The organism is Novosphingobium soli (genome assembly GCF_042432915.1).
GTDB lineage: Bacteria > Pseudomonadota > Alphaproteobacteria > Sphingomonadales > Sphingomonadaceae > Novosphingobium > Novosphingobium soli.
In genome coordinates this window covers 1-56417 of record NZ_JBHLWK010000002.1, presented here as the reverse complement: position 1 = coordinate 56417, position 56417 = coordinate 1, and the positions used below count along the sequence as shown (strand labels likewise).

General features: G+C 68.3%; 49 protein-coding genes and 1 pseudogene (1 of these 50 running past the window's edge). 21 read left to right on the top strand and 29 right to left on the bottom strand.

All coding sequences use genetic code 11. From position 1 onward, the window contains the following. The 3 genes from ACFFJC_RS01235 to ACFFJC_RS01225 form a co-directional block, all read left to right on the top strand. A protein-coding gene (locus tag ACFFJC_RS01235; protein WP_379485760.1) for a TonB-dependent siderophore receptor crosses the window boundary here: on the top strand, positions 1-609 show its final stretch. 1527 nt of this gene lie to the left of the window's left edge; 609 of the gene's 2136 nt are visible here — the last part of the coding sequence; its start codon lies beyond the left edge, outside the window; the stop codon is at positions 607-609. A 98-nt stretch (positions 610-707) separates the two neighbouring features. Then, a complete protein-coding gene (locus ACFFJC_RS01230) occupies positions 708-2756 on the top strand; it encodes a carbon starvation CstA family protein (RefSeq protein WP_379485759.1) in 2049 nt (682 codons plus the stop codon). Further along, the gene (locus ACFFJC_RS01225) at positions 2753-2938 is read left to right on the top strand and encodes a YbdD/YjiX family protein (RefSeq protein ID WP_379485758.1); all 186 of its coding nucleotides are present in this window, start codon (positions 2753-2755) and stop codon (positions 2936-2938) included. Before ACFFJC_RS01230 ends, ACFFJC_RS01225 begins: the two co-directional genes overlap by 4 nt. 82 nt (positions 2939-3020) lie before the next feature. Here ACFFJC_RS01225 and ACFFJC_RS01220 read toward each other — a convergent pair whose 3' ends face one another. The 3 genes from ACFFJC_RS01220 to ACFFJC_RS01210 are packed head-to-tail and all read right to left on the bottom strand — an operon-like array spanning position 3021 to position 8912. After that, positions 3021-4514: an efflux transporter outer membrane subunit gene (locus ACFFJC_RS01220; protein WP_379485757.1), complete on the bottom strand. Its 1494-nt coding sequence runs from the start codon at positions 4512-4514 to the stop codon at positions 3021-3023. 5 nt (positions 4515-4519) lie between these two features. Further along, positions 4520-7717: an efflux RND transporter permease subunit gene (locus ACFFJC_RS01215; RefSeq protein ID WP_379485756.1), complete on the bottom strand. Its 3198-nt coding sequence runs from the start codon at positions 7715-7717 to the stop codon at positions 4520-4522. A gap of 7 nt (positions 7718-7724) precedes the next feature. After that, entirely contained in the window at positions 7725-8912 is a 1188-nt protein-coding gene (locus ACFFJC_RS01210; RefSeq protein WP_379485755.1) for an efflux RND transporter periplasmic adaptor subunit, read from the bottom strand. A 99-nt stretch (positions 8913-9011) separates the two neighbouring features. Between ACFFJC_RS01210 and ACFFJC_RS01205 the strand changes: the two genes are divergently transcribed. Continuing rightward, positions 9012-9626, top strand: a complete 615-nt coding sequence (locus ACFFJC_RS01205) for a TetR/AcrR family transcriptional regulator (protein ID WP_379485754.1) — start codon at positions 9012-9014, stop codon at positions 9624-9626. A 165-nt stretch (positions 9627-9791) separates the two neighbouring features. Then, positions 9792-10055 carry a hypothetical protein gene (locus ACFFJC_RS01200; protein WP_379485753.1) on the top strand — a complete coding sequence of 88 codons (264 nt, stop codon included), beginning with the start codon at positions 9792-9794 and terminating at the stop codon, positions 10053-10055. Positions 10056-10298: 243 nt separating this feature from the next. Here ACFFJC_RS01200 and alaS read toward each other — a convergent pair whose 3' ends face one another. Continuing rightward, positions 10299-12947: an alanine--tRNA ligase gene (gene alaS, locus ACFFJC_RS01195; protein ID WP_379485752.1), complete on the bottom strand. Its 2649-nt coding sequence runs from the start codon at positions 12945-12947 to the stop codon at positions 10299-10301. A 349-nt stretch (positions 12948-13296) separates the two neighbouring features. On the opposite strand from alaS, the gene ACFFJC_RS01190 reads away from it, so the two are divergent. Continuing rightward, positions 13297-13428, top strand: a complete 132-nt coding sequence (locus ACFFJC_RS01190; RefSeq protein ID WP_379485751.1) for a hypothetical protein — start codon at positions 13297-13299, stop codon at positions 13426-13428. Between the two features lie 368 nt (positions 13429-13796). Here the strand turns inward: ACFFJC_RS01190 and recA are convergent, their stop codons facing one another. The 5 genes from recA to ACFFJC_RS01165 form a co-directional block, all read right to left on the bottom strand. Beyond that, complete coding sequence (gene recA / locus ACFFJC_RS01185; protein WP_379485750.1) at positions 13797-14870, bottom strand: recombinase RecA; 1074 nt, start codon at positions 14868-14870, stop codon at positions 13797-13799. A 110-nt stretch (positions 14871-14980) separates the two neighbouring features. Further along, the gene (locus ACFFJC_RS01180) at positions 14981-17395 is read right to left on the bottom strand and encodes a hybrid sensor histidine kinase/response regulator (RefSeq protein WP_379485749.1); all 2415 of its coding nucleotides are present in this window, start codon (positions 17393-17395) and stop codon (positions 14981-14983) included. Continuing rightward, entirely contained in the window at positions 17392-17982 is a 591-nt protein-coding gene (locus ACFFJC_RS01175; protein WP_379485748.1) for a DUF2062 domain-containing protein, read from the bottom strand. The genes ACFFJC_RS01180 and ACFFJC_RS01175 overlap by 4 nt, the downstream gene beginning before the upstream one ends. Further along, the gene (smpB, locus tag ACFFJC_RS01170; protein WP_379485747.1) at positions 17979-18461 is read right to left on the bottom strand and encodes an SsrA-binding protein SmpB; all 483 of its coding nucleotides are present in this window, start codon (positions 18459-18461) and stop codon (positions 17979-17981) included. Before smpB ends, ACFFJC_RS01175 begins: the two co-directional genes overlap by 4 nt. Positions 18462-18551: 90 nt before the next feature. After that, the gene (locus ACFFJC_RS01165; protein ID WP_379485746.1) at positions 18552-19001 is read right to left on the bottom strand and encodes a hypothetical protein; all 450 of its coding nucleotides are present in this window, start codon (positions 18999-19001) and stop codon (positions 18552-18554) included. Positions 19002-19206: 205 nt separating this feature from the next. Here ACFFJC_RS01165 and ACFFJC_RS01160 point away from each other — a divergent pair, with 205 nt between their 5' ends. Next, positions 19207-21144 (top strand): alpha/beta hydrolase family protein, encoded by a 1938-nt coding sequence (locus tag ACFFJC_RS01160; RefSeq protein WP_379485745.1) that lies wholly within the window; start codon positions 19207-19209, stop codon positions 21142-21144. A 69-nt stretch (positions 21145-21213) separates the two neighbouring features. Here the strand turns inward: ACFFJC_RS01160 and dapA are convergent, their stop codons facing one another. Further along, positions 21214-22095, bottom strand: a complete 882-nt coding sequence (dapA, locus tag ACFFJC_RS01155; protein ID WP_379485744.1) for a 4-hydroxy-tetrahydrodipicolinate synthase — start codon at positions 22093-22095, stop codon at positions 21214-21216. A 101-nt stretch (positions 22096-22196) separates the two neighbouring features. Here dapA and ACFFJC_RS01150 point away from each other — a divergent pair, with 101 nt between their 5' ends. Continuing rightward, positions 22197-24188, top strand: a complete 1992-nt coding sequence (locus ACFFJC_RS01150) for a lytic transglycosylase domain-containing protein (protein ID WP_379485743.1) — start codon at positions 22197-22199, stop codon at positions 24186-24188. A gap of 17 nt (positions 24189-24205) precedes the next feature. Here ACFFJC_RS01150 and ACFFJC_RS01145 read toward each other — a convergent pair whose 3' ends face one another. Further along, complete coding sequence (locus tag ACFFJC_RS01145) at positions 24206-25570, bottom strand: glycoside hydrolase family 27 protein (protein WP_379485742.1); 1365 nt, start codon at positions 25568-25570, stop codon at positions 24206-24208. A 118-nt stretch (positions 25571-25688) separates the two neighbouring features. Here ACFFJC_RS01145 and greB point away from each other — a divergent pair, with 118 nt between their 5' ends. The 5 genes from greB (at position 25689) to ACFFJC_RS01120 (ending at position 29530) form a co-directional block, all read left to right on the top strand. Then, on the top strand, positions 25689-26168 hold the full coding sequence (gene greB, locus ACFFJC_RS01140; RefSeq protein ID WP_379485741.1) for a transcription elongation factor GreB: 480 nt from the start codon (positions 25689-25691) through the stop codon (positions 26166-26168). After that, a complete protein-coding gene (locus ACFFJC_RS01135) occupies positions 26165-26944 on the top strand; it encodes a TSUP family transporter (protein WP_379485740.1) in 780 nt (259 codons plus the stop codon). Before greB ends, ACFFJC_RS01135 begins: the two co-directional genes overlap by 4 nt. Before the next feature lie 278 nt (positions 26945-27222). After that, positions 27223-28035, top strand: a complete 813-nt coding sequence (locus ACFFJC_RS01130) for a TauD/TfdA dioxygenase family protein (protein ID WP_379485739.1) — start codon at positions 27223-27225, stop codon at positions 28033-28035. A gap of 40 nt (positions 28036-28075) precedes the next feature. Then, positions 28076-28600 carry a TPM domain-containing protein gene (locus ACFFJC_RS01125; RefSeq protein WP_379485738.1) on the top strand — a complete coding sequence of 175 codons (525 nt, stop codon included), beginning with the start codon at positions 28076-28078 and terminating at the stop codon, positions 28598-28600. Positions 28601-29029: 429 nt separating this feature from the next. Continuing rightward, positions 29030-29530: a hypothetical protein gene (locus ACFFJC_RS01120; protein ID WP_379485737.1), complete on the top strand. Its 501-nt coding sequence runs from the start codon at positions 29030-29032 to the stop codon at positions 29528-29530. A gap of 61 nt (positions 29531-29591) precedes the next feature. On the opposite strand, the gene ACFFJC_RS01115 is transcribed toward ACFFJC_RS01120, so the two are convergent. After that, the gene (locus tag ACFFJC_RS01115) at positions 29592-30260 is read right to left on the bottom strand and encodes an outer membrane protein (RefSeq protein ID WP_379485736.1); all 669 of its coding nucleotides are present in this window, start codon (positions 30258-30260) and stop codon (positions 29592-29594) included. A 360-nt stretch (positions 30261-30620) separates the two neighbouring features. Here ACFFJC_RS01115 and rlmN point away from each other — a divergent pair, with 360 nt between their 5' ends. Then, positions 30621-31871 carry a dual-specificity RNA methyltransferase RlmN gene (gene rlmN, locus ACFFJC_RS01110; protein WP_379485787.1) on the top strand — a complete coding sequence of 417 codons (1251 nt, stop codon included), beginning with the start codon at positions 30621-30623 and terminating at the stop codon, positions 31869-31871. Positions 31872-31889: 18 nt separating this feature from the next. On the opposite strand, the gene ACFFJC_RS01105 is transcribed toward rlmN, so the two are convergent. The 3 genes from ACFFJC_RS01105 to ACFFJC_RS01095 all read right to left on the bottom strand — a co-directional run bounded on the left by ACFFJC_RS01105 (position 31890) and on the right by ACFFJC_RS01095 (position 34431). Further along, on the bottom strand, positions 31890-32693 hold the full coding sequence (locus ACFFJC_RS01105; RefSeq protein WP_379485735.1) for a LysR family transcriptional regulator: 804 nt from the start codon (positions 32691-32693) through the stop codon (positions 31890-31892). 52 nt (positions 32694-32745) lie between these two features. Then, positions 32746-33144 (bottom strand): Co2+/Mg2+ efflux facilitator ApaG/CorD, encoded by a 399-nt coding sequence (gene apaG / locus ACFFJC_RS01100; RefSeq protein ID WP_379485734.1) that lies wholly within the window; start codon positions 33142-33144, stop codon positions 32746-32748. A 78-nt stretch (positions 33145-33222) separates the two neighbouring features. Then, complete coding sequence (locus ACFFJC_RS01095) at positions 33223-34431, bottom strand: trans-sulfuration enzyme family protein (protein WP_379485733.1); 1209 nt, start codon at positions 34429-34431, stop codon at positions 33223-33225. Positions 34432-34548: 117 nt separating this feature from the next. Between ACFFJC_RS01095 and ACFFJC_RS01090 the strand changes: the two genes are divergently transcribed. After that, complete coding sequence (locus tag ACFFJC_RS01090) at positions 34549-35832, top strand: phospholipid carrier-dependent glycosyltransferase (RefSeq protein WP_379485732.1); 1284 nt, start codon at positions 34549-34551, stop codon at positions 35830-35832. A 67-nt stretch (positions 35833-35899) separates the two neighbouring features. Here ACFFJC_RS01090 and ACFFJC_RS01085 read toward each other — a convergent pair whose 3' ends face one another. Both ACFFJC_RS01085 and ACFFJC_RS01080 read right to left on the bottom strand, forming a co-directional pair. Next, entirely contained in the window at positions 35900-36385 is a 486-nt protein-coding gene (locus ACFFJC_RS01085; protein ID WP_379485731.1) for a hypothetical protein, read from the bottom strand. A gap of 852 nt (positions 36386-37237) precedes the next feature. Continuing rightward, positions 37238-38044 (bottom strand): SDR family NAD(P)-dependent oxidoreductase, encoded by an 807-nt coding sequence (locus ACFFJC_RS01080; RefSeq protein WP_379485730.1) that lies wholly within the window; start codon positions 38042-38044, stop codon positions 37238-37240. A gap of 147 nt (positions 38045-38191) precedes the next feature. Between ACFFJC_RS01080 and ACFFJC_RS01075 the strand changes: the two genes are divergently transcribed. From ACFFJC_RS01075 to ACFFJC_RS01065, 3 genes are all read left to right on the top strand, one after another. Continuing rightward, positions 38192-38950: an SDR family NAD(P)-dependent oxidoreductase gene (locus tag ACFFJC_RS01075; RefSeq protein ID WP_379485729.1), complete on the top strand. Its 759-nt coding sequence runs from the start codon at positions 38192-38194 to the stop codon at positions 38948-38950. 203 nt (positions 38951-39153) lie between these two features. Beyond that, a complete protein-coding gene (locus tag ACFFJC_RS01070) occupies positions 39154-41430 on the top strand; it encodes a TonB-dependent receptor (RefSeq protein WP_379485728.1) in 2277 nt (758 codons plus the stop codon). A gap of 89 nt (positions 41431-41519) precedes the next feature. Next, positions 41520-42287 carry an SDR family NAD(P)-dependent oxidoreductase gene (locus tag ACFFJC_RS01065; RefSeq protein ID WP_379485727.1) on the top strand — a complete coding sequence of 256 codons (768 nt, stop codon included), beginning with the start codon at positions 41520-41522 and terminating at the stop codon, positions 42285-42287. A 115-nt stretch (positions 42288-42402) separates the two neighbouring features. On the opposite strand, the gene ACFFJC_RS01060 is transcribed toward ACFFJC_RS01065, so the two are convergent. Together ACFFJC_RS01060 and ACFFJC_RS01055 are read right to left on the bottom strand one after the other, a co-directional pair. Continuing rightward, positions 42403-42996 (bottom strand): hypothetical protein, encoded by a 594-nt coding sequence (locus ACFFJC_RS01060; RefSeq protein WP_379485726.1) that lies wholly within the window; start codon positions 42994-42996, stop codon positions 42403-42405. Positions 42997-43091: 95 nt separating this feature from the next. Further along, positions 43092-44099 (bottom strand): NADP-dependent oxidoreductase, encoded by a 1008-nt coding sequence (locus tag ACFFJC_RS01055; RefSeq protein ID WP_379485725.1) that lies wholly within the window; start codon positions 44097-44099, stop codon positions 43092-43094. 147 nt (positions 44100-44246) lie between these two features. Between ACFFJC_RS01055 and ACFFJC_RS01050 the strand changes: the two genes are divergently transcribed. Further along, positions 44247-46709, top strand: coding sequence for a TonB-dependent receptor (locus tag ACFFJC_RS01050; RefSeq protein ID WP_379485724.1), 2463 nt, complete (start codon positions 44247-44249; stop codon positions 46707-46709). Between the two features lie 59 nt (positions 46710-46768). On the opposite strand, the gene ACFFJC_RS01045 is transcribed toward ACFFJC_RS01050, so the two are convergent. The 3 genes from ACFFJC_RS01045 to ACFFJC_RS01035 form a co-directional block, all read right to left on the bottom strand. After that, positions 46769-47197 (bottom strand): nuclear transport factor 2 family protein, encoded by a 429-nt coding sequence (locus tag ACFFJC_RS01045; RefSeq protein ID WP_379485723.1) that lies wholly within the window; start codon positions 47195-47197, stop codon positions 46769-46771. 251 nt (positions 47198-47448) lie between these two features. After that, the gene (locus ACFFJC_RS01040) at positions 47449-47799 is read right to left on the bottom strand and encodes a Rieske (2Fe-2S) protein (RefSeq protein WP_379485722.1); all 351 of its coding nucleotides are present in this window, start codon (positions 47797-47799) and stop codon (positions 47449-47451) included. A 28-nt stretch (positions 47800-47827) separates the two neighbouring features. Further along, on the bottom strand, positions 47828-48835 hold the full coding sequence (locus ACFFJC_RS01035; RefSeq protein ID WP_379485721.1) for an NADP-dependent oxidoreductase: 1008 nt from the start codon (positions 48833-48835) through the stop codon (positions 47828-47830). 118 nt (positions 48836-48953) lie between these two features. Between ACFFJC_RS01035 and ACFFJC_RS01030 the strand changes: the two genes are divergently transcribed. Beyond that, on the top strand, positions 48954-49367 hold the full coding sequence (locus ACFFJC_RS01030; RefSeq protein ID WP_379485786.1) for a nuclear transport factor 2 family protein: 414 nt from the start codon (positions 48954-48956) through the stop codon (positions 49365-49367). Positions 49368-49425: 58 nt separating this feature from the next. Here the strand turns inward: ACFFJC_RS01030 and ACFFJC_RS01025 are convergent, their stop codons facing one another. The 5 genes from ACFFJC_RS01025 to ACFFJC_RS01005 all read right to left on the bottom strand — a co-directional run bounded on the left by ACFFJC_RS01025 (position 49426) and on the right by ACFFJC_RS01005 (position 54413). Beyond that, positions 49426-49836, bottom strand: coding sequence for a hypothetical protein (locus ACFFJC_RS01025; protein ID WP_379485720.1), 411 nt, complete (start codon positions 49834-49836; stop codon positions 49426-49428). A 507-nt stretch (positions 49837-50343) separates the two neighbouring features. After that, a complete protein-coding gene (locus ACFFJC_RS01020) occupies positions 50344-51849 on the bottom strand; it encodes an arylsulfatase (protein WP_379485719.1) in 1506 nt (501 codons plus the stop codon). Positions 51850-52012: 163 nt separating this feature from the next. Next, a complete protein-coding gene (locus ACFFJC_RS01015; RefSeq protein WP_379485718.1) occupies positions 52013-52747 on the bottom strand; it encodes a transporter in 735 nt (244 codons plus the stop codon). 79 nt (positions 52748-52826) lie between these two features. After that, entirely contained in the window at positions 52827-53282 is a 456-nt protein-coding gene (locus ACFFJC_RS01010; RefSeq protein ID WP_379485717.1) for an META domain-containing protein, read from the bottom strand. 291 nt (positions 53283-53573) lie between these two features. Continuing rightward, positions 53574-54413: a bestrophin-like domain gene (locus tag ACFFJC_RS01005; protein WP_379485716.1), complete on the bottom strand. Its 840-nt coding sequence runs from the start codon at positions 54411-54413 to the stop codon at positions 53574-53576. 251 nt (positions 54414-54664) lie between these two features. On the opposite strand from ACFFJC_RS01005, the gene ACFFJC_RS01000 reads away from it, so the two are divergent. Further along, on the top strand, positions 54665-55315 hold the full coding sequence (locus tag ACFFJC_RS01000; protein WP_379485715.1) for a response regulator: 651 nt from the start codon (positions 54665-54667) through the stop codon (positions 55313-55315). On the opposite strand, the gene ACFFJC_RS00995 is transcribed toward ACFFJC_RS01000, so the two are convergent. Together ACFFJC_RS00995 and ACFFJC_RS00990 are read right to left on the bottom strand one after the other, a co-directional pair. Next, positions 55302-55976, bottom strand: a complete 675-nt coding sequence (locus ACFFJC_RS00995; protein ID WP_379485714.1) for a sensor histidine kinase — start codon at positions 55974-55976, stop codon at positions 55302-55304. The genes ACFFJC_RS01000 and ACFFJC_RS00995 overlap by 14 nt on opposite strands. 263 nt (positions 55977-56239) lie before the next feature. Next, positions 56240-56417, bottom strand: a pseudogene (locus ACFFJC_RS00990) (SUMF1/EgtB/PvdO family nonheme iron enzyme); the annotation flags it as partial.

Below are 56417 nucleotides of genomic sequence, written 5' to 3'. Positions count from 1 at the left end.
CAGCTCGACCCCCTGGACGGCAAGGCCTACGAGATCGGCCTGAAGAGCTCGTTCTTCGATGACGCACTGCAGACGTCGCTCTCGCTGTTCCGCATCGAGCAGGACAACCTGGCTGTGCTGGATGGTGCGCCGATCCCGAACCCCAACGATCCCACTGCCCCGCCGTTCCAGCCTTACGTCGCCGCAGACGGCGTCGTCAGCAAGGGCTTCGAGGTCGAGGTCACCGGCCAGCCGCTAGAAGGCTGGAACGTGAACCTGGGGTACAGCCAGTTCAAGATGGATGCCAACTTCGACCAGCCGCGGCGCCTGCTCAAGCTGTTCACCACCTACACCTGGCAGGACCTGACCTTCGGCGGCGGCGTGAACTACCGCAGCAAGGCCTACACGGACGGCCTCAATCCGGTGACCGGCGCCCCGTTCCGCTTCCAGCAGGACGGCTATGCCCTGGTCAGCCTGATGGCGCGCTACAACGTGTCCGATGCCCTGCAGATCCAGGGCAACCTGGAGAACCTCTTCGACAAGAAGTACTTCAGCCAGATCGGGTTCTTCAGCCAGTATCGCTACGGCGCCCCGCGCAACTTCACGGTGAGCGCCAACTACCGGTTCTGATCCTCCGGAGCGGGGCCGACCCGCGCCGAAGCTGCCCAAAGCCTCGCCATCCCGATGGAAATCCTTCAAGTAAGGGCAAATTCCATAGGAGATTGAGAGTGACTCGGCATCTTCCCTGGCTTCTGGTGGCGATCCTCGGCGCGGTGGCGCTGGGGGTCGTCGCCGTCTCTCGCGGAGAAGCCGTCAACGCGCTCTGGATCGTGGTCGCGGCGGTCTGCACATTCCTCGTCGCGTACCGCTACTACGCGCTCTACATCGCGCGCCACGTGATGCGGCTCGATCCCAGCCGGCCCACGCCGGCGACACGGCGCGCCGACGGGCTGGACTACGTCGCGACCGAACGCACCGTCCTGTTCGGCCACCACTTCGCCGCGATCGCCGGGGCCGGTCCGCTGGTCGGACCGGTGCTGGCCGCGCAGATGGGCTACCTGCCGGGCACCTTGTGGATCATCGCCGGCGTCGTGCTGGCAGGCGCGGTGCAGGACTTCATGGTCCTGTTCATCTCCATGCGCCGCGACGGCCGCTCGCTGGGCGAGCTCATCCGGATGGAGATGGGCCAGGTCGCCGGTACGATCGCGCTGTTCGGCGCCTTTATGATCATGGTCATCATCCTCGCGGTGCTGGCGCTGATCGTGGTCAAGGCGCTCGCCGAAAGCCCCTGGGGCATGTTCACCGTCGCCGCCACGGTGCCGCTGGCGATCCTGATGGGCATCTACACCCGCTGGATCCGCCCGGGCCGCATCGGTGAGGTGTCGATCCTCGGCCTCGTCGGCCTGCTCGCCGCGATCGTCTATGGGCAGGCCGTGGCGCAATCGCCGTTCTGGGGGCCGCTGTTCACCTTCACGCCGGTGCAGCTGTGCTGGATCCTGATCGGCTACGGCGCCGTCGCCTCGGTGCTGCCGGTGTGGCTGCTGCTCGCGCCGCGTGACTACCTCTCCACCTTCCTCAAGATCGGCGCGATCGCCGCACTCGCGATCGGCATCGTTATCATGGCACCGCCGCTGCGCATGCCGGCGACGACGGTGTTCACCGCCGGAGGCGGGCCGGTGTGGTCGGGCGGGCTGTTCCCGTTCCTGTTCATCACCATCGCCTGCGGAGCGGTGTCCGGCTTCCACGCCCTTATCGCCAGCGGCACCACGCCCAAGCTGATCGCCAGCGAGGCGGACGCTCCCTTGATCGGCTACGGCGCCATGCTGACCGAGGCCTTCGTCGCCATCATGGCGCTGGTGGGGGCCTCCATCCTCGATCCCGGCATCTACTTCACCATGAACAGCCCGGCCGCGCTGCTGGGCACCGACCCGGTGAGCGCGGCGAGCGCGGTCACCGCCATGGGCTTCCCGATCTCCGCCGACACCATCGCGCAGACCGCCCGCGACGTCGGCGAGCACACCATCATCTCGCGCGCGGGCGGCGCGCCGACGCTGGCGGTGGCGATGGCGGAGATCTTCTCCCACGTGGTCGGCGGCCCGGCCATGAAGGCCTTCTGGTACCACTTCGCCATCCTGTTCGAAGCGCTCTTCATCCTCACCGCCGTGGACGCCGGGACCCGCGCCGGCAGGTTCATGCTCCAGGACCTGATCGGGCTGGCGGTCCCGTCGTTCAAGGAGACCAGTGGCCCCGCTCCCGCAATCGTGGCGACGGGGCTCTGCGTGGCGGCCTGGGGCTTCTTCCTCCACCAGGGCGTCACCGATCCCCTCGGCGGCGTGAACACCCTGTGGCCCGTGTTCGGCATCTCCAACCAGATGCTCGCCGCCATCGCGCTGATGCTGGCGACCGTGGTGCTGTTCCGCCTGAAGCGCGAGCGCCTGGCATGGGTGACGGTGGTGCCGACGGCCTGGCTGCTGGTCTGCACCCTCTCGGCCGGCTGGCTCAAGCTGTTCTCGGCCGATCCGGCGATCGGCTTCCTCGCTCACGCCGGCACGTTCGCGGCGGCGGCGGAGAGCGGCGAGGTTCTCGCCCCGGCGAAGACCATGGCGCAGATGGAGCGCGTGATCTTCAACGATCGCGTGGACGCCGCGCTGGTCGCGCTGTTCCTGGCCGTGGTCGTGGCGCTGTTGGTCTTCGCCATCAGGACCTGCATTGCCGCCCGGCGCTCCGCCGCGCCGACTGCGCACGAGATCCCATCCGCCGCGGAGCTCGCTGCGTGAGCGGGGCGCTCGGCAAGCTGCGACGGATGGCGCACCTGATGGTGGGCCTGCCGGACTACGACGCCTACCTGCGGCACATGCGCCTCCACCATCCCGAGCAGGCGGCGATGACCCGTACCGAATTTTTCCGTGATCGCCAGGCCGCCCGCTATGGCGGCAGGAACGGCGGGAGGTGCTGCTAAGGCGGGGTTAGCGGCACCTTAGCGCAGCGATAGCGAGCAAGCGCGAGCGCTGGCGGTCCCCCTCGCGGCGACCGCCAGCTCCTTACTGCACCGGAGCGGCCGGCGCTGTGCCCGTTGCTGGGGCCGTTGCTGGCGCCGTTGTCTCCTCCAGCCCGCCGCCCAGCGTGCGGTAGAGCTCGACCAGGTTGCTGGCCTGCGTCAGGCGCGTGGTCACCAGCTGCTGTTCCGCGGCATAGGCGGTGCGCTGGGCATCGAGCGTCGTCAGGAACGAGTCGACGCCGGCGCGGAACCGGGCCTCCGACAGCCGCGAGGCGACCTGTGCGGCCTGCGCTCGGCTCGTCTGCGCCGCCACCTGCTCGCCGATCCGGCCGCGCTGCGCCAGGGCGTCGGCGACCTCGCGGAAGGCCGTCTGGATCGCCCTCTCGTAGGTCGCGACGGCGACCTGCTGCGAGGCGCGGGCATATTCCAGATTGCCCGTGCGGCGTCCGAAGTCGAACAGCGGCAGCCCGATCGCGGGAGTGGCCGTGTACGTGAGGGTCCCGTCCTTGAAGAGGCCTGACAGCGCCGTGCTGATGGTCCCGATCGTGCCGGTGAGCGAGATCGTGGGGAAGAAGGCTGCGCGCGCCGCGCCGATGTTGGCGCTTTCCGCAATCAGCTGGTGCTCGGCCTGGAGCACGTCGGGGCGGCGCAGCAGCACGTCGGACGATACGTCCGACGGCAGCGCGTCGCGGGTGGCCGGCTCCGCGCCGAGCCCGGTCGGCAACAGATCGGCCGCGACGGTCGTGCCCACCAGCAGGTTGAGCGCGTTCTGGTCGCGGGCGACACTCGTCTCGAGCGCGGCGATGTCGTTCACCGCCCCCTGGTAGCTCGTCTCCGCCTGCCGCACTTCCAGCTCCGAGCCGATGCCGACCCTGAACTGCTCGCGGGTGAGCCGCAGCGTTTCCTCGAAGGTCCGCAGCGTCTGGCGCGAGAGGCGAAGCTGCTCCGCGTCCGAGGCCATCGTCAGCCAGGCGTTCGCGATCTCGGCGATCAGGCTGATGCGGGTCGAGCGCTGCGCTTCCTCGCTCGCGAAGACCTGCTCCTGCGCGGCCCGCGTCAGATTGCGGATGCGCCCGAAGAGGTCGAGCTCGAAGGACGAGATCCCCGCACTGACGGAGTAGATCTCCAGGTCCTGCGCGATGTTCACCCCGGCGCCGCTGCCGCCGCCGCCACCGCTGACCGCGCCCGAGACGTTGTTGGTGTAGGTCCCCGATCCGTTGGCGTTCACGGTGGGCAGCAGGTCGGCGCGCTGGACCCGCAGTTGTGCGCGGGCCTGGAGGACGTTTCCGGCGGCGATCCGCAGGTCGCGGTTGTTGGCAAGGCCGGTCTCGATCACCTGGCGCAGGCGTGGGTCGAGGAAGAAGTCCCGCCACCCGACGCGAGTCACGTCGGGGGCGTCGCTGGCGGCGGCGGGATAGACCCCGCCCTGTGGCAGCGTCGGCGGCACGGCACCGGCCGGCCTCTCGTATTTAGGAGCCAGGTTGCAGCCGGTTAGCAGCGTGGTAGCGGCCAGCAGGACGATGAGCGGCTTGGTCATGGTAGTCAGTGTCCCTGCGGCGCGATGCCGCCGTCGGAAGAGCGGTTCCCACCGTCGGGTTCGACGTCGGAGTTGGCCGAGGGCCGGTCATGCTGGCCGTGCTTGAACAGGCGGCTGACCACGACGAAGAACATGGGAACGAGGAAGATCGCGAAGATCGTGGCGGACAGCATGCCGCCCACGACGGCGCGGCCGATCGCGTTCTGGCCACCGGCACCGGCACCGCTGGAAACGGCGAGCGGCAGCACGCCGAACACGAAGGCGAGCGAGGTCATGAGGATCGGGCGCAAGCGCAGCTTGGCCGCCTCCATGGCCGCATCGAAGGCATTCATGCCCGCCTGCACGCGCTCTTCCGCGAACTCGACGATGAGGATGGCGTTCTTGGCGGAGACGCCGATGGTGGTGATGAGGCCGACCTGGAGGTAGATGTCGGCGTTGAGCCCGGTCAGCCAGGCGGCGAACACCGCACCGACCACGCCCAGCGGCACCACCAGCAGCACCGCGATCGGCACCGACCAGCTTTCGTACAGCGCGGCAAGGCACAGGAACACCACGGCGAGCGAGAGCGCGTAGAGCGCAGGCGCCTGGCCGCCGGAGAGCCGCTCTTCATAGGACAGGCCGGTCCATTCGAGCCCGGTGCCCGGCGGCAGCTTGCCCTGTATCTCCTCGATCGCCTGCATCGCGCCGCCGGTGCTCAGCCCCTGGCCGGGCGCGCCCTGCAGCTGCATCGCGGGCTGCCCGTTGTAGCGGGTGAGGATCACCGGCGCCGTCTTCCAGGACACCGTGGAGAAGGCTCCGAACGGCGCCATCTCGCCGCTGGTCCCGCGGACGTAGAAGTCCTCGATCGCCTCCGGAGAGGAGCGGTAGGCCTGGTCCGCCTGGATATAGACGCGCTTGGTGCGTCCGCGGTCCAGGAAGTCGTTGACGTAGGCGCCGCCCCAGGCGGTCGAGATCTCCGAGTTGATCGCGCTGAGATCGAGCCCCAGCGCTCCGGCCTTGTCCTGGTCGATGTTGACGTCGAGCTGCGGCGCGTCGTCGAGGCTGACGGGCCTGACCTGCGCCAGGCGCTTGTCACCCGCCGCCATGCCGAGGAGCTGGTTGCGCGCGGCCATCAGCTTCTCGTGGCCCATGTTGGTCTCGTCCACCAGCCACAGGTCGAAGCCGGTGGCGTTGCCGAGTTCCTGCACCGCGGGCGGCACGAGGGCGAAGATCGAGGCGTCGCGGTACTTCGCGAAGGCGCCCATGGCCCTCTGAACGATGGCGGGGGCGCGGTTGTCGGCGCCGCTTCGGTCCTCCCAGTCGCGCAGGCGCACGAACGCGATGCCCGCGTTCTGCCCCTGCCCCGCGAACGAGAAGCCGCTGATCGTGAAGACCGATTCCACGTTAGCCTTCTCGTCGTTGAGGAAGTGGTCGCGCACCACGTTCAGGGCGCGCTGCGTGCGCGGCAGCGTGGCGCCCGAGGGCCCCTGCACCAGCGCGAACATCGTGCCCTGGTCCTCTTCCGGAAGGAAGCCGCTCGGCAGGCGCGTGAACAGCAGCACCATGGCCCCCACGATCAGCAGGTAGACCAGGCCCGACCGCTTCCACCCGGTGGCGGTGCGCCGCACGCCGTGCTCGTACTTCTCCGTGCCGCGGTCGAACTTGTCGTTGAACCAGCGGAAGAAGCGGGCCAGCAGGCCCTTGCCCTCGTGTTTGGTGGGATCGTGGGGCTTGAGGATCGTCGCGCAGAGCGCCGGGGTGAGGATCAGCGCCACCATCACCGAGAGCGCCATGGACGAGACGATAGTGATCGAGAACTGGCGATAGATCACGCCGGTGGAACCGCCGAAGAACGCCATCGGCAGGAACACCGCCGAGAGCACCATGCCGATGCCGATCAGCGCGCCGCTGATCTCGTCCATCGACTTGCGCGCGGCTTCCTTGGGAGAGAGGTGCTCGGTCTGGATCAGGCGCTCGACGTTCTCCACCACGACGATGGCGTCGTCGACGAGCAGGCCGATGGCCAGGACCATGCCGAACAGGGTCAAGGTGTTGATCGAGTAGCCGAGCACCGACATCACGCCGAAGGTGCCCAGCAGCACCACCGGCACGGCGATGGTCGGGATGATCGTGGCGCGCCAGTTCTGCAGGAACAGGAACATCACCAGGAACACCAGCACGACCGCCTCGACGAGCGTGTGCACGACCTGCTCCACCGAGAGGCGGACGAAGGGCGTAGAGTCGTAGGGGAAGGCGACCTTGACGTCCGAGGGGAAGTTCTTGGCGATCTGCTGCACCTCGGCCTTCACCTGGTCGACGGTGTCCAGCGCGTTGGCGCCGGACGCCAGGCGGACGCCGAAGCCGGATGCGGGCTTGCCGTTGAACTCGGTCTCGAAGCCGTAGATCTCGGCGCCCAGTTCCACCCGCGCCACGTCGCGCAGGCGGACGATGGCACCGCCCTGCGCCGTGCGCAGGCGGATGTTGCCGAACTCCTCGGGTGTCTGCAGGCGGGACTGGACCGAAACCGTCGCGTTGAGCTGCTGCTCCTTGGAAGCGGGCAACTGGCCGAGCTGGCCCGCCGCGACCTGGGCGTTCTGCGCCTGGACCGCGGCGGTCACGTCGGCGATCGTCAGGTTGTAGCTGCGCAGCTTGAGCGGATCGACCCAGATGCGCATCGCGTACTGGGTACCGAAGATCTGCAGCTCGCCCACGCCGTTGATGCGGCTAACCGGGTCCTGCAGCTGGCTGACGATGTAGTCGGACAGGTCGGTGGCGCTGTGGCTGCCGTCCTCGGAATAGATCGCGGTGACGAGCAGGAAGCTCGCGGCAGACTTCGCCACGGTCACGCCCTGGCGCTGCACTTCCTGCGGCAGCAGCGAGGTCGCCGCCTGCAGCTTGTTCTGCACCTGGACCTGCGCGATGTCGGGGTCGGTGCCCTGCTCGAAGGTCAGGGTGATGGTGACGCGTCCGGCCGACGAGGACGAGGACGAGAAGTAGCGCAGGTTGTCGATGCCGCGGAGCTGCTGCTCGATGATCTGCGTCGTGGTGCGCTCCAGCGTCTCCGCGTCGGCACCCGGATAGGTGGCGTTGATCGTCACCGTGGGCGGCGCGATCTCGGGGAACTGCGAGACGGGAAGGCTGCGGATGGCGAGGATGCCCGCCATCATCAGGACAATGGCGATGACCCATGCGAAGATGGGCCGGTCGATGAAGTAACGCGACATCTGCGGATTACCGTCCCTGGCCCTGCTGCGGCGCAGCGGGCGCAGCGCCGGCGCGTCCCGCCTGGCCCTGCTGCTTGCTGGGCTGGCCCGGCTTGACCGGAACCGGCTTCACCGCTGCGCCCGGGCGCAGCATCTGGGCGCCTTCCATGACCACCTTGTCGCCAGGCTTCAGCCCGCCGGTGACCAGCCAGCTGGTGCCCACCGTGCGCGGCGCCGTGATCTTGCGGAGCTCCAGCTTGTTCTGGGCGCCGACGACCAGCACGGTCGGATTGCCCTTCTCGTCGCGCGAGACGGCCACCTGCGGCACCAGCAGGCCGTTGGACTTGGTGCCTTCGACGAACTCCGCGCGCACGTACATGCCGGGCAGCAGGAGCCCGCGGCTGTTGCCGAACTGGGCACGGATGATCTGGCTGCCGGTGGTCGGATCGACGGTCACGTCGGTGAACTTGAGCACGCCCTCCTCGGGATAGACGCTGCCGTCCTCCAGCTTCAGCCGGACCCGCGCCGCGCCGCCGCTGGAGAGCTCGCCCGCGAGAAGCTGCTGGCGCAGCCGCAGCACGTCGGCGCTCGACTGCTGGATGTCAACGAAGATCGGATCGAGCCGCTGGATGGTGGTGAGCGGATCGGTCTGCGCGGCGGAGACGAGCGCACCCGTGGTGTAGGCGGAGCGGCCGATCCGGCCCGAGATGGGGGCGCGGATGGTGGTGCGCGCCAGATCGATCTGGGCGTTGCGCAGCGCCGCCTGCTGCGCGGCGACGTCCGCCTGCGCCTGCTGGGCGCCGGTGACCGCGTTCTCGGCCTCCTGGCGGGAGATCGCGTTGATCTTGACCAGTTCGTTGTAGCGGCGCGCCAGCGCGGCGGTGGAGGCGATCGCGGCGCGCGCGCGGCCCAGCGCCGCGCGGGCGCTGGCGACCTGCGCCTCGTAAGGGGCGGAATCGATCTGGTACAGTGGCTGCCCGGCGCGCACCTGGTCGCCCTCGGTGAACAGGCGCTTCACGATCAGGCCGTTGACCTGGGGGCGCACGTCCGAGCTCTCATAGGCGCTGGTGCGCCCGGGCAGTTCGGTGGTGAGCATCACCGGCTCCTCGCGCACGGTGACGATTCCGACCTCCGGCGGCCCCGCAGGCGCCTGCTGCTGCCCGCCTCCTCCGCATGCGGAGAGAAGCAGCACGATGGCCGGAGTGATCTTTTTCATGGAACGCGTCCGTTCTAGGAGTTATGCGAGTGAACGTTCACTCATGGATTTGCGCGCCTCTATTGCGTTGCAACATGAAATGCAAGGCGGAAGGCGCACGTGGCAAGCGACGGAACAACAGAGCGGACCCGGACGGCGCGGTCCCTTGCACGCCGCCAGCATCTACTGGACACGGCGCGTAACCTTTTTGTCGAGCGTGGGTTCCATCAGACCGGAATGGCGCAGATCGCCAGCGCCTCGGGAATCGCGGTGGGGCAGATCTACCGGGACTTCGCGAACAAGGAGGCGATCGTCGCCGCCATCTGCGAGGCCGACCTCGTCGGATGGCTGGAGGAGGCGCGGCTCCAGGCGGCGGTGGAGGCCGGGAACACGCAGGCGATCCTCGAATGGGTCGAGCGGATCGGCACGGACGAGCCCTCGCCCGAGGACCGCCGGCTGATGTGCGAGCTGCTGGCCGAAGTCGGCCGCAATCCCATCATCGAGCAGGTCAACGGGAAGGTCGAAGCGCGGGTGCGCGCCAGCCTGGAAGCGGCCCTGAAGTCGATCGCGCCCGCGGCCTCCGAACGGCGGCGGTCCACCATGATGGACTTCATCATGACGCTGGCCTGGGGCATCATGGCGAGGATCGAGCTGGCGCCCGGCCGCGACCACGCCGACTTGCGCGGATACGCCGCGGCCCTCCTGCGCAGGGAACTCGCCGCCCTCGACGCATGATCACGCCCCCCGGCGCAACCGACCCGAAGAACCGCAGGCGCCTCGCCGCTCCCGCCGGCGATTTCCGGCGCGAATCCTTGCGTGGCAACACTGGACAACGTTTCCGCGTTGTATCATCCTCCAACAATGCCGGCCGAAAATACGGTCGCACGAGAGGACCTTGGGATGATCGAGAACAACGAAGTCGATTCGGGCGAGAAGGCCATCATTCTTCTGCAGAGCCTGATCTGCTACTTGCGTGAAAAGAACGTGCTGTCCCGCGCCGACCTCGAAGAGCTGCGCGACCGCGTGGAAGCGCGCATGGCAGCGAACGAGACCAGCCTGCCCTGCGGCGCCGCTATTGCCGCGGCCGCGGCCTCGGAAATGCGCGAACTCGACGACTACTGCGGCCGGCGCTACGGCGGCAAGCACCGCCGCCGCGTGAACTGACGCAGCCCCCCGGGCCGGCGAATCGCGGGCTCGCAGACGGCCGCGCCTTCGGGTCGGCCTCGGGCTACCGTGCCAGCTGTTTCCGATGCGAGCCGATCCTCGGATCAGCGACTCGCGACCATCATGATCGCGCCGAACGCGGGGCACGCGCACCGATCCGCCTGGACGCCGACGATCGAGGCCTCGAAGTCCAGGATTGGGCGGGCCGAGAACCGCAGCCTGCGAACCCTTTCGGTATCCCGACTACCCGGCGAGCGCGGCCTTGACGGCGGCGATCGCCTCGGCGGCCTTGGCTCCCTCGGGACCGCCGCCCTGTGCCATGTCGGCACGGCCGCCGCCGCCCTTTCCGCCCAGCGCCTCGACACCCTTGCGGACGAGATCGACGGCGCTGATCGTGCCGGTGAGGTCCTCCGTCACCGCGGCGGCGATGCTGGCCTTGCCCTCGTTCACCGCGACGATCGCCGCGACGCCCGAGCCCAGGCGCTGCTTGGCCTGATCGAGCAGGCCGCGCAGTTCCTTGGGATCGAGCCCTTCGAGCACCTGGCCCGAGAACTTGACGCCGCCGACATCCTCGTCCGCCGCCTCGGCCTTCGCCGAACCGCCGCCGAGCGCCAGCGCCTTCTTCGCCTCGGCGAGTTCGCGCTCCAGCTTGCGGCGTTCGTCCAGCAGCGCCGCAACGCGGGCCTCCACCTCCTCCGGCGTCGTGCGCAGGAGGCTGGCGGCGTTCTTGAGCGCATCCTCGCGGCCGACCAGCCACTGGCGCGCGCCCTCCCCGGTCATCGCCTCGATGCGGCGCACGCCTGAGGAGACGGCGCTTTCCGAGACGATGCGGAACACGCCGATGTCGCCGGTGGCGCGCACGTGGGTGCCGCCGCACAGTTCGACCGAATAGGTCCGCTCACCCGAGCTGCGGCCCATCGAGAGCACGCGCACCTCGTCGCCGTACTTCTCCCCGAACAGGGCCATGGCGCCCGCGCCGATCGCATCGTCCGGGGTCATCAGGCGCGTGAGCACCTGCTCGTTGGCGCGAATCTCGGCATTCACCTCGGCCTCGATCGCCGCGGTGTCCTCCTCGCTCAGCGCCTTGGGATGCGAGAAGTCGAAGCGCAGGCGATCGGCCGCGACCAGCGAGCCCTTCTGGGTGACGTGGTCCCCCAGGCGGTTGCGCAGCGCCGCATGCAGCAGGTGGGTGGCCGAGTGGTTGGCGCGCACCGCGTCGCGGCGCTCGGCATCGACGGTCAGCTGGACGGCATCGCCCACCTTGATCGTGCCGGCTTCGACGGTGCCGCTCATGGCGTGGAGGCGACCCAGCGGCTTCGCCGTGTCGGTGACTTCGATGCGCAGGCCGTTGGGACCCGCGATGATGCCGCGGTCGCCCTCCTGCCCGCCCGATTCGCCGTAGAACGGGGTCTGGTTGGTGAGCACCACGACCTGCTCGCCGGCGCTCGCGCTCGGGACTTCCCGGCCGTCCTTCACCAAGGCGACGACCTGGCCTTCGCCGGTGGTGGAGGTGTAGCCGGTGAACTCGCTGGCGCCCTCGCGCTCGGCGATGTCGAACCAGACCTCGCTGTCGGCCGCCTGGCCGGATCCCTTCCAGGCCGCGCGGGCCGCCGCCTTCTGCTGCGCCATGGCGGCGTCGAAGCCGGCGCGGTCCACGGTGACCCCGCGCGATCGCAGCGCGTCCTCGGTCAGGTCATAGGGGAAGCCGTAGGTGTCGTAGAGCTTGAACGCGGTCTCGCCCGGCAGTTCCCCGCCCTCGCCCATTTCGGCGGTGGCTTCGTCCAGCAGGCGCAGGCCGTTGGAGAGGGTGCGGCGGAACTGGATCTCCTCGCGCTCCAGCGTCTCCTCGATCAGCGGCTGCGCGCGGCCCAGCTCGGGATAGGCCTGTCCCATCTCGGCGACCAGCGCGGGCACCAGCCGGTGCATCAGCGGATCGCGCGCGCCGAGCAGGTGCGCATGGCGCATGGCGCGGCGCATGATGCGGCGCAGGACGTAGCCGCGGCCTTCGTTCGAGGGCAGCACGCCGTCGGCGAGAAGGAAGCTGGTCGAGCGCAGGTGATCGGCGATCACGCGGTGGCTGGCGCGACTGTCGCCCTCGGCGGGAACCCCGGTCAGGCTCTCCGACGCCGCGATCAGCGCCTTGAAGGTGTCGATGTCGTAGTTGTCGTGGACGCCCTGCATGACGGCCGAAATGCGCTCGAGCCCCATGCCGGTGTCGATCGAGGGCTTGGGCAGGTTGCCGACGATCTCGCCCGCGGCCTGCTCGAACTGCATGAACACGAGGTTCCAGATCTCGATGAAGCGGTCGCCGTCCTCTTCCGGCGAGCCCGGAGGGCCGCCCCAGATGTGCTCGCCATGGTCGAAGAAGATCTCCGAGCACGGACCGCAGGGCCCCTCGTCCCCCATCGCCCAGAAGTTGTCCTTGGTGGCGATGCGGATGATCTTCTGCTCGGGCAGACCGGCGATCTTCTTCCACAGGTCGAAGGCTTCGTCGTCGGTGTGGTAGACGGTGACGAGCAGCTTCTCTGCCGGCAGGCCCCACTCCTGGGTCAGGAGCGTCCAGGCGTGGGTGATCGCCTGCTCCTTGAAGTAGTCGCCGAAGGAGAAGTTGCCCAGCATCTCGAAGAACGTGTGATGGCGCGCGGTATAGCCGACGTTGTCGAGGTCGTTGTGCTTGCCGCCGGCGCGAACGCATTTCTGCGACGAGGTGGCACGCGGGGTCGAGCGGGTCTCGAGGCCCGTGAAGACGTTCTTGAACGGCACCATGCCGGCGTTGACGAACATCAGCGTCGGGTCGTTGTAGGGCACCAGCGGCGCCGACTGCACGGCCTCGTGCCCGTTGCGCGCGAAGTAGTCGAGGAAGGACCTGCGGATTTCGTTCGTCGTCTGCATGATCCGCGCCGATAAGCCACGCGCGCGAGGTCGGCAAGCGGTTGTGAGCGGTCAGACTGTTCGGGAATTGCGATGACATGCCGCAAGGCGGTGGGTGGTGGCCGGCGGGCAAGGCTTGCGAGGATCGGTGCCGGGCCATTGCGGCCCGCCTCGATGGGCCGACGTCTGCGTAGACAACGACGTCCTCACCAATCCCGCGACGCACCCTGCGGGCATCGGGATCTGCGGGGATGGGGTCGCGAGCCCTGCACCTCGCCGGAGCACGACCGCCCGGCGCCATCGGCGCGGCCAATCACTCTGAGAAGAACTGCCATCGGGTGCCGGACGGTTCGCTCCCCATATGGGCGGCATGTTCAAACTCGAACAATCGCTTGCGCTGCCCCTGCGGCATCTCGTCAACCCCGTCCGCCTCGGCGTCGGTGCCGGCGTCGCGGTGGCCGGCATCGCCCTTACCGTGGCGCAGCTCATGGCCGGTGCCTGACACGTGCGTTGCCGGGGTGGCCGATGAGAGGCCGGCGTGGTGAAGTTCCGGGGCGCAACCAGACGCTGCTGCCGCTGCTGCGCACGTCGAAGCATGCGAGCCTCGCGCCACGCCGCGGGGCCTTCGACAAGCTCAGGCTGAGCGGGGGTGGTGAAGATGCGCAGCTTGAGGAGGGCCGGGCTGAACGGCGAACTACCCTCGGGCACATCACGCCGCTCATGCTGAGCTTGTCGAAGCATGCGAGCCGCGCGCCCGTCCCGCCGCCTTCGACGAGCTCTGGCCGAGCAGCTTGGGTCGTGCCGCCTCTCTGGCGAACTCCCCCGCCCACGGCGAAACGCCCCGGCTTGGGTGCCGGGGCGCGGAGTGTTTCAGGTGTCGTCGTCTTCCGAGGGGCCGACCATCATCTCCTCGGCCAGCCCGTCGGTCTTGGCGCGGATCGCCTTTTCCAGGCGGTCGCAGACGTCCGGGTTGGTCTTCAGGTAGGTCTTGGCGTTCTCACGCCCCTGGCCGATGCGGATCGAATCGTAGCTGAACCAGGCGCCCGACTTCTCGACCAGGCCCGCCTTGACGCCGAGGTCGAGGATCTCGCCGATCTTGGACACGCCTTCGCCGTACATGATGTCGAACTCGACCTGCTTGAACGGGGGCGCGACCTTGTTCTTGACGATCTTGACGCGCGTGGCGTTGCCGACCACCTCGTCCCGGTCCTTGATGGCGCCGGTGCGGCGGATGTCGAGGCGAACCGAAGCGTAGAACTTGAGCGCGTTGCCGCCCGTGGTGGTCTCCGGGTTGCCGTACATGACGCCGATCTTCATGCGCAGCTGGTTGATGAAGATCACCATGCAGCGCGAACGGCTGATCGAGCCGGTGAGCTTGCGCAGCGACTGGCTCATCAGGCGGGCCTGCAGGCCGACGTGGCTGTCGCCCATCTCACCCTCGATCTCGGCACGGGGGACGAGCGCGGCGACCGAGTCGACCACCAGCACATCGATCGCGTTCGAGCGCACCAGCGTGTCGGTGATCTCCAGCGCCTGTTCGCCGGTGTCGGGCTGCGAGACGATCAGCTCGTCGATGTTGACGCCCAGCTTCTTGGCATAGACCGGGTCGAGCGCATGTTCGGCGTCGATGAAGGCCGCAGTGCCGCCCATCTTCTGCGCTTCGGCGATGCAGTGCAGCGCCAGCGTGGTCTTGCCCGAGCTTTCCGGGCCGTAGATCTCGATCACGCGGCCGCGCGGCAGGCCGCCGACGCCGAGCGCGATGTCGAGCCCCAGCGAGCCGGTGGAGATCGCTTCGACCTGCATGGTCTCCTTGGAGCCCAGCTTCATCGCGCTGCCCTTGCCGAACGCACGGTCGATCTGCGCGAGCGCGGCTTCGAGCGCCTTCTGACGGTCCATCGATTCCTTTTCCTTGCCTTCCTGGATCAGCTTGAGCTGAGCAGCCATGTCACTTCCCTCCTGCTACCTGCCTGACCGGAAAGGTCAACGTCACGGGAGGATATGTATCCTCTTTGTTCTCCTGGAACAAGAGGTGAACTTTGGGTCTTTTCCGTTTTTTAACCGCCCGCGGTGCGAGCCAGAACATCCCCGACTTTTTCGGAAAGCTGCTGCACCGAGAACGGCTTGGGCATGAACCACGCATTGGTGATGCCGATCTGCTTGCGCAGCTGCTCCTCGGCATAGCCGGACATGAACAGCACCGGCAGGTCCGGTGCGAACCGCCGGATCTCGCGGGCCATCGCCGGACCGTCGAGCGTGGGCATGACGACGTCGGAGACGACGAGGTCGAACCGGCCGCCCTCCTGCACCAGCTCCAGCCCCTCCTCGCCGTCGCGCGCGCAGGTGACCTTGTAGCCCTGGCGCGTGAGGGCGCGCTCGGCGACGACGCGCACCGGGTCCTCGTCCTCGACCAGCAGGATCGAGCCGCCGCCCGCCCACTGCGTCGGCGGCGGCTCGGGCGCGACGGCCTTCTCGGGCACGCTGCCCGGCGCGGCGTGGTGGACCGGCAGGTAGACGGTGAAGCGGGTGCCCCGGCCCACCTCGCTCTCGGCAAAGATGAAGCCGCCGGACTGCTTGACGATGCCGTAGACGGTCGAAAGGCCAAGCCCGGTGCCCTTGCCCTGCTCCTTGGTGGTGAAGAACGGCTCGAAGATCTTGCCGAGGTTCTCGGGCGGGATGCCGCCGCCGCTGTCCTCGACGATGAGCGCGGTGTACTCGCCCGCCGGGATGATCTCGCTGCGCATGGCGCGCACGTCGGTGGTGGTGATCTTGCGGGTGGCGAGGACCAGCCGGCCCGAACCGTCGCCCCGGCTCTGCATGGCATCGCGGGCATTGACGGCGAGGTTGACGATCACCTGTTCCAGCTGGGTCGGATCGGCGCGCACCGGACCGAGGTCGCGATCGTGGGTGACGGCGAGCTGGATCTTCTCGCCGATGAGCCGCCGCAGCATCTGCGACACGTCCGCCACCACGTCGGGCAGCTGGATCACCTCGGGCCGCAGCGTCTGCTGGCGCGAGAAAGCGAGGAGCTGCCGCGTCAACGAGGCGGCGCGGTTGGAGTTGGCCCGGATCTGCTGGATGTCGTCGTAGTCCGAATCGCCCGGCGTGTGGCGCATCAGCATGAGGTCGCAGGTGCCCAGGATGGCGGTGAGCACGTTGTTGAAGTCGTGCGCCACGCCGCCCGCGAGCTGGCCGACCGCCTGCATCTTGGTGGCCTGCGCGACCTGCCGCTTGAGCCTGATCTCCTCCGACGAATCGGTCAGCCCGAGGAGGACGGCGGCGTCGCCCAGGCCGCGCACGCCGGCGAGGCTGAGCGAGACCGGATCCTCGGGCTGGCTGGCAAGCCGCACGGCGAGGTCGCCCGCGGCCGCCGGCCCCTGCGCGAAGCGGCGGATCGCCTCGGACAGCGCGCGCTTGTCCTCGCGCACGACGAGGTCGGTGGGATACGTCGGCGAGGGCTGCCCCTCCTGCCCCGCGGCCCGCATGAAGGCCGGATTGGCGAACAGCAGCCGCCCGTCGCGATCCACCATCGCGAGCCCGAGCGGCAGCTGGCTCAGCAGCGCCTCGAGGTGCGGCGCCGAACCGGCTCCGCCGCCGCTCGAACCGATGCCCTGCGCCGCCTCGACGACCAGCATCAGCGAGGGGGTGACGGCCGGGTCGGGCTCGTCCGGGCGGTCGGGGTCGGCGACCGGGACGTGGTAGAGCACCAGCGCGCCGCCGCGCCCGCCCTCGCGCGCCCAGCCGATGCGCTCGCCCTCGTCCTGGCTCAGCAGGCCCACGAAGTCGGCGCCGGTCATGTCCGCCTGGGCATCGCCGGCGGCGCGCAGGGCGAAGCCGGCGCTGGCGGCGCGGATCACGCCATCGGGATCGACCAGCGCGGCCGCGATACCGGCCCTGGCGAGGCCGCGGCCCAGCTTGCCGTCGAGCGCGGCGACGAGATCGCCCACCGGGTCGGCCGCATCCGTGGCGGTGATGCGCCAGACGAGGAAGTCGTCGCCCCGGCCGACCCGGCGGGCATCGGCGCGCCAGTGCGTGCCCTCCTCGTTCGCCACGTCGGCGGTGCCGTGCCCGTCGCGCCAGGCCCGGCGGGTGGCGTCTGCCAGGCGCTCGGCCGAGGCGAGCGTCACCGGCAGGCGCGGCGGGGCCCCGGCGCCGAACCAAGCCTCGAAGCAGGCGTTGGCGCAGGTGAGGCGGCCCGCCCGGTCGGTGATGGCGATCGCCGTGTCGGTGCGCTCGATCGCGGCGATCGTGACCGACCAGTCGGGCTGCGCGAACTCGACCTCCGCGGCCGGCGCGCTGCGGCGCGACAGGAACCAGGCCAGCGCGCCGAACACCAGGATCGCCGCCAGGAACACGCCCGTCAGCACCCCGTCCGCCGAGACCAGCCAGACCAGCGCGACACTCAGCAGCAGGGCGAGGGCGACAAGGAGCAGGTCGGACGAACGCCCCGCCCTCTCCGCTCCGGCCATCATGCGGCGGGCTCCGACCCCGCTTCCGGCGCGGGCAGCGTCCTGCTGGGACGCAGGCGGCGGGCCTGGTGCTTGCGGCCGATCCACCAGCGCCAGAACCAAACCGAGACGAAGTAGCCGATCGCCGCGCAGAGCACCGAGATCACGAACAGCCCGACGACCAGCGCCGGCGCCGCGTCGGACAGCAGCCAGCCGGCCCATTCGCCGGCGCCCGCACCGCTCTGGTAGAGCGCGTAGAAGGTGGAGAGGTCCGCGTGGTATCCCAGGAGGTTGCCGACCCAGATCGACGCGGCGAGGATCAGCGGCGTCGTCGCCGGGTTGGACAGGAAGGTCATGGCCGCGGCGATCGGGATGTTGCCGCGACAGGGCACGCAGAGCAGCGCGGCGCCGACGATCTGGATCCCGGGGATCAGCGCGAAGATGCCCACCAGCAGGCCGACCGCGACGCCGCGCGGGACCGAGCGGCGGGTGAAGCGGAACAGTTCCTGCCGCCGCGCGAAGGGAGCCGTCAGCCGGTTGGCCGCGAGCTGCTGGTGCGTGGGCATCTGGCGGTGCAGCCAGGCCGAGAGGCGGGCGAGCAGCGCGCTCATCCGTGGTCGCGCATGATGCGGGCCTGGTCGCGCTTCCACTCGCGGTCCTTGATCGTGTTGCGCTTGTCCGCCGCGTTCTTGCCCTTGGCGAGCGCGAGCTCGACCTTCGCCCGGCCGCGGCTGTTGAAGTAGATCGACAGCGGCACCAGCGTCATGCCCTTGCGCTCCACCGCGCCCTGCAGGCGCGAAATCTCCCGCTCGTGCAGCAGCAGCTTGCGCGGGCGCTTGGGCTCGTGGTTGTAGCGGTTGCCATGGCTGAACTCGGGAACGTTGGCGTTCACCAGCCAGCACTCGCCGCCGCGGATCTCGGCGAAGGATTCGACGATCGAGCCCTCCCCGAAGCGCAGCGACTTCACTTCGGTGCCGGTGAGCGCGATGCCCGCCTCGAACTTGTCCTCGATGAAGTAGTCGAAGCGGGCCTTGCGGTTCTCCGCAACTGTCTTGGCCTTGTCGAAAACGGAGTTCTGGGGGCGTGCCATGGTCAGCCGCATGTAGGGATGTGCGCGGCAAAAGGAAACGCCCCATTGATCCGCTTCCGGGCGGGCGATGCGGGAAGCGGGACGACCGGCTCAGTCGTGTTGCAGGTAGATGTCCAAGTGGACGAGCCTGCCCGCGGCACCGAACTGGTAGACGGTGCAGGAATTGACCACCGTCTCGGCATGCCCGCGCGGCTGGTTGTGCTCCGTCAACTCGAGGAACACGCGGTCCCCGACCTCGCTGATGCGGTGGAACTCGGCCCAGAAGTCGGTCGTGGTCGCCCACTGCATCAGGAGCCCGCGATAGACCTCCCAGCCCATCGCCACCTTGTCGTTGCCGACCCGCTCGAACGCCTCCGTGTCGAGCATGGCGGCCAGCTCGTCCCAGCCGCTCTCGTCGAAGCCGGGGTCCTTGGCGCGCTCCACGGTGCGCTTGATGCAGTCGGTATAGGCCAGGACCCTGCGCGCATGGTCTCCGGTGACGGAGTCGCGATCGGTCCAGGTCGTCGCCGATGTCGGCGCACGCGATGCAGTGGTGGCCATCTTGCACTCTCCCGCTCTTGTCGTTTGTGCCGGAGTGTTCTCCCTCCGCGGCGGCTTGGCAAGCGGGCGCGAGATCGCGATGGCGTCGTTTGGCGCCGATGACGAGGAGTTAACGCCCGATCCGCCCGAAAACCGGTGCGAGGCGACTTGCCAAGTACGCCTCGCACGGGAAAGTAGCCGAGCGAATTCGGGGGAATGACACAGGATGCGATCGAACTACCGTGCCGGGCCGGCAGGCCTGCTGCTGCTGCTGCTTACGACGACCGCGGCGCACGCGGCTCCGCCTCCGCTCGATGCATACGGTGATCTCCCAAGCGTCGAGGACGTCGCCATCTCACCCGACGGGACGTCCACCGCCAACGTCCTGCAGGTAGGGGGCCAGCGCCGGGTGGTCGTGATCCGTGACGACAAGGTCGTGTTCAACGTGCCCGCCGGCTCCATCAAGGTCCGCGGGATCGAGTGGGCCGACGACGAGACGGTGCTGCTCACCAACAGCGCGACGGTGGCGATGTACGGCTTCACCGCCAGCAAGTACGAACTTTCCGGCACGGTCATCCTGCCGACGAAATCCAGCGGTCAAGCCAGCCTCGTGTTCGGCAAGTCGCGCGAGATCGCCGACACCACGCGCGGCCGCTACGGCATCCGCACCATCGACGGGCAGACCGTCGGGTACTTCGGCGGCATTGCGCTGGACACCAGCGGCATGACCCCGCGCTTTCAGCATGGGCGTTCCACGCTCTACGCCGTGGATCTCAAGACCAACCGGGCCCGCGCGGTCGCCTCCCCCGCGGGCGAGGACCACTTTCGCGACTGGCTGGTGGACGGCAAGGGGAACGTGGCGGTCACGCTGGACATCTCGGAGACGAGCGGCACCTGGAAGATCACCCTGGCCAAGGGCGCCGAACTGGCGCGCGGCGTCGATCCGGCCGGCCATGTCGGGCTGATCGCCTTCAGCCGGGATGGCACGGGCGTCATCTACGAGGTCGAGGACGACGAGGGCGACAAGCGCTGGTTCAAGGTCCCGCTGGCAGGCGGCCCCTCCGAGGAAATCCTGAGCGACATCGGCATCGAGCGCATCTTCGTCGATCGCGGCACCGGCAACATGATCGGCTATCGCACCTCGGGCGAACATCGCGCGACGGTGATGAGCGACCCGGTCCACCAGAGCGCCCTCGACCGGATATTCAAGGCCTTCTCCGGCCGCGAGGTCAACCTCGTGGACTGGACGCCGGACTTTTCCAAGGTGATCCTGCGCACATCCGGCAACAAGGACAGCGGCACCTGGTACCTGGTCGATGTCGCGCGGCGGCGTGCCGATCCCATCGCCGACGAGCGGGCGGACATCGCGCCCGCCCACGTCGGACCGATCTCCCAGGTCGAGTACGCTGCGGCCGACGGGCTGGCGATGAGCGGCGTGCTCACCCTGCCGCCCGACCGCGAGGCGAAGAACCTGCCGGTGATCCTGCTGCCGCACGGCGGTCCCGCCTACCACGACACGACGAGCTTCGACTGGTGGGCGCAGGCCTTCGCCTCGCGCGGGTACGCGGTGTTCCAGCCCAACTTCCGCGGCTCGACCGGCGGTTCCGACGCCTTTCGCCATGCCGGGGATGGGGAATGGGGCCGCAAGATGCAGACCGACATCTCCGACGGGCTCGCCGCGCTGGCGAAGCGCGGCGTCGTCGACCCCAAGCGGGCGTGCATCGTCGGCGCCAGCTATGGCGGCTATGCCGCGCTCGCCGGGGTGACGCTGCAGCAGGGCCTGTATCGCTGCGCCGTTGCGGTGGCCGGTGTCGCCGATCTCAAGCTGATGTACGCCACCGACGTGCGCGAGAGCGGCGATTCGCAGATGCTGAGCAAGGTGCTGCGCGAGCAACTGGGCGACCCGAAGGGCTACTCCGAGGTCTCCCCCCGCCGCTTCGCCGCGCGCGCCGACGCACCGGTCCTGCTGATCCACGGCAAGGACGACACCGTCGTGCCGTACAAGCAGAGCCAGGTCATGGCAGACGCGCTGAAGGACGCCGGCAAGCCTTACGAGCTGGTGACGCTGGCGGGCGAGGACCACTGGCTCTCGCAGGCGGAGACGCGCAAGAAGATGCTGTCCGAGACGATGCGCTTCGTCGAGAAGAACAACCCCGCCTATTGAGCGGAGGGCGGCCGTCCCGGTCTCTCCGGGACGGCCCCTCAGACCGGGCCAGCTTTAGACCCGCCAGCCTCAGACGAGCCCGGCGTGGACCAGCGCTTCGTCGACGGCGGTGCGGGCCTTCTCGCCGCAGGGGACCAGGGGAAGGCGCAGTTCGTTCTCGATCCAGTCGTGGACTTGCGCCAGTGCGTACTTGCACGGGCCCGGCGAGCTGTCCTCGAACATGGCGTAGTGGAGCGGGTAGAGACGATCGTTGAGCTCGCGCGCCTTCTCCAGGTCGTTGGCCGCGCAGGCCGCCTGGAACTGGGCGCAGAGCGCGGGCGCGACGTTGGCGGTGACCGAGATGCAGCCGACCCCGCCCGCGGCGTTGAAGGGCAGCGCCAGCTCGTCGTCGCCGCAGAGCTGCACGAAGCCCTTGCCGATGCCCATGCGGTGGTCGGTGACGCGGCTGAGGTCGCCGCTGGCGTCCTTGATGCCGATGAAGCGCCCGGGGTAGCGGCGCGCCAGCTCGCAGACCGTCTCGGGCAGCAGGTCGGTCACGGTGCGGCCCGGCACGTTGTAGAGCACGATCGGCAGGTCGTTGTTCTCGGCCAGGTAGCCGAAGTGCGCCAGCAGGCCGTCCTGGCTCGGGCGGTTGTAGTAGGGCGCGACGAGCAGCGCGGCGGCAGCGCCGCACTTCTTGGAGAAGTTCATGTGCAGCAGCGCGTTCATCGTGTCGTTGCTGCCGCAGCCGGCGATCACCGGCACCCGCCCCGCCGCCTGCTCGATGCAGACTTCGATCACGCGGTGGTGCTCGGCGTTGGACAGCGTCGAGTTCTCGCCGGTCGTGCCGCAGGGCACCAGCGCGGAGGACCCCGATTCGATCTGCCAGTCGACCAGGCGCCGGAAAGCCTGCTCATCGAACGCTCCGTCGCGAAACGGTGTGACAAGCGCGGGAATCGAGCCGGAGAACATGGACTTTACCTCGTATCGTGGCCAGTGATCGCCCAGGGCCGGGGAACAATCCCACCCTCCGGACGTCACGTTCAGCGCCTGATAAGGAGCCTCCCTCGAAAATGTCCAGCATGTTGCGCGCCCCCCACCTGCTGCTGAGCATTTCCCTCGCCGTTTTCGCCACCCCCGCCCTCGCCCAGACCGGACTTTCGGCGGGCGGCCAGGATGGTCGGGAGTGGGATGCGGCACGCGCCCGGGCCATGCAGTCGCACGACATGGCGGTCCACCAGTCGGTCGAGCGCTGGAAGCTGCTGTCGAGCAACGACCGCATGGGCTTCGCCGCCTATTCGGGCTTCCTGCTCAGCTACCCCGGCTACCCCCAGCAGGATAAGATCCGGGGTTACGCCGAGAAGGCGCTGCTGACGGAGATGCCGTCACCCACCGCCGTGGTCGCCTTCTTCGACCGCTATGCCCCGATCACCAGCGAGGCGGCCGGTCGCTACGCCGTGGCGCTGTCCACCATGCGGCGGGCCGAGGCCGGGACCGCCGCCGTCGCCGCCTGGCGCATGGGCGGGCTCACCCCTTCGGACGAGACGGCGCTGCGCAGCCTGTACGGCAATCGGCTCACCAGCGCCGACCACGACGCGCGCATGGACGCGCTGCTCTGGCAGGGGGAACGGGCGCAGGCGGAGCGGCAGGTCTCCTTCGTCTCGGCCGGCCGGCGCAGCGAGTTCATGGAGCGCCTGACGCTGCTGCAGGGCTCCGCGCCGGGAACGATGGGGCTGTCGCTGCCTTCGCAGGTCGCATCCGATCCCGGCTACGTCTACAATCGCGCGGTGCAGGCGCGGCGTTCGGGCAACCTGCCGGGCGCCGTCTCGCTGCTGGCCAACCGGCCGCCGCTTTCCCGCCCCGCCGCCGAGCCGGAGCTGTGGGTGCGCGAGCTGCTGACGGTGGCGCGCGGCGCCGACGCCGCCAGCGCGGTGCGGATCGCCAGCGGCATCGACGAGGCCTTCCCGGCCGGCACCGACATCAGCCGCCAGTCCTACCGGCTGCGTGACGACTATACCTCGCTCGTCTGGCTGGGCGGCACCAAGGCGCTGTGGTCGCTGGGCGACGCCCGGCGCGCGGCGCCGCTGTTCTACCGCTACGGCGCCGCCGCGCAGACGCCCGGCACCCGCTCCAAGGGCTTCTACTGGGCCGGCCGCGCGCTGGCCATGGCGGGGGACACGGCCGGGGCGAACCGCTACTTCGAGATGGCCGCGCAGTACCCCCACTACTTCTATGGCCAGCTCTCGCTGGAGCGGCTGGGGCGCCCGATCCCGAACCTCGACACGCGGCCCGCGGTCGTGCCGAGCCCCGCCCAGCGCGCCTCCTTCGCCGGCCTGCCGATCACCTACGCCGTGCGCGACGTCGCCCGCGATGCCGACTGGCGCACCGGCGTGCAGTTCTTCCGCGAGATCTCCGACCAGGCGCGCACGGTCGAGGACCACGTCCTCGTCGCCGAGCTGGCGCAGCAGATCGGGCGGCGCGACCTCGCCGTGATCCTGGGCCAGAGCGCCCACGCCGACGGCCATGGCGAGTTCGGCAGGATCGCCTTCCCGCTGATCCCGACCCCGGCGGGCACCGACTGGACCATGGTCCACGCCCTGGCCCGGCAGGAGAGCCAGTTCGCGCAGAACGCGCTCAGCCACGCCGGGGCCCGCGGGCTCATGCAGCTGATGCCGGGCACCGCGCGCGAACAGGCGGGCAAGATGGGGCTGGCCTACAGCGAGTCCGCGCTGGTCTCCGACGCCAGTTACAACATCCTGCTGGGCGACGGCTATTTCCGCCGGGTCAAGGACTACTTCGGCGGCGCGGTGCCGCTGGCGGTCGCCGCCTACAACGCGGGCCCGGGCAACGTGAACAAGTGGCTGCGCGCCAACGGCGACCCCCGCACCGGTGCGATCGACTGGATCGACTGGATGGAGCAGATCCCGATCTACGAGACCAAGAACTACGTCCAGCGCGTGCTGGAGAACGCCGTCGTCTACGAGACCATGTACCCGGAGAAGTCGGACTACAACGGCGCCAACAAGCTTTCGCGGCTGATGCCCGGCAAGCGCAAGCCGGGCTGAAGCGGGAGGCCGGCCGCCTAGGCCAGGCTGTAGAGCGCGCTCGCATGGGGCGCGAGGCTGGCGACCAGCGTGCCCTGCACCCGGCCGAGGTCGCGTCGCTGCCACAGGTCGCGCACCACCGCCTTCGACCCCGCGCCGACGAGATCGAGCGGTACCCGGATGTCGCGCGCGTCCTTGCCGGTGTTGAACACCGCGAGATAGCGCGCCGTCCCGTCCTCGCGCGTCGCCGACCACACCCTGACGCCGTCCTCCACGAAGTGCGGGCGGTTGTCGCGGCTGGCCTGGTTGACCGCCAGGACCTCGGGGTTGGTGAGCAGGGCCAGCGTCGCCGCGTCGAGGTGGCGCAGGTCCCCGCCCATGATGAGCGGCGAGCGGGCGATCGACCAGAGCGTCATCAGCGTGCGCTGCTCGTCCGGGGTGAAGCGGGTGTCGCGATCGCCGAGCGCCAGGCGCCCGAGCGGCAGCATGTCGGCATCGGGCCAGGCGCCGGGGCCGCGGAACGGCGTCCAGTTCTCCAGCCGCGTGAACTGGGCCTCCAGCTGCGGCCACTCGTCCCAGAAGTCGTCGGAGATCCGCCACATCTGCGCATGGCGGCGGACGTGGTCCCCGCGCAGGACCGGGGTCTCGCCGGGCGAGAGGCTCAGCACCATCGGCCGTCCGCAGCGGGCGATGGCCCGCGCCGCCGCCTCGATCTCGGGCGCATGGGCATCGTAGGGGCGGCTCATATCGTCCATCTTGACGAAATCGACGCCCCACGAGGCGTAGAGCCGGAACAGCCCGTCGTAGTAGTCCTGCGCACCGGGCTGGGCCATGTCGACGCCGTACATGTCGGGGTTCCACGAGCAGATGCTCGAAGTGTCGGCGATGTCCTGCGCGCGCACGCCCCGAGCGCTGTAGACGGGAAGGTTCCGCTTCACCGCCTCGCGCGCGATCCCGCGCATCACGTGGATGCCGAAGCGCAGCCCCATCGCATGGACCTTCTGCGCGAGCGGCGCGAAACCCCGCCCGCGGGTGGAAGACGGGAAGCGGTTGGGCGCGGGGACCAGACGCCCATGGGCGTCGAGCGCGGGCACCGGGTTGCTGTTGTACGTGTAGCTGCTGGCCTCCGGCTCGTACCACTGGATGTCGACCGTGAACACGTCGTAGCCCGAAGGCAGCAGCGTCTCGCGCATGATCGCCGCGGTCTCGAGCGCCTGCGCCTCGGTGATGGTGCCGGCGAAGCTGTTCCAGCTGTTCCAGCCCATCGGCGGACGGGGCGCGAGGGCGGCGCCCGCCGCGATCTCTCCCGCGGCGCCGGCCGGCGCCGCGGCGGCCTTGCCGGCCAGCCCCGCCAGCGGCGCGGCTGCTGCCGCCATGATCGCCGCGCGCCGTGAGATGTCCATCGTGTCCGTGCCTCTGCCCATGAGTTTCGCGCCAGCCTTATTGTCGGACTAAATCGCCGATGCAAGCGCTGCCGCCGGCACTCTTGGCGCGCTGCGCCTGCGCTCCTAAGGAGGCGCCATGAAACCCGTCGGTCCCCCGATCACCCCTGCCGGAATGGCCGCGCTGCGCGCCCGCTACGACCACCTGCTCGGAACCGAGCGGCCCGCCATCGTCGAGATCGTCTCGTGGGCGGCGGGCAACGGCGACCGCTCGGAGAACGGCGACTATCTCTACGGCCGCAAGCGCATGCGCGAGATCGACCGCGAACTGGCATTCCTGGCGCGGCGGATGAAGGCCCTGCGCGTGGTCGATCCCGCGCAGCAGGCCGAGCGCGGCAAGGTCTTCTTCGGTGCCACGGTCGAGCTGGCCGACGAGGACGACGAGCGCCTCACCGTGACCATCGTCGGCGACGACGAGCAGGACGCGGCGGCCGGCCGCATCGGCTGGAGCGCGCCGGTCGCCCGGGCGCTTCGCGGCGCGGCGGTGGGCGACTTGCGCGTGGTGCGCCTGCCCTCGGGCGAGAAGGAGTGGGAAATCGTCGGGATCGCGTACCCGTGACTGTGCAGCTGACCCTGGAGGCGGTGCTGTTCCTGATCGGCGTCGCGTTCCTGGCAGGGAGCATCGACGCGCTCGCGGGGGGCGGCGGGCTGCTGACGATCCCCGCGCTGATGGCGTCCGGCGTTCCTCCGGTCGCCGCGCTCGCCACCAACAAGCTGCAGAGCACCATCGGCACTGCCTCGGCGTTCCTGACCTTTCATCGCGCGGGCCACGTCGACCTCAGGGCCCTCGCTCTGCCGGCCGTGGGCGCCTTCGTGGGATCGCTGGCGGGAGGGACCGCGGTGCAGTTCGTCGATCCCGCGTTCCTGGCCGCCTTCGTGCCCGTGCTACTGGTCGCGATGGCCCTCGACTTCCTGCTCGCCCCGCCGATGAGCGAGGTGGACCGAAAGGCGCGCGTCGGTCGCGGCGCGCTGGTGGCGGTCACGACCGCGATCGGCTTCTACGACGGCTTCTTCGGCCCCGGCACCGGCTCGTTCCTGACGACCGCGCTGGTGGCGCTCGCCGGGCTGGGTCTGGTGCGGGCGATCGCCAACACCAAGTTCCTGAACCTTGCCACCAACGTCGCGGGGCTTGCCGCCCTCGTCGCCGGGGGCAAAGTGCTGTGGCTGCTGGGCGGCGCGATGGCCCTGGCCAACGTCGCCGGCAACCAGCTCGGTGCACGGCTCGCGATCCGCTTCGGCGGGAAGGGCGTGCGGCCGCTCCTGGTGGTGATGTCGCTGGCGCTGACCATCAAGCTGCTGTCGGATCCGTCAAACCCGCTGCGTTCGCTGTTCTAGCCTGCGCTCCGCTCCGCTGGGGTCAAGTCAGGGTTCCGGGCGGTAGCTTGAGCCGACCCGCCCACCGGTGACCAAATGCGGGCCGAGACAAGACAACACGGGATGAGTGGGATGACGGGCATTGTCGTGAAGGACCTCGGCGAACACCTCAGCTTCGGGGCCGAGGTCTGCGGGCTCGACTGGACCACGATCGCGGACGAGGCGGTCGGGCAGCAGCTGCGCGACCTGTTCGTGGCGCGCGGCATGATCGTGTTCCGCGACATGGAGCCGAGCGCGAGATGCAGGTGGCGCTCAGCAAGGTGTTCGGCCCGCTCAAGGACCACCCCACCCAGACCACCCCGCGCGACGACGAGACCGGCGAGGAGGCGCTGGGCGTGATCGACATGCACTACACGCCCCGCGACGAGGTGGCGAAGGGCGAAGGCCTGGTGGAGATGAACGGCGCCATCATCGCCCGCTTCTCGCCCTGGCACTTCGACCACTGCTACAACGACGAGCTCAACTACGCCGGCGTGCTGCGGGCGCCGATCAACGCGCCGGTCGGCGGGCGCACCGGCTTCATGGACGGGGTCGAGCTCTACCGCCAGTTCCCGCCCGCGCTGCGCGACCGGCTGGAGGCGCGCAACGTCATCTACACGCTCGACACCCGCCTCTCGACGATGAAGTACGGCGTGAACTTCACGGCCTTGACCGAGTACGCCACCACCCCGCAGCTGCTGAAGGAAGCCTCCACCTTCCCGCGCGCGATGCATCCGGCGATCTGGACGCGCGAGACGGGGGAGAAGGTCATGCATTTCGGACCCTGGATGGCGGTCGGGCTGGAGCACCAGGAAGACCAGGAGGGCGACCGCCTGCTCGACGACGCCGCGCACGAGATCAACCGCCTGGGCGAGGGCACCAGCGCCTACTGGCACGACTGGACGCCCACCGACATGATCATCTGGGACAACCACCGCATGCTGCATGCCGTGGAGGGCTGCGACGCCCAGTACGAACGCCAGACGCTGCGCACCACGATCAAGGGCGACTACGGCCACGGCTATTTCGAGGACGGCAAGAAGATCGGCGAAGTCCAGCGCGAGATCGCCTGAGCCGCGTTGACCGGCACCGCCGGCGGGGGCACACGGATGCATGATCGCGCGTGCTTTCGCTCCCATTCTGGTCGTGCTGCTGCTTCCTTGCGCTTGTGAGGGCGCCGGCAAGGCGACGGGTGCGCCGTTCACCGAATCCATCGAACAGGCGCCCGGCGAGCCGATCCGGCTGCAGGGCCGCGTTAGCGACGCCGCTGGCGAGCTCGGTGCTGATGCGGAGAGGATGCTGGCGATACGCCTCCAGGCGCTGGAACAGGCGACGGGACACCAGATGGTCGTGGTCACCATCCCGTCGCTGAACGGAGCCGACATCGCGGACTATACCCTAGCGCTCGCCCGGCGTTGGGGCATCGGTCGGAAAGGGCCCGACGACGGAGTCGTGGTGCTGCTCGCGCCGAACGACCGCAAGGTCCGCATCGAAGTGGGCAAGGGGCTCGAGGCCAGCCTAAGCGATCGTTTCTGTTGGCATGTCATTCAGCGCGATATGCTGCCCCGGTTCAAGGAGAACGATTTCGCCGGCGGGCTGCAGCGCGGCGTCACAGCTCTCGCGGACAAGGTGACCTGAATATCCGATCATGGAGGTGTGGGAGCTGAAGGCCATCCGCCCGACGCTGCCACCGCCCCGTTCAGGCTGAGCCTGTCGAAGCCCTCAAGATTGGGCGCGAGATCCCCCATGCTTCGACAAGCTCAGCATGAGCGGTGTGGGTGGGGTGATGTCGGTTGGACCATGCCTCGTTGTTTTCCCCCGGAGATCCGGAGGCTTGAGCGCGCAAAGCCCTCCAAAGCTGCACTCTCAATCCGCTCAGGCTGAGCCTGTCGAAGCCCGCGAGGCTGGGCAGGAGGTTTCCAGGCTTCCACACGCTCGGCACGAGCGGTGTGGGTGGGGCGATGCCAGCCGGAACATGCGGCGGGGATGCCGCCCTGAGATCCGGAGGCATGAGAGCGCGCGGAATGCGGTTGAGGCGCACGCCTCTCCCGCCCTATAGGCCCGGCGATGTCCCATGCCGTTCTGCGCCTGTTGCTGCTGTCCGTCCTGACCCTGGCCGCGCCTGCCGCGGCGGCGCGCGAGAGCCTGGGGCTGTACGCGCGCTGGGGGGCGTTCCGCGATCCGCTGGTGCCGCGCTGCTATGCCATCGCCATGGCCGAGCCCAGCGCCCGGCAGCGCGACTACCAGCCCTATGCGGCGATCGGCACCTGGCCGCGGCGTGGTGCGCGCAGCCAGGTCCATTTCCGGCTCTCGCGCCAGCTGGCGCCGAACGCGGAGGTCTGGCTGCGCATCGGCGCGCGGCGCTGGGCGCTGACCGGCGGCGGCGGCGACGCCTGGCCGCGGGGCGAGGCCGACAACGCGGCGATCGTCGCGGCCATGCGGTCGGCGGCGTCAATGGCGGTCAGCGCTCGGGACACCAAGGGCCGGCGCTTCGCCGACAGCTGGGCGCTGCCGGGCGCGGCATCGGCGATGGACGCGGCGCTGATCGGCTGCGCGCGCCTGCGCTGAATGCAAGAAGGGCGGAGCCTCGCGGCCCCGCCCTTCCCTCGCCATGAGGCTCTGGATCGCGTCAGAAGCGAACGCCGACGCCGGCCACCACCTGATGGCGGTCAAGGTCGAGGTCGAAGCGGTCGCCGTCCGGGAAGTCGCCGGTGTAGTCGAGCTCACCCTTCTCGTAGTTCGAGTAGCGGTACTCGAGCTTGGCGAAGACGTTGTTGCTGATCGCCTGCTCGACGCCGGCGCCGATGCGCCAGCCGTCGGCGTCGATGTCACGGTTGGTCTCGACCGTGCCCACGGCGTTGTTCACGTCGAACTTGGCGTTGGTGTAGCCGCCCTTGGCATAGACCAGAGTGCGCGGGGACACCGCGTAGCCGAGGCGCGCGCCGACGTAGAGGTCGCGGTTGGTCTTGACGTTGCCGAGCCCGAAGCCCTCGAAGTCACCGTCCTCGAAGCTGGTCTTGGCGGTTGACCAGGTCACTTCGGCCTCCGGACCGAAGACGAGGTTGCCCGAGCGGAAGTCGTAGCCGGCGCCGACACCGTAGAGCAGGCCGTCGATCGACTGGTCGTTGTCCTCGTTGACGTCGTCGTCGATGCTGCTGCCGGCCTTGGACACGTCGTAGCCGACCAGGCCTTCGACATGGAAGCCCGAGAACGGCTCCACCGGAGCGACGTCCTGCGCCATGGCAGGCACGGAAGCCATCGCGGCACCGGCAGCGAGGCAGACAAGGATCTTCTTCATACAGTACTCCAATCAATCCATTCGAGCGGGCGACCCGCTTGTTTCCTGAGGCAGTTTCGCCTGCCTTGGACTGGTCAAATGCGCACTCTCCACCCGGAGTTTCCTGAACCTAAGACAACGAAAACGCTGATGTATTTTCGTCACACTTTGGAGATGAACGGAGTGGAGAGCACGATCCGCCGCGGGAACAGCCATGGGGCCGCTGCGTTCACGCGGCCACCCGCGTACCTCGCGCGGCCGCGCATCTTTCGCTTCGGGCCGATATGCACTATATGCCCGCCGATCATGTCAGACACGAATACCATTCACGCCGGCGCGGCCAGCGCCGTGGAGGCGGACGCGGCGTCCGCTGCCGGCCTCATGCCGATCCCCGGTCATGTCGACCCGGTCCCGGTGCCGCGCCCTTCGCTGGTGGAAGGCGTGACCCCGCGCGAGGACGGGCGCATCGACCTGATCGGCCTGCCGCGCAAGCGCATCGCCGAGCTGTTCGAGAGTGCCGGGCTCGACGCCAAGGCGGCACGGCTCCGCGCCAAGCAGGTGTTCCACTGGCTCTACCATCGCGGCGTGACCGAGTTCGAGGCGATGACCGACATCGCCAAGGCCATGCGCCCCTGGCTGGCCGAGCGTTTCGTGATCGGGCGGCCGGACATCGTCGAGGCGCAGCATTCCAGCGACGGCACCCGCAAGTGGCTGCTGCGCACCGCCGACGGCCACGACTTCGAGATGGTCTTCATCCCGGATGCCGACCGCGGCACGCTATGCGTCTCCTCGCAGGTCGGCTGCACGCTGAACTGCCGCTTCTGCCATACCGGCACCATGCGCCTGGTGCGCAACCTGACCGCGGGCGAGATCGTCGGCCAGGTCATGCTGGCCCGCGACGCGCTGGGCGAGTGGCCGCGGGGCGGCGGCACCATGGCGGGGCTGGAAGAGGACGAGGACGAAGGCTCCTACTCGGCCGATGGGCGCCTGCTCACGAACATCGTGATGATGGGCATGGGCGAGCCGCTCTACAACTTCGACAACGTGCGCGACGCGCTCAAGCTGGTGATGGACGGCGACGGCCTCGCCTTGTCCAAGCGCCGTATCACGCTCTCCACCTCGGGCGTGATCCCGCAGATGGAGCGCTGCGGCCAGGAGATCGGCGTCAACCTCGCGGTCTCGCTCCACGCCGTGACCAAGGACGTGCGCGACGAGATCGTGCCGATCAACAAGAAGTACGGGATCGAGGAGCTGCTGCAGGCCTGCGCCGACTATCCCGGCGCCAGCAACGCCCGGCGCATCACCTTCGAGTACGTGATGCTCAAGGACAAGAACGATTCCGACGCCGACGCGCGCGAGCTGGTCCGCCTGCTGCGCAAGTACGACCTGCCGGCCAAGGTCAACCTGATCCCGTTCAACCCCTGGCCCGGCGCGCCCTACGAGTGCTCGACGCCCGAGCGGATCAGGGCCTTCTCCGACATCGTGTTCGAGGCCGGCATCTCCGCGCCGGTGCGCACTCCGCGCGGGCGCGACATCGACGCGGCCTGCGGCCAGCTCAAGACCGCGGCCGAGAAGAAGAGCCGCGCCGAGCTGGACCGGCTCTATGCCGAGAAGGACGCCGCCCTGGGGTGATCGGCCCCGGGCCGCGCGTCATGCCCCGGTCAGCGCCGCGACGAGGTCCCTGACCTTCTTCTGCCGCCACTGCGGCAGCGGCGCCACCAGCCAGTAGCCGCGCCGGCAGGGCACCGGCTGGCCCACCGGGGTGCCGCGGCTGTCGGCCGCAAGGCTGGCGGCGAGCACCGCGGGGATCCGCGCACGGCCCATGCCCGCCAGCGCCGCGGCGGTCGCCTGCCCGGCATCGCCGACCATGACCGGCGGCTTGCCATCCTCGCCCTCGCCCGCCGCCGTCTCGTCGGGCGCGGGGTCGCCGGGCCAGCCGATCCAGTCCCCGCTGCCCACCTCGACCCATTCGGCGCTGCCGAGGGCGACGCCTTCGAGGTCCCCCGGCCCTTCGGTCCAGCGCACCGCCAGGTCGAGGTTGGCCTCGGTGAAGTCGGTCATCTCGCCGTCGACGAGGACGTAGCGGACCTGCGGATGCGCGGCGCGGAAGGCGGCAAGACGCGGGGCGAGCCAGGCGGCGAAGAACTCGCGCGGGGCGGCGATGGTGTAGACGTGGCTCGACTGCCCGGCCTGCATCGCCTGCACCGCGTCCTCGAAGTGGAGGAAGCCGGTGCGCAGCGCGGCGAGCCCGGCGCCCGCCTCCTCGGTCAGCTCCAGGCCCTTGCTGGTGCGGCGGAACAGGACCACGCCGAGCAGGTCCTCCAGCGCCCGGATCTGCTGTCCCACCGCGGCGGGAGTGACCGCCAGCTCGTCCGCGGCGCGGGTGAACGAGAGGTGCCGCGCCGCGGCGTCGAAGACGCGCAGCGCGTTCAAGGGCAGGTGAGTGCGCTTCATGGCGCTTCCCTAAGGCCCGCGGCGCGGCAGGGCAATGCCGCGGCGGCGCGTTTCAACCCGCGGTCGCGGGTGCGGCAAGCGGGAAGAACGGGATGTCGGCCTGCAGTTCCAGCCCGTCGTCCCGGCGGAACACGTAGTGGCCTTCCATCGAGCCCTGCGCGGTCGAGAGCGGGCAGCCCGAGACGTAGTCGTGGCTGCGGCCCGGCGCGATGATCGGCTGCTCGCCCACCACGCCTTCGCCCTCGACCGTCTCGACCTTGCCGGTGGCGTCGGTGATGCGCCAGTGCCGGGTCATCAGCTGGAGCGTGTGGCCGGTCTCGTTCTCGATCCGGATGTGGTAGACCCAGAACCACTTGCCCGCCTCGATCCGAGATTGCTCGGGCAGGAAATTGACGGCGACGCGCACGATCAGGCCATCGGTGATGGCGGTATGCTGGAACAGTTCCTTCATGACGAAGGGGAGCCTAACGACGATTCCACCAACCGACAACCGCCTTGCGCGAGGCCGGTTCCTGGCCGCACAGGCGGATCAGAGACCCGCCTTCGCCAGCGCCTGGTCCATGTCCTCGATCAGGTCTTCGATGTCCTCGAGCCCGACGTTGAGCCGCAGCATGCCTTCTCCGATGCCCATCGCCTCGCGCCCTTCGGCGCCCATGTTGTGGTGGGTGGTCGAGGCCGGGTGGCACATCAGCGAACGCGAGTCCCCGATGTTGTTCGAGATGTCGATCAGCTGCAGCGCGTCGAGCAGCGCGTGAGCCTGCGCCCGCCCGCCGTCGAGCACCATGCTGAAGATCGGGCCGCAGGCGTCCATCTGCTTCATCGCCAGCGCCTGCTGCGGGTGGCTGTCGAGCCAGGGATGCAGGATCCGCGGCACCCGCTTCTCGACGAAGCGGCCGAGCGCCAGCGCGTTCTCGCTCTGCTTGCGGGCGCGCAGGTCCAGCGTCTCGAGCCCCTTGAGCACCACCCAGGCGTTGAACGGCGACAGGTTGGGCCCGGTGTTGCGCTGGAAGGGCAGCAGCTTGTCGTTGATGAATTCCTCGGAACCGCAGACCGCCCCCGCCAAGACCCGGCCCTGCCCGTCCATCAGCTTGGTCGCGGAATAGGCGACGACGTCGATCCCGAACTCGAGCGGGCGCTGCAGGGCGGGGCTGCAGAAGGCATTGTCCACCACCGTGGTGATGCCGTGGGCCTTGGCGATCTCGGCGATGGCGGCGAGGTCCGCCACGTCCATCGTCGGGTTGGCCGGGGTCTCGAAGAAGAACACCTTGGTGTTCGGCCGGATCGCGGCCTCCCACTGCGCGGTGTCCCCGGCGTCCACCACCGTCGTCTCCACCCCGAAGCGCGGGAGGAGATGGTCGCCCAGCCAGCGGCACGAGCCGAAGGCGGCACGGGCGCCGACCATGTGGTCGCCGGCGGAGAGCTGGCACAGCAGCGCCGCGGTCATCGCCGCCATGCCCGAGGCCTGGGTGCGGCACGCCTCGGCGCCTTCGAGCAGCGCGATGCGCTCCTCGAGCATCGCCACGGTCGGGTTCTGCAGGCGCGAGTAGGTCATCCCCTCCTGCTCGCCCGCGAAGCGCGCGGCGACGCTGGCGGCATCGTCGTACGAATAGCCCGAGGTGAGGAAGAGCGCCTCACTCGTCTCGCCCATCTCCGAACGCCAGGTGCCGCCGCGGATCGCGCGGGTGGCGGGGCGCCAGTTGCGGGTCTGGGTGCGGTCCTGTCCGGTCGTGCGTTTCATGGCCACAGCCTCTAGGAGGGCGCGCGGGCGAGCGCAAGCACGGGGCCCCGCGAAGACCGCGACCATGCGCGGCCCCCGCTTGCCGAAATCCGCGAAGCCCCTTATCCCGCGCAGCCGATGCCGCCAGCCGCCCGACAGAATCGCGATCCTCTGGGCTGGTGCCTGCTCGTCGTCGTCGCGTTCCAGGCGCTGGTCCTGTGGCGCATCGCGATCCCCTCGCGCTACTACTTCGACGAGGTCCACTACGTCCCGGCCGCGCTCAAGCTGCTGGAGCTGATCCCCGCCAACCGCGAGCATCCGCTGTTCGGCAAGGAAGTGATCGCCGGCCTGATCCACCTCCTCGGCGACCGGCCGCTGGCCTGGCGGCTGGGTCCGGCGCTGTTCGGGGGGCTTGGCCTGCTCGCCTTCGCCCGGCTGGTGTGGCACGTGACGCAGCGCCGGCGAGCGACAATCGCCGCGACGGTGCTGCTCGCCACCAACTTCATGTGGTTCATCCAGAGCCGCATCGCCATGCTCGACATGATCGCGGCGGGGCTGTGCATGGTCGGCCTATGGCAGTTCGCCGCCGCGCTGCGCGCACGCCGCACCGGGGCCGCGCGGCTGCGGCTGATCGCCAGCGGGCTCGCCCTCGGCCTGTCGCTCGGCGCCAAGTGGAGCGGCGCGCCGGCGCTGATGATGCCAGGGCTCGTCTTCCTCGCCCTGCGCGTGCACGAGACCGGCCCGCTGCGGATCGGGCGCAAGGGCGCCGGCCCGGTGAAAGGCGTGACGCTGGTGGAGGCGGCGCTGTGGCTGGGGCTGTTCCCGCTTGCGGTCTACTGGGCCACCTACCTGCCGGCGATGTTCTATCCGCATCATGCGGTCGCCCCGCTGGGCGTCATCGAACAGCACGAGCTGATGGTCCGCCTGCAGGACAGCGTGAAGAAGCCGCACCCCTACCGGACCTTCTGGTACCAGTGGGTCGTCGACTGGCGCGGCATCTGGTACCTGTTCGAGAACGTCGACGGGGCCCAGCGCGGCGTGGTCATGCTGGGCAACCCGGTGTCGATGCTGGCGGGGCTGCCGGCGCTGGCCTGGGGCCTGTGGGCGGCGCTGTGCCGCCGGCGCTGGGACGTGCTGTTCTTCGCGGTGCTCTATGCCCTGTGCCTGGTCATGTGGATCGTCAACGGCAAGCCGGTCCAGTTCTACTACCACTACCTGCTGCCCGGCGCCTTCCTGATGGCGAGCCTGGCGCTGGCGCTCGACGCGCTGTGGGACCGGCGCGACCGCTGGCGCGCGGCGGCGACCGGGACGATGGCGCTGTCGGTCGCGATGTTCGCGCTGTTCTACCCGATCATCTCGGCCTGGCCGCTGCCGTTCAAGAGCGCCTACAACTTCTGGATGTGGCTGCCGAGCTGGCGCTGAAGCGTCGGCCCCGGTCGGTTCCGGTCGGCCCCGGGACGACGCTCCAGCGAGTCAGCCCACGCGCCGTTCAGGCGGCGACGCGGTGCTTGTCGTCGCCGTGGACGAGCATGTGCTCCCAGGCGCCCAGCGTCATGGTGTCGAGGTATTCGCGCTGCATCTCGTCGGTCAGCACCTCGACCATGCGATCGCCCTCCACCCACAGCTCGATGACGCCGAAGGCGCCGCCGCGCTTGCGGTACTTGGCCGGCCAGCCCTCGCGCATGGCGATGCCGAAGACCTCGGCCTGCGAGCGGCGGGTCGCCATCGCGAAGTGCGTGGCGCTCAGCCCGCCCTCGCCCGGTGCGCCGAGCGCGTCGGCATCGCCCGGCGCCTCGACCAGCTGCGTGCCGCGCGGATAGACCTCGACCAGCGTGTTGCGCTCGTCGCCGGCATGCGCGACCCAGCTCCCCTCCGCCACCGGCGGAAACGGCGTGGCCCGCCCGCCGAGCAGCTCGGCAAGCACCTGTGCAACACGACGCGGATCGCGCGCGTCGATGGAAACGTGAAAGATCATCTGGCTTCTCCCCAATTCTCGGATGCGGCCGCAAAGACGAGCAGCGGCGATTCGACAAGGCGAATTCCGACGAACGACTTGCCCAGCCGACTAATGACAGAACTTTTACTTGAATCGGGGAGCGGGACTGGGCGTTCTTTGTGCTTCACCCCTCCACCCCCCGCTGCGCGGGCGGTCCCCCTCCCCATTCCTGCGGAACGGGGAGGATGGGATGGGAGCAATCCTCCCTGTCGCGAAGCGATGGGGAGGTGGCAGCGCGTCAGCGCTGACGGAGGGGGCCCTTCCGGGCACGGCCCGTCGTCCGCTGGCGAATGCGGGGTAACGCCTGGGGGAAGTCGCTGGCGAACATCGGGCCGGCGTCGGGGCGTCCCTGCAGGCGCGCGGGGACGGTGCGAAGGTCGCGTCGCGAACGACCGGGTAGCCATCGCCGCAGCCCGGTTCGGCCCTGGCGGAAACGGTCCGGACCGGCGCTGCGGGCTCGCAGACAGGGGCCGGTCCTCTCCCGCGGCGTGGACCTGGACGACAAGCGCCAGCGACCGGTGCGCGGGAGCGGGGGTGGAGGGGGCCGCAAGCCGCCCCGTCCGTGAACCGCTTCCGGGAGGACGCTCGTGGCGTGGTCCACGGCTTTCAACCCGCGCACGGCCCACGACGCCGACCCGATACACCGTCCCGGAACGTGGCCACGCTCCAGTCCGAATGGCGGGACTTATAACCTAAATGGTTCTCAATGTCAAGCGAAACGGCGACGGCGCCCGTTGGCGCCGCCGCCGGCCCTTCCTCCCCAGGAAACGTGTCAGTCGCAGGCCTCTCAGGTTTAGGCCGCTCAGCCTCAGGCCGCTCAGCCTCAGCCGCTCAGGCGCGGGCCATAGCAGCGGCGACGGCTGCGTCGATCTCCGACTTCATCGGGTTGCGGCGCAGGGTCAAGCCGCCGTTCACCTGCAGGTTCTCGCCGGTCATGAAGCACTCGTCGCTGGCCAGCCAGACCACCGCGGCCGCGATGTCGTCGCTCGTCCCGATGCGGCCCAGCGGATAGCCGGCGAGGAAGGCGTCGAACAGCCCAGGCACCTGCCCCGCCTCGGCGGTCATCGGTGTCTCGGTGAGGCCGGGCGAGATCGAGTTGGCGCGCACGCCTTCCGCGCCGAACTCGTGCGCGACGCAGCGGATCACGTGGTCGGCGCCGGCCTTGGTGCCCATGTAGGCGGCATGGTCGTTGAGCATGATGGTCGCGGTGGCCGAGCTGATCTGGATCAGCGAGCCGCCCTGCCCGCCCTGGCTGCGCGCCATCTTGCGCACCATCGCCTGGTAGAAGTGGAAAGGCCCCACGTACTGCAGCATGGTCATCGCCATCAGTTCGTCGTGCGTGGTCCCGAGGAACGGCTTGAGCAGGCCCCAGCCGGTGGCGTTGACCGCGATGTCGATGCCGCCGAGGTCCTGCGCGGCGCTGTCCGCCAGCGCATCGACGCTGGCCTGGTCGGTGAGGTCGCAGGGCGCCCAGGCGCAGCCGTGCCGCTCCGCGAAGCGGGCGAGCACCTCCTCCTTGCGGCCCGACACCAGCACCTTCGCGCCCTCCGCCATCAGCCGCCGCGCGATGTGCTGGCCCATGTTGTCCGGGCTGCTGGCGCCCAGGATCACGGCGCGCTTGCCTTCAAGGCGTCCCATCCGCACTCTCCTCTCGGTCCTGTCGCCCGATCCGCTAGCACGGCGGCGCCGGGTCCATTCCTGACCAAAGAAATAGTGGCGGGCGGCTGCCCCAGCGCCGAAACCACGCCCACAACAAACGCGCGCGAAGGCAGAGGAGCAGCGACGATGGATCTCGGACTGAAGGGCAAGAAGGTCATTCTCACCGGCGGCAGCCGCGGCATCGGCCGCGCCGCGCTGGAAATCTTCGCCGAGGAAGGCTGCGACATCGCGTTCTTCTCGCGCAATGCCGAACAGGTCGCGCAGACGGTCGAATCGCTCTCGCGCCACGGCGGCAAGGTGGTGGGCGAGGCGCTCGACATGCTCGACCACGAGGCTTACGTCGCCTGGCTCAAGTCGGCCGCGGACCAGCTCGGCGGCTGCGACGTCTTCGTGCCGGGCGCCAGCGCCTCGGGTTCGGGGGCGACGGGCGACTGGGAGGCCTGCTTCGCCGCCGACATCAAGGGCACCGTGCTCGGCTGCGAGACGCTGCAGCCCTACCTGGCGGAATCGGGCGCCGGCGCGATCGTCATCATGGCCTCCACCGCGGGCACCGAGACCTTCATCGTCCCCCAGGCGTTCAACGCCATGAAGGCAGCGCTGATCGCCTACTCGGGCCAGCTCGGTCAGATGGTGGGTCCGCAGGGCATCCGCGTGAACTGCGTCTCCCCCGGGCCGATCAAGTTCCCCGGCGGCAACTGGGAAGCGATCGGCGAGATGGCGCCCGAGCTCTACCAGGCGACCGAGGCGGCCTTTGCCCTCGGCCGCTGGGGGGGCCCGGAGGAAGTGGCGCGCACCATCGTGTTCCTGGCGAGCCCGGCGTCCTCCTACACCACCGGCACCAACGTGGTGATCGACGGCGGCTACACCAAGCGCATCCAGTTCTGAGGCTTTTCCCCGCGCCGCAGGACCAGGACGGCGGGCCCTCTCGCGGGGGCCCGCCGTTTTGCGTGCGCCCGGGCCGGGGACGCTTCGCCGCCCGGATCGGCCCCACCTGTGCAAAGCGACAGGTAGGACGCGCGAAGTTCCGGGGCATAGTGGCTCACGACAAGGCCGACCCGGTAAGGGCGGCCGAACGGGGAGGAATACCGATGGCATCCGCATGCGTTCGCGGAGCGTGGTCTGCCGCGCTCATCCGGGTTGCGCTCACATCGAGCGCGCTGACCTGCATCTCCATGCCGGCGCTGGCGCAGGAGGCCGGCGCGGAGACCGCCTCGGTCGATCCCAACGAGATCATCGTCTCGGCCCGGCGCCGCTCCGAGACCCTGCAGGAGACCCCGGTCGCGATCACCGCGGTGAACTCGGCGATGATCGAGGACAAGGCCGCGCTCAACATCGGCGACCTCATGGGCACCGCGCCCAACCTCATCATCACCAACCAGGCGTCGGGCGCGGCGGCGGCGAACCTCTCGATCCGCGGCCTCACCTACGCCGACGTCGAGAAGTCGGCCGAACCCACCGTGGGCGTGGTGGTGGACGGCGTCTTCATCGGCACCAGCACCGGCCAGTTCTTCGACTTCTTCGACATCGAGCAGATCGAAGTGCTGCGCGGACCGCAGGGCACGCTGTTCGGCCGCAACACCATCGGCGGCGTCGTCAACATCCGCCGCACCCGCCCCACCGGCGAACTGGGCGTGAAGGCGGAGATCTCCTACGGCCGCTTCGACACGCTCGCCACGCGCGCCGTCGTCAACGTGCCGCTGGGCCAGAACCTGGCGCTCAAGGGCTTCTACTTCCACAACCAGTCGGACGGCTGGTATCGCCAGGCCCAGGACGGCCGCCGCCGCGGCGGCTCGAACAACGAGAACTTCGGCGCCAGCCTGCTGGCGACGCCGACGGACGGGTTCGAGGCCCTGCTGACGATCGAGAAGCAGGTGCAGGACTTCGACCCGGCGACCTCGATCCTGACCAATTCGGGCGATGCGTTCTGCGCCCTCGCGCCGGCGCAGGAGTGCAACCGCAACACCACCGGCGATCTCTACACCGTCTTCGGCGAGCCCACCTCCTCCCACTACAGCGCGCCGGCCGCGACCCTGGAGATGAACCTGGACGTGGGCGAAGTGAAGCTGACCTCGGTCACCGGCTATCGCGAATCGGAAGAAGGGCAGACGCAGGACTTCGATTCCAGCTCGACCGACCTCTACTACGTCTACCGTGGACAGGACTACGACCAGTTCAGCCAGGAACTGCGTGCCGCGGGCAACTTCGGCCCCAGCTTCGACTATGTCGTGGGCGCCTATTACTTCCGCTCGAACTACGAGCTGGACCAGTGGACCCGCGTCACCGCGTTCAGTCCCGGCGTCGACCCCCGCGACTACGACCAGAACCCGCAGCACGTCGAGGGCAAGACCCGCTCGATCGCGGTGTTCGGCGACTTCAACTGGGCCTTCGCCGACAAGTTCCGCCTGTCCTTCGGCGGCCGCTTCACTCGTGACAAGAAGGCGCTCAGCAATGCCTTCGGCGGCGTGCTGATCGGCCAGGGATCGGACAGCTTCAAGAAGTTCACCCCCAAGGTGGGCGTCGACTACCGACCGTCCGACGACGTCATGGTCTATGCCTCGTGGTCGCGCGGCTACCGCTCGGGCGGGTTCTCCCCACGCGCCGGCTCCGCCGAGAGCGCGAGCCGCGCCTATGGTCCGGAGACGGTGGACAGCTACGAGATCGGCGGCAAGTTCGACATGATGGGCGGCATGCTGCAGCTCAACCTTGCGGGCTTCATCTCGAAGTACAAGGACCTGCAGCAGAACAACAACGTCTTCTGCGCCACTTGCGCCACGCAGAACGAGACCGTCACCAGCAACGTCGGCTCGGCCACGATCAAGGGCATCGAGGCGGACTTCACCCTGCGCCCGACGCAGGGGCTGACGATCAGCGGCGCGCTGGGCCTGCTGGACTCGAAGTTCAAGGGCTTCATCGTCGGCGGCGTGTCGCCGGTGACGGGCGCGATCATTCCGTTCGACTTCTCGAACAACGACCTGATCTACAACCCGGACATGACCGCATCGCTGAGCGCGACCTATACGGTGCCGACCAGCTTCGGCGAAGTGGTGGGCAACGTGGGCTACCGCTACATCGGCCGCTACGACCAGCAGATCTCGGTCGGCGGGCTGACCGGAGACACCACCAACGGCCCCGCCATCGTCACCGGCAACGACCCGCGCGTGCGCACCGACGAGCAGAACCTCGTCGACGCCAGCCTCACCACGCGCTTCGACCTGGCGGGCACCGAGGCCCACGTGACGCTGTTCGGGCGCAACCTGCTCGACGACCGCGGGCCGACCCACGGCTTCACCGTCGGCGGCCTGTTCGCCTTCGGCACCGCGCGCGAGCCGCGCACCTACGGCGTCACGCTGGGGGTGAAGTACTGAGCACGGATCGGACCCTCCGGTCCCTTTACGGGGATGCGCGGCCCTCCCCTCGCCGCGCATCCCCCTTTTATTGACGAAGGAGTTTGCAGATGACGGGTCGTCTCGAAGGCAAGATCGCGCTGGTGACCGGCGCCGGCAATGCGCGCGGTCTGGGCGCCGCCACCGCCCACCGCTTCGCCGAGGAAGGCGCCTTCGTCTACGTCACCGACCTTGACGCCCAGGGTGCGGAGGCCGTCGCTTCCGCCATCGTGGACGCCGGCGGACAGGCCGAGGCGCTGGCGCAGGACGTCACCAGCGAGGCCTCGTGGGATGCCCTCTTCGCCGCCATCGAGAAGGGCCACGGCCGCCTCGACGTGCTGGTCAACAATGCCGGCATCGCCATTCTCAAGCCGCTGGAGCAGCTCACCGCCGCCGACTGGGAGCGGCAGAACAAGGTCAACCTCGACAGCGTGTTCTACGGCACCCAGCGTGCGGTCGCGCTGATGCGCAAGGTCGGCCAGGGCGGCTCGATCGTGAACCTCTCCTCGATCGCCGGGCTGGTGGGCGTGACGATGTGCGGCGCCTATGCCGCGGCCAAGAGCGGGGTGCGCCTGTTCTCCAAGGTCGTGGCGATGGAATGCGCGGCGCAGAACATCCGCTGCAACTCGGTCCATCCCGGCATGATCGAGACCGCCATGCAGGACGTCGCCCGATCCGACAATCCCGAAGGCTTCAAGCAGATCGTGAGCGGGATCCCGATGCAGCGCATGGGCACCCCGCGCGACATCGCCAACATGAACCTGTTCCTCGCCAGCGACGAGGCGAACTACATCACCGGCTGCGAGTTCGTGGTCGACGGCGGCGTCACGGCGATGTGAGCTTCTGGCGCGAGGGGGTGCGATCGGCATCCCCTCCGTCAGCGCTGACGCGCGCCACCTCCACGAGCAAGTTCGGGGAGGATCGCGCAGCGGGTGGTGGAGGGGTAAAGCCCCGCTACATCACCACGCATCGCCGGCCATGGCTCGCCTCGCCTGAGGGCGGGACGCGCGAGCGGGCGATCGTCTTGGTCTGCGCCGCGTTCATGTCGATGATCTGCGACTGCAGGCACTTGCACTCGAAGGTCACCGCGTTGCCCAGCGAGCGCGCGATCACGTGGTAGCCGTAGGCGCGCTCCTGCGCCTGGGCGAGATCGTAGACCTTGATCTCTCCCCGGAAGGCCAGCGCTTTCCAGATCGCCGCCAGCAGCGTCCCGCCGTCCGCAGGGTCGTAGGTGAGGCCGCTCGTGTTGATCGACCCGTCCGGGCCGGTGCCCCACTTTTCCACCCAGCCCACCACCCATACGGCCAGGGGATTGGAGCCGATCCTGGCGAACTGCCGGAGGCAGCGCTTCACCTCGTCCGGCTTGGAGTACGGGATGAGGTGCGCGCCGGCGAGCATCGCCTGCCCATCGCGTTCGACCAGGCAGGTGATCGAAATGCAGATCGCCAGGCCGTGGTAGGTGATCATGGCAGGGTCGGTGCCTATCCACTGGGTCGGCTGGCCCTCGGCGTCCTCCCGGTCGTGGTTGCTGCTCAGGATGATCGGCATGCCTGTCCCCTCCGCCGGAGGGGCCACAAGGGGCAGCGCCTCGTCGCCGCGATGGTACAGCAAGGCACGCGCCGCGCAAAGGCGCGCGAAGACGGTCAGAGCCGGACGACGACCTTGCCGGTGCTCCGCCCGGTCAGCATCCGCTCGTAGGCGGCGAGCACGTTCTCCAGACCCTGCGTCTCGTCGAACCGCACCGCCAGCGTGCCGGCATCGAGCCAGGCCCGCAGCTGCGGCATGAACTCGGCTCCGCGCTCGAGGAAGTCGGGGATGAAGAAGCCCTCGATGCGCAGCCTGCGCATCAGCACCTGATCAAAGCGCGCCGGTCCCGGCAGCGGTGCATCGGTATCGTAGCCGGCGATCATGCCGCACACGGCGACCCGGCCGTAATGCGCCATGTTCGGCAGCACCGCGTCGAGGATCGGTCCACCCACGTTGTCGAAGAAGGCGTTGACCCCGCCCGTCACCTGCGCCAGCCGCGCCTCGACGTCCTCGCCCCGGTAGTCGATCGCGATCTCGACGCCGAGCTCCTCGGTCAGGTAGCGGCACTTCTCCGCGCCGCCCGCGATGCCGATCACCCGCGCCCCGAGATTGCGCCCCACCTGGCAGGCGAGGCTCCCCGTCGCCCCCGCCGCGGCCGAGACCGCCAGCCATTCGCCCGGCTGCACCGCCGCGACCTCCTTCACCCCGACGTAGGCGGTCCAGGCATTCATGCCGAGCGCGCCGAAGTGCTGGCGCGGGTCCGCCACCGTCTCGTCGACGATCTCCAGCCCGGTCAGCGCCGGCACCACCGTCGCCACGTTCGCCCACTGGCCGAAGCCGCGCACCAGCGCGCCTTCCGGATAGGCCGGGTCGGCGCTCGCGATCACGCGCCCGAGCACCAGGCCCACCATCTTCGCGCCCAGCGGCAGCGGGGGCTGGTAGCCGTCGGTGCGCGGGCTCATCCACATGCGGGTGCCCGCATCCATCGACAGCCACTCGACGGCGATGCGCACCTCTCCTGCGGCCAATGCGGGGCACTGCTCCTCGTGGAGGCTGAGGAAGCGGGCGAACTCGGTGTTCCCCTCGGGGTGGCGGTCGAGCCGCCAGTAACGGCACAGGGTCAATTCAGGTCTCCTCCCCCGGACCCTCGCCCGCGGCGGCGGCACCGCCACCTGTGCAAACGAATAGGGCTATCCGTTTGCACAGGCGGCCTGCCCGGCGGCGCGGGTCTACGCGGGACGCAATAATGATGACACGGGAGGTGTTCTGAAATGCGAGTCCCCAAATCCGTCCTGCTCGTCTCCACGGCGCTGACGATCTTCGCGGCGCCCGCGATGGCGCAGGAAACCCCGCCGGCGGCGACCGCGCCCGACGACACCGCCCAGACGGGCGGCCTCAACGACATCATCGTCACCGCCCGCAAGCGGCAGGAGACCGTGCAGGACGTGCCCGTCGCCGTCACCGCGATCTCGGCCGAGCAGATCGCCACGCGCGACGTCACCAGCGTCGAGAAGATCACCGCCATCGCCCCGCAGTTCAGCGTCGGGCGCGCCTCCAACGGTTCGGGCGCGCAGCTCACCCTGCGCGGCATCGGCTCGTCCTCGACCTCCATCGGCATCGAGCAGTCGGTCGCGGTCGTGGTCGACGGGGCCTACTACGGCCAGGGCCGCGTCATCAACGAAGGCTTCTTCGACCTCGCCCGGGTGGAGGTGCTGAAGGGCCCGCAGGCGCTGTTCTTCGGCAAGAACGCGACCGCCGGCGTGATCTCGATCACCACCGCCGACCCGACCGCGGCGCCCGAGTTCATGATCAAGGGCGGCTACGAGTTCCGCAGCGAGCAGTACCGCATCGAAGGCTATGCCTCGATGCCGCTGACCGAAACGCTCGGCTTCCGCCTGGCCGCCCGCTACACCAAGATGGACGGCGGCTACTATCGCAACATCGCCGACGACATCACCTATACCGAAGTCGACGCCGCCACTGGCGCCCTGACCTCGCATCTCGCCACCCCCGCCGACCGCAAGGCGCCGGGCGAAGAGGAATTCCTCGCCCGCGCCACGCTGAAGTGGGAGCCGACCGATCGCCTGACGGTCAGCCTCAAGGGCAGCGTCGACGTCAGCAAGGTCAACAACGCCTCGTGGAACTACGTCGCCTTCCGCTGCGGCAACGGCGAGACCTCCCAGCTCAACGGCTATGCCTGCGACCGCGACTTCGTCAGCCACCAGAACAACATGCCGGCCGACATCGCCGCGACCTACCCCTATGCGAAGAGCGACGGGTCGCTGTACAACAAGTACCGCTCCGCCGGCGGCACGCTCAACGTTACCTACGACGCGGACCTGCTGCAGATCTCCTCGGTCACCAACTACCAGTGGAACAACAACCGCTGGACCTGTGCCTGCGACTTCCAGTCCGGCGGCAGCGAAAACGGCATCGGCCCCACCTGGGCGACCGAGAACTCCTCGTGGGAGGCCTTCAGCCAGGAGCTGCGTGCGCTGACGCAGTTCGACGGCCCGTTCAACATGATGCTGGGCATGCTCTACCAGAAGACGCAGCGTGACTTCGACCAGTTCGTCCTGACCGGCGGCGTCTCCAACTCGGCCGCGCCGGAAGGCTACCAGTACGTCACCTCGGCCAAGGACAGCTTCACCAAGGGTGAGACGATGGCGGTCTTCGGACAGCTGACCTACAAGATCCTGCCCGATCTCGAACTGGCGGGCGGCGTGCGCTACAGCGACGAGACCAAGAACAGCTTCTTCACCCAGCCCTACAACAACCCGCTGCTGACCAGCGTCTTCCGCGACCAGGACGATCCGGACGGCCTGGGCGAAGTGAGCGCGCGCCAGCATTTCCGCAACTGGTCGCCCGAAGCCACGCTGACCTGGAAGCCGACCGCCGACCTCATGGTCTACGGCGCGTACAAGACCGCCTACAAGTCCGGCGGCTTCTCCAACGGCGGCATCAACTCCAAGCTGTCGACCGATCCGACCGCGGACCTGACCTTCGATCCCGAGAAGGCCGAGGGCTTCGAGATCGGCTTCAAGTCCACGCTGCTGGCGAACCAGCTGCGCTTCAACGTCACCGCGTTCAACTACAAGTACAAGAACCTGCAGGTGGACTTCTTCAACTCGCCGATCTTCGCCTTCCAGACGTTGACTGCCGATGCCCGTACCAAGGGCGTGGAAGTGGAGTTCCAGTTCGCCCCCAACGGAATCCCGGGCTTCGACCTGCACGGCTCGATCAACTACGACAAGGCGCGCTACACCGACTTCCCGCTTGCCCCCTGCTACGCCGGGCAGACTCCGGCCGAGGGCTGCAACCTGGCCGGCAACAGCCGCCAGGACCTGTCCGGAACGCGGCTGTCGGTGGCGCCGAGGTGGACCGGAAACCTCGGCCTCAACTACGAGATGGCGGTGGGCGCGGCGAACAAGCTGGGCTTCAACGTCGATGCCAAGTACTCGGGAAGCTATCTCGCTTCGGGCTTCGGCAACCCGCTGTCGCGCCAGGACGAATACGTCACGCTCGATGCCGGCATCCGCTTCGGCGCCGAGGACGACAACTGGCAGTTCGCCGTCATCGGCAAGAACCTGACCAACCAGTTCTACGTGACCGGCGTGGTCGATGGTCCCTCGACCGGCGGCGGCACCGGCACCGCGGGAGGCATCAAGGCCGACCAGCTCGGCTTCGGCACCCTGCCCCGCACGGTGATGGTCGAGCTGACGAAGCGGTTCTGATCGGACGGGAAAAGGGGGCGGCGCGCCGGCGTCCGCCCCCTTTTTCGTACCCCTTGCCGCTACACCCCCCTGGGCGCGTGCTGGCGGTGGATGTTGCGGAAGGAGCGGCTCTGGAACAGCCAGCGTCCCTCGACCTTGACGCACGTGTCCTCATAGACGCCGCGGTCGCGCATGGTGACGCCGTCGTGGTCGTAGACCTCCGAGGTGTAGCTGCGCATCGTTGCGCGGTCCCCCTCGACCGCGATCGAACCGGGCCAGGCCTCGAACATGATGCCGGGGTAGGCCTTCATCGCCTCGATCCACATCGCCACGATCGCCTCGCGGCCCTTGGTGGTGCCGAGCTCCGGGTAGTCGGGCAGCGACCACTCGGCGTCCTGTGCCCAGGTGGCGCCCCAATCCTGCGCATCGCGGCGCGTGACCGCGTCGGCATAGGTCTCCAGCAGCTCACGGATGGCGAGGCGGTCCTCGAACGGGCCGGTGAAAGGCATCAGGCATTCTCCCAGGTTTGGCGACGGATCGCTTGTCGGGCCGATGCTAGGCCCTGCCGCGCGCGGCGGAACCTGTGCCTTGTGCGAGGACGGTGCGAGGACGGTGCGAGGCTCCCATGCTCCGACAAGCTCAGCATGAGCGGAGGTGGGGAGTGCGGGGGCCAAGCGGCCCGACCCGCCTGCGTCGATCCCGGCCCACCCCCAAGCCCGCGCAGCCTGAGCTTGTCGAAGGCCCTGAGCCCCAGCGCCCGTCAGGCCCCGACCGGCCGCTCCTGAGGTCCGGGCGGCAAGTCCGGCACGGCAACCTCGATGATCCCGTCGACCACGCGCACGGGAAAGCTCCGCAGGTCCGCGTAGGCACCGCCGATGCAGCGCCCGGTCGCCGCTTCGAAGCGCGCGCCGTGAAGCGGGCACATGATCGCGCCCCTCCGGATGCGGCCGGGCGAGAGCAGCGCGGCCTGGTGGGTGCAGCGGTCGTTCACCGCGCTGTAGCCGTCCTCCACGCGCACCACCAGCACGCTCCACCCCCCGAGCAGCGCGGCGATCTTGCCGTCGTCGGGGAACTCGCTTTCGGCGACCAGCGCCTGGTATGTCTCAGTCATCGTGCGGTGCGATCCGAAGGAACTCGTGTCAGATGCGGACCAGCGTCTTGCCGATGGTGCGGCCGGACATCAGGTCAATGAAGGCGGCGGGCAGGTTCTCGAAGCCGTCGCGCAGGTTGGCCAGCGGGCGCAGCTTGCCGTTTGCCATCCACTGGTCCAGCTCGGCCTGCGCCTGTGCCAGCACGTCGGGATAGTCGTAGGTGATGAAACCCTGCATCCTGATGCGGTTGACCACCAGCTGCCACAGCGTGCGCACGCCGTGGGGATGGTCGGCATCGTTGTACTGCCCGATCATGCCGCAGACCGCGACACGCCCGTGCAGCCGCATCAACGGCAGGATCGCCTCCAGCATCTCGCCGCCGACGTTGTCGAAGTAGACGTCCACGCCCTTGGGCGCGGCCCGCGCGATCTCCGCCGCGATATCGGGCGTGGCGCGGTAGTCGATGGCATGGTCGAAGCCGAGCTCGCGGATCACGCGGGCCTTCTCCGGCGAACCGACCAGCCCGACCACCTTGCAGCCCCGCGCCTTGGCGATCTGCCCGACGGTGGACCCGGTGGCGCCGGCCGCGGCGCTGACCACCACCGTCTCCCCCGGCTTCGCCTCGCCCACGGCGAACAGCCCGACCCAGGCCGTCAGCCCGACGGGCCCCAGCGCGCCCATGTAGTGGTGCAGTTCGGTGCCGGGTTGCTGCTGCACCGTCTCCAGCCCCCAGCTCTCGCCGGAGAGAACGTAATGATCCTGCCAGGTGGCGAAGGCCCGCACGAACGTACCGACCGGATAGTCGGGATTGTTGGACTGCACCACCTCGCCCAGCGACATGCCGTTGATCGGCGCGCCCAGTGCCACCGGCTCGATGTAGCTCGGCCGGTCGTCGAGGAACCCGCGGATGGCCGGGTCCACCGACCCCACCCGCATCGCCACGAGGAACTCGCCCTCGCCCGGCTGGGGCATCTCGGCCTCCGTGAGCTGGAAGTCTTCCGGCACCGGCATGCCCAGCGGCCGCCGCGCCAGCACGATCTGTCTGACCTTTCCCATGGCCGCCTGCTTACCCGCGCCGGGGCGCTTCGGAAGGCTGGTCTAAACGCTAGGTTTGCGCAGGGGCTCGCTATGGTCAACTCGCCGCCAGAACAGACCAGGAGCAGGATCCGTGAGCATGACCCCCGAAGAGATCACCGACCTCGTCGACCGACTCTACGCCGCGGCGGGCGCGGGGGACTGGGAGAGCGCCAACGCCCTGCTGACCGATGACTTCGTCGCCCATGAATCCGAGGCGCTGCCGATGGCGGGCGCCTACGCGGGCAAGACCGGCCTCCAGGATCTCTTCGCCCGGGTCATGGGCATCGTCGATGTCGCCGGGCTCGAGCGCAGCGACCTGCTGACCGGCGAGAACAGCGCCATCGCCGTCCTGACCATGCGCTTCGCAGATCCCGCTCTCAAGCCTGCCGAGCTTTGCGAGATGTTCCGGTTCCGCGACGGCCTGTGCTGCGAGATCAAGCCGTTCTACTACGACCCTGCGGTATTCCACCAGGCTGCGGCAGCCAAGGCGAGCGCTGGCGCCGAGGCCTGAGGCCGGCGCCCCCGCCCGGGAGCGCGCACGGCCCTCGTCCCGTCCCGGGCTCGGTAGGCTATCCCTCGGCCGGCGGCGTCTTGCCCTTGCTGCGCGCGACCAGTGCGTCCCACGTGGCCCAATCGATCGCGCGTCCCGGATAGGCCACGTTGCCGAAGGGCCATTCCGTCCGAACCCAGCCGACGACCCATTCGTAGAGCCGGGCGTCGAACCCGGCATCGTATTGCGCCTGGGTCACCCACATCCGGACGACCGCATCGTAGCCCTGGACCGGGCTTGGCGCCACGTAGACGCAGCCCAGTTCCCGGCTGCCGTCGGGGGTGAGCACGGCATAAGCAAAGGATTCGCGCTTGCGGAAGCGGGCTTCCTCAGCCTCCATGTCGCGCATGGCGTCAGCCTCGGATATCCCCGGATGCGGCCACTGGGTGCTGCGCGTGAACGTCTTCTGCAAGTGCGCGATGGACGACATGTAAGCGGCGTAATCGATCTTCGCCTGCGCCGGTCCTAGCGGGACGACCCTGAAACGCGGCGTTTCCACGAGCGTCGGAACGTCGAAGTCGGCCGGAACGAAGGACGCACTGGGTGCCGGCTTCGCCTTCGGCGCGGAGTCCGCGACCGTCTGCGCGCTTGCTGTAGGCCGGCGCTTCTGCGTGCGCCGTCCCTCCCGCCAGGAGGAGCATCGCCGCCGTCAACCCCGCGCCCGGTTTCCTCATACCCACCATGCTCCGCTCCTCAAGGCCCCTCCTTGTCCGGACACCACGGACGAAGCCGGCTTGGACGCGGCCTCTACCGCGAAAGCAGCAGCGCAGCCTAGATGCCCTCGATTCATGGTCCGCATAGATCGGATCTATGAGCGTCCTGGCTCCGCCAGCCTGCCAACTTGTTCAGCAGGGGGCGATTGGAATTGTCATATACGACGCAAATAGGGAGCGGTGATAAACCCCACCCGGGCGTAAATCCCGGGTGGGGCTTATAGTCAGCGTTGGGCTGTCATCGCGTTCTGGATCTTTTCCATGACCTGATCGATCGAGAAGCTTGCTGCTTTCTGCGCCGGAGGGAATTCGACGAGAGTCTTGAGGAAATCACCCACGATGCCTTGTGCCGGGACACAGAGGAACGAGTGATTGAGCACGAAATCCCAGTAAGTGTTCGACGTGATATCCGCGCGCTCATATGGGTCCGTGCGCAGGTTGAACATCTTGGGCACGCGCAACTCCACGAAGGGTTCGGCCCATACACCCATCGTTCCCCGCAAGCGCTGCTCCAGGAACACCAGCTTCCAGTTGTCGTAACGCAGCGCGACGACGTCACCATCGTCGTTGAAGTAGATGAAACCCGGACGCGGGCTCTCCTGCGCCTCACCTGTCAGGTAGTCGCTGAGGTCGTAACCGTCGAGGTGTGCCTTGTAGTCGATCCCGTCGAGTTGCGCGCCCGCCTTCAGGTTCTCCTTCACGTCGCCCGCGCCGGCGAAAGTGGCCAGCGTCGGAAACCAATCAAGGTGCGAGACAATGCCGTTGCATACGGTGCCCGCGTCGATCCTGCCTGGGAACCGCACGAGTGCCGGCACCCGGTAGGCGCCCTCCCAGTTGGTGTTTTTCTCACTGCGGAACGGCGTCGTTCCAGCGTCAGGCCAAGAGTTCTGATGCGGGCCGTTGTCGGTCGAGTACATGACGAAAGTGTCGTCCGTCAGGCCGAGTTCGTCGATCAAGTCGAGCATTTCGCCGATGTTGAGATCGTGGTCGATCATGACGTCATGATATTCCGACTGCCATCGCCCGGACTGACCGAGACTGGAATCCTTGGCGTGGGTGCGGAAGTGCATATGGCTGGTATTGAACCAGACGAAGAAGGGTTCGTCTGCTTCGGCGGCCGCCTTGATGAACGTCTTCGCACCCGCAAGGAACTCCTCGTCAATCGTCTTCATACGTTCCTTGGTCAGCGGCCCGGTGTTCTCGATCTTCTGGCCGCCCTTGCCGTCGGCCCAGCAATGCATCACCCCGCGAGGACCGTAGTTCTTCTGGAAATCGGGAAAATCCTTGGCCGGGGGATAATCGCGCAGCTCAGGCTCCTCCTCGGCATTGAGGTGATAGAGATTGCCGAAAAACTCGTCGAAGCCGTGGACTGTCGGTAGGTGCTCGTCTCGATCGCCGAGGTGGTTCTTACCGAACTGGCCGGTGCGATATCCCTGATCCTTGAGCATTCGCGCGATGGTGGGGATTTCCGCCCTCATGCCGAGTTCCGCGCCTGGGAGGCCCACCTTGGTAAGGCCGGTGCGGATACCCGCCTGCCCGGTGATGAACGAGGCACGCCCCGCAGTGCAGCTCTGCTCGGCGTAGTAGTCGGTGAACATCACACCTTCCTTGGCTAGCCGGTCGATGTTCGGCGTCTTGTATCCCATGACGCCGTGCGAGTAGCAACTCAGGTTGTGCTGCCCGATGTCGTCTCCCCAGAGGATGAGAATGTTGGGCTTCTTGGCAGGCATCGGCCGTTCCTCTTCTGCAAGCGTGGACAGGATCGAATCCCGTTTCCATCATTCCGCAGAACCATGTCGGAGGAATCGCACACTGGGCATGGGGGGTTACCCTCAGTTCGACGGCAGGGACTCCGGACCGGTCGCTGATCGTCTCCTCCGCCGCGCGAGGTCGTCAGAACCGATAGCCGAGACGAACCTCGATCTTCCAGTCGTAAGGGGCGACATCATGGGTCGAGATGACCTTGGTGGCCGCCTCGACCGACAGGATGGTCCGCCCCCACTCCTTGCCGACCTCCACGTCGACCGGCACAAACAGGCCATCCCTCCGAAAATCGTAGCGGATGTCGTTGCTGGGAAAGATCGACAGGTACATGTCGTGGGGCAGACCGATCTCGAGATTGGGCGACAGTTGCAGTTCACTGACGTTGGTGCGATCCCGGCCGCCGCCGAAGCTGGCGCGATAGCGTGCGACGAATTGAAGGAAGCTCCCTTCCGGCAGTTCGTCCAGAGACCAGCGGTAGCCCGCCATCGGCAAAATCTGCCACTGTCCACGGCCGAGAGGCGTGTCGCCGGTCGGTGCGCGCACCTGGAGGCCCACGCCCCAGGCCTTCCCCGTTCCGCCGTCGTGGACCACGACTGCCTGCATCCGCACGTCGCCGAGGCCGGCTCTCGAACCCTCGGCACGACTCTTGTCGATGACGAGGGGAATTTCCACCCGCAGGTTGAGACGCCAGTCCGTCGCGATGACCTGCGGCCGGTCGTGCCGTAGCGTGAAGGTGGCGGTGCGCCCGTCCTCCTCGTCGGCGACTTCGGTGCGCAGCTCGATGCGTCGCAGCGGACGGGTGATATCAAGGCCGCTGACCGAACCTTGGTCCGCCTCCTGGCTTTGGGCTCGGCCGGAGGCCATGCCCAGCGTCGATGCGGCTAGGCAGAGCGCAGTCCAGCGGGCTTGCCGTGTCATGAAACGAGCCAGACCCGGGCGCCACCTAGTCGGCGGCGTTCCTGAAGCTGAAGGTCGCCACTTTCGACCGGACCATGAGCGTGCGCTCATCGGAGGAGAAGCCGTATGTGTTGCCGCCGGGAAGCCCTGTGCGCAGCAGGCTTTCGATCTCTGCGTCAGGACAGGCCATCCTGGTCGACCGGATCTCACCGATGCGCAGGACGTGCCGCATCAGCGATGCCGACCATCCGGCGGTGCCGGAGTTGCATCCCAGCTGCAGCCGTGCATCGTCATGCACGACGAACTCTATGGTGTACCGCGCCGATTGCTGCGGCGTCAGGTTGGTGGTTTGCTCACCCTTCCGGATCGACACGAGTTGCCAAGTCGGACCGATCAGGGTGCTTTCGCGCGAAGCCGTCTCGTTCATAGAGGCGCAGCCAGCGATCGCCAGAAGCACTGCCACGCTGCCGGACATCTGGCGCAGATGGAGGCGGGATTTCATTCGACTGTCTCCGGTTCGAGGCGCTGCAGTACCGGGCCGCCACAGGGGGGGTGCCAATCGGCGGCCCGGCGGCCGGGGCGCCACGCTGCGGACGCGCGCCGTCGGCCATCTGCAACGAAGTTTCCGTCCCTGACCGCGCAGTTGAATGAACGGTGGGGCCGGTATCCCCGGTGGCGATTGGGTCCGGCCCGCATCATACAATCGCATCCGGCGTGTTGAGGGCCAATCGGGGTAACGCCTGAGTTTTGCATGCAAGACTTACTACGCCCGATCTGGCTCGATCTCAGGCGATCACTGCTCCGGCCGCGGTGTGGCTGTCCTTGCCACGCGGTCGAAGCTCCCGGCGGGGTTCTGCCGCATCATCTCCAGCAGCAGTTCCATCGGCTTCTGGGTCTCGACGATACCCCCGGAATTGGGCCGATCGATGTCGATCACGAGAAGCAGAGAGCCGCCGAACAGGATGAGAAGCAAGGACGCGGTGGTCCGACCGCGGCGACCCACGAGCACATAGCCGAGCACGCCTGCAGCGATCATCTGATACACCACCAGGAGCACGAAGACCTCCATCGGTACGTGCGAACGACGCGATTGCTGGCGGGCAGCGTCCATGTCGATCATCTCGTTCATGGTGGTCAGGTACGAACCCGAAAACGGGCGCGTCTCGATCGAGGGAAATGCGGCCACGGTCGCTTGCCAAAGCTCCACGATCATGGCGTCGCTCGTGGCAAGGCGAACCTCCTGATCGGCGCCGACCTGCTTGCGGGCGAGTTCCACCCTGTTCTGCGTGTAAGCGATCAGCAGACGGCTTAGTCGCGTGCGGTGAGGCTCATCCAGCAACTGCGTGCGCAGATAGGTCGTTCCGATCGCGTTCGCCTCCTGCAGTACCACGGCGCGGCGGGTATCGTAGCGGTCGATCGCCAATGCGAAGGTGAAGCCGACCAGGAGTGCCAGAAGCCCCATCACCGAGGATACCACATAGCCTTCCTCGTTATGCGATCTCTCCGCATCCGAATCGACAAAGCGCTTGCGCAGCTTCGCACCCGCGAACGCAGCTATCAGCATGCCAAGGTATATCACGATACCGATTGCCCATATCGGTGCCGTCAGAAGCCACTGCCCCAGTTCAGACATCCGTCTCTCCTTCGCGTACAAGGGCACGGTGTTGAGAAAGCGCTATTGTTTGAATCGGTAGAAACCCGCTAGTCAGCGGCGGAGGACCCGGGCCTGGTGCGGTGTCGCGAACACGGGGGCCGAGGAATGCAGGGGTTGGGGGTAGCGACCGCGCCTTTGAGGGGCAATCCCGATAGCGTCCCGCCCCGATGTGACGATCATTCGGCGGTGACGTTTGCCGCAGGTTGCTGCCGAGCGGCTCAGGAGGGGAAATGAGCAGTCCAGTTCGACGCATTGTTCTGGCGGACGACCACGAGGCGATCAGGTTGGGGGTGCGCGCAGTCCTCTCCGCTCACCCGGACTGGCGGATCGTCGGCGAGGCTTCGGATGGCCGGGAGGCGCTGGAGACGATCCGGTCGGTCAGGCCCGACATCGCGATCCTCGACTACTCCTTGCCGATGATGAACGGGCTGGAACTGACCCGGGCGATCAAGAAGGAACTGCCGCGTACCGAAGTCCTGATCTTCACGATGCATGACCGCGAAGACGTCCTCGCCGAACTGCTGACGGCGGGCGCGCGCGGCTATCTCCTCAAGTCGGACGCCAGCAAGCACCTCATCGCCGCGGTGGAAGCGCTGTCGATCCGGCGCCCCTACTTCTCCGGAAACGTGTCGCAGACATTGCTTGACCGCTTCGTGGAGATGGCCGCGAAGGAAACCTCGGCGACCGCGCTGACCCCGCGCGAGCGCGAGATCCTGCAGCTGATCGCGGAAGGGCGACTGAACAAGGAAATCGCGGCGATCCTGGGCTTGTCGATCAAGACGGTCGAAACCCACCGCGCCGCGGCGATGCACAAGCTGGATCTGAAAAGCACCGCCGATCTCGTACGCTATGCCGTGCGCAACAACATCATCGAGCCTTGATCGGCCACTCTCCCGGTCCCCGGCAAGCGACCGCGCAGTTTACCTCAGGGCAAGTACCGAGAGGGTTCTTGACGAAGGCCGATACCGCGGTCCCCCGTTCGAACAAGCTGATGCGGATCTTGCCGCCGACGTTTTCCATTCGTTCGGTCATGGATCGCAGCCCAACCCCGAGGCTGCCCTCGATGGCGTCCTTCGCCCCCAGGCCCACGCCGAAGTCCCGCACCCGCAGGCACAGCCAATTGCACGTGCAATGCAGGCGAACCTCGGCCCGGTCCGACTTGCTGTGCTTGAACACGTTCATGAGCGCTTCCTGGGCGATGCGCAGAACGGCCAGCTCCATTTCCGGCAGCAGTCCCTCACGGTAGCCCACGGCCTTGAACGACATCGCGATGCCGGTCCTGGCGGACATGCCGAGTGTCAGGGCCTCCAGCGCACCGACCAGCCCGTACTTCTCGAGCTCGGGTGGATGGAGGATGTAGGAGAGGCATCGCATCTGCTCCTGCAAGCGGACGACGACGTGGCGGGCGTCGATGCCGGGCGGGAGCGCATGGGTGTCATGCAGCAACTTGAGGGCGAAATCGAGTTCGAGCAAGAGCTGCGCGGTCGTGTCGTGCAACTCGCGGGCGATCTGTCGTCGCTCTTCGTTCCGCGCGCGCAACACGCGCAGATTGATCGGATCGTTTCCCAGGTGGGCGTGCCGACCGGGAGGAGAGCCCTTTCGGCGCCTGGCGTCAGCAAACGCGTGTCCTTTTACGGAATGCATATATCCCCCAATTCGCCGAGGCGAAATCTGGATGGGTCATGCCCAACTCTGCTCTGTTGTCCCGATGTGAGATTAGGGAATTACTTTTGCAAACGCAACAAAAAATCACGCGATTATTCAGTATTTTACGTCATTATCGTTCGCTAATTCAATTATATATCTTATGTAAGTTTTTGAACACCTGAATAGCGCGACCTCAATACGCATCGAAATCCGACGTGACTTGTCGAGGTATCGACGGGCTGTGCGTGCCGCGCTGCCGGCCTGTAGCGCCGGCAGTAATTGGGCGCGCAAAGATGCGATTGTTGATTGCCACTGAGAAGTGACCCGGGAAGGCTA

What these genes read in the sequence shown, in the direction of transcription:
- ACFFJC_RS01220 (WP_379485757.1), bottom strand. Translation starts at nt 4,514, where the DNA reads ATGACCAAGCCGCTCATCGTCCTGCTGGCCGCTACCACGCTGCTAACC.
- ACFFJC_RS01215 (WP_379485756.1), bottom strand. Translation starts at nt 7,717, where the DNA reads ATGTCGCGTTACTTCATCGACCGGCCCATCTTCGCATGGGTCATCGCC.
- ACFFJC_RS01210 (WP_379485755.1), bottom strand. Translation starts at nt 8,912, where the DNA reads ATGAAAAAGATCACTCCGGCCATCGTGCTGCTTCTCTCCGCATGCGGA.
- ACFFJC_RS01200 (WP_379485753.1), top strand. Translation starts at nt 9,792, where the DNA reads ATGATCGAGAACAACGAAGTCGATTCGGGCGAGAAGGCCATCATTCTT.
- alaS (WP_379485752.1), bottom strand. Translation starts at nt 12,947, where the DNA reads ATGCAGACGACGAACGAAATCCGCAGGTCCTTCCTCGACTACTTCGCG.
- ACFFJC_RS01190 (WP_379485751.1), top strand. Translation starts at nt 13,297, where the DNA reads ATGTTCAAACTCGAACAATCGCTTGCGCTGCCCCTGCGGCATCTCGTC.
- recA (WP_379485750.1), bottom strand. Translation starts at nt 14,870, where the DNA reads ATGGCTGCTCAGCTCAAGCTGATCCAGGAAGGCAAGGAAAAGGAATCG.
- ACFFJC_RS01180 (WP_379485749.1), bottom strand. Translation starts at nt 17,395, where the DNA reads ATGATGGCCGGAGCGGAGAGGGCGGGGCGTTCGTCCGACCTGCTCCTT.
- ACFFJC_RS01175 (WP_379485748.1), bottom strand. Translation starts at nt 17,982, where the DNA reads ATGAGCGCGCTGCTCGCCCGCCTCTCGGCCTGGCTGCACCGCCAGATG.
- smpB (WP_379485747.1), bottom strand. Translation starts at nt 18,461, where the DNA reads ATGGCACGCCCCCAGAACTCCGTTTTCGACAAGGCCAAGACAGTTGCG.
- ACFFJC_RS01165 (WP_379485746.1), bottom strand. Translation starts at nt 19,001, where the DNA reads ATGGCCACCACTGCATCGCGTGCGCCGACATCGGCGACGACCTGGACC.
- ACFFJC_RS01160 (WP_379485745.1), top strand. Translation starts at nt 19,207, where the DNA reads ATGCGATCGAACTACCGTGCCGGGCCGGCAGGCCTGCTGCTGCTGCTG.
- dapA (WP_379485744.1), bottom strand. Translation starts at nt 22,095, where the DNA reads ATGTTCTCCGGCTCGATTCCCGCGCTTGTCACACCGTTTCGCGACGGA.
- ACFFJC_RS01150 (WP_379485743.1), top strand. Translation starts at nt 22,197, where the DNA reads ATGTCCAGCATGTTGCGCGCCCCCCACCTGCTGCTGAGCATTTCCCTC.
- ACFFJC_RS01145 (WP_379485742.1), bottom strand. Translation starts at nt 25,570, where the DNA reads ATGGACATCTCACGGCGCGCGGCGATCATGGCGGCAGCAGCCGCGCCG.
- greB (WP_379485741.1), top strand. Translation starts at nt 25,689, where the DNA reads ATGAAACCCGTCGGTCCCCCGATCACCCCTGCCGGAATGGCCGCGCTG.
- ACFFJC_RS01130 (WP_379485739.1), top strand. Translation starts at nt 27,223, where the DNA reads ATGCAGGTGGCGCTCAGCAAGGTGTTCGGCCCGCTCAAGGACCACCCC.
- ACFFJC_RS01125 (WP_379485738.1), top strand. Translation starts at nt 28,076, where the DNA reads ATGATCGCGCGTGCTTTCGCTCCCATTCTGGTCGTGCTGCTGCTTCCT.
- ACFFJC_RS01120 (WP_379485737.1), top strand. Translation starts at nt 29,030, where the DNA reads ATGTCCCATGCCGTTCTGCGCCTGTTGCTGCTGTCCGTCCTGACCCTG.
- ACFFJC_RS01115 (WP_379485736.1), bottom strand. Translation starts at nt 30,260, where the DNA reads ATGAAGAAGATCCTTGTCTGCCTCGCTGCCGGTGCCGCGATGGCTTCC.
- rlmN (WP_379485787.1), top strand. Translation starts at nt 30,621, where the DNA reads ATGCCGATCCCCGGTCATGTCGACCCGGTCCCGGTGCCGCGCCCTTCG.
- ACFFJC_RS01105 (WP_379485735.1), bottom strand. Translation starts at nt 32,693, where the DNA reads ATGAAGCGCACTCACCTGCCCTTGAACGCGCTGCGCGTCTTCGACGCC.
- apaG (WP_379485734.1), bottom strand. Translation starts at nt 33,144, where the DNA reads ATGAAGGAACTGTTCCAGCATACCGCCATCACCGATGGCCTGATCGTG.
- ACFFJC_RS01095 (WP_379485733.1), bottom strand. Translation starts at nt 34,431, where the DNA reads ATGAAACGCACGACCGGACAGGACCGCACCCAGACCCGCAACTGGCGC.
- ACFFJC_RS01090 (WP_379485732.1), top strand. Translation starts at nt 34,549, where the DNA reads ATGCCGCCAGCCGCCCGACAGAATCGCGATCCTCTGGGCTGGTGCCTG.
- ACFFJC_RS01085 (WP_379485731.1), bottom strand. Translation starts at nt 36,385, where the DNA reads ATGATCTTTCACGTTTCCATCGACGCGCGCGATCCGCGTCGTGTTGCA.
- ACFFJC_RS01080 (WP_379485730.1), bottom strand. Translation starts at nt 38,044, where the DNA reads ATGGGACGCCTTGAAGGCAAGCGCGCCGTGATCCTGGGCGCCAGCAGC.
- ACFFJC_RS01075 (WP_379485729.1), top strand. Translation starts at nt 38,192, where the DNA reads ATGGATCTCGGACTGAAGGGCAAGAAGGTCATTCTCACCGGCGGCAGC.
- ACFFJC_RS01070 (WP_379485728.1), top strand. Translation starts at nt 39,154, where the DNA reads ATGGCATCCGCATGCGTTCGCGGAGCGTGGTCTGCCGCGCTCATCCGG.
- ACFFJC_RS01065 (WP_379485727.1), top strand. Translation starts at nt 41,520, where the DNA reads ATGACGGGTCGTCTCGAAGGCAAGATCGCGCTGGTGACCGGCGCCGGC.
- ACFFJC_RS01060 (WP_379485726.1), bottom strand. Translation starts at nt 42,996, where the DNA reads ATGCCGATCATCCTGAGCAGCAACCACGACCGGGAGGACGCCGAGGGC.
- ACFFJC_RS01050 (WP_379485724.1), top strand. Translation starts at nt 44,247, where the DNA reads ATGCGAGTCCCCAAATCCGTCCTGCTCGTCTCCACGGCGCTGACGATC.
- ACFFJC_RS01045 (WP_379485723.1), bottom strand. Translation starts at nt 47,197, where the DNA reads ATGCCTTTCACCGGCCCGTTCGAGGACCGCCTCGCCATCCGTGAGCTG.
- ACFFJC_RS01040 (WP_379485722.1), bottom strand. Translation starts at nt 47,799, where the DNA reads ATGACTGAGACATACCAGGCGCTGGTCGCCGAAAGCGAGTTCCCCGAC.
- ACFFJC_RS01035 (WP_379485721.1), bottom strand. Translation starts at nt 48,835, where the DNA reads ATGGGAAAGGTCAGACAGATCGTGCTGGCGCGGCGGCCGCTGGGCATG.
- ACFFJC_RS01030 (WP_379485786.1), top strand. Translation starts at nt 48,954, where the DNA reads ATGACCCCCGAAGAGATCACCGACCTCGTCGACCGACTCTACGCCGCG.
- ACFFJC_RS01025 (WP_379485720.1), bottom strand. Translation starts at nt 49,836, where the DNA reads ATGTCGTCCATCGCGCACTTGCAGAAGACGTTCACGCGCAGCACCCAG.
- ACFFJC_RS01020 (WP_379485719.1), bottom strand. Translation starts at nt 51,849, where the DNA reads ATGCCTGCCAAGAAGCCCAACATTCTCATCCTCTGGGGAGACGACATC.
- ACFFJC_RS01015 (WP_379485718.1), bottom strand. Translation starts at nt 52,747, where the DNA reads ATGGCCTCCGGCCGAGCCCAAAGCCAGGAGGCGGACCAAGGTTCGGTC.
- ACFFJC_RS01010 (WP_379485717.1), bottom strand. Translation starts at nt 53,282, where the DNA reads ATGAAATCCCGCCTCCATCTGCGCCAGATGTCCGGCAGCGTGGCAGTG.
- ACFFJC_RS01005 (WP_379485716.1), bottom strand. Translation starts at nt 54,413, where the DNA reads ATGTCTGAACTGGGGCAGTGGCTTCTGACGGCACCGATATGGGCAATC.
- ACFFJC_RS01000 (WP_379485715.1), top strand. Translation starts at nt 54,665, where the DNA reads ATGAGCAGTCCAGTTCGACGCATTGTTCTGGCGGACGACCACGAGGCG.